The 56,624-nt window shown below is 57.8% G+C and carries 48 protein-coding genes, 1 tRNA gene and 1 pseudogene (1 of these 50 running past the window's edge); 21 read left to right on the forward strand and 29 right to left on the reverse strand.

Annotated features, from left to right (window positions below; genetic code table 11):
* Positions 1–350 precede the first annotated feature (350 nt).
* Together glgA and ACVWZJ_RS07025 are read left to right on the forward strand one after the other, a co-directional pair.
* On the forward strand, positions 351–1,892 hold the full coding sequence (glgA, locus tag ACVWZJ_RS07020; protein ID WP_011433335.1) for a glycogen synthase GlgA: 1,542 nt from the start codon (positions 351–353) through the stop codon (positions 1,890–1,892).
* Between the two features lie 45 nt (positions 1,893–1,937).
* On the forward strand, positions 1,938–2,558 hold the full coding sequence (locus ACVWZJ_RS07025; protein WP_457395505.1) for a hypothetical protein: 621 nt from the start codon (positions 1,938–1,940) through the stop codon (positions 2,556–2,558).
* Here the strand turns inward: ACVWZJ_RS07025 and rsmD are convergent.
* Genes rsmD through ACVWZJ_RS07040 form a run of 3 tightly spaced genes read right to left on the reverse strand, consistent with a single transcriptional unit; the run spans position 2,555 to position 4,804 of the window.
* On the reverse strand, positions 2,555–3,106 hold the full coding sequence (rsmD, locus tag ACVWZJ_RS07030; protein WP_414522494.1) for a 16S rRNA (guanine(966)-N(2))-methyltransferase RsmD: 552 nt from the start codon (positions 3,104–3,106) through the stop codon (positions 2,555–2,557). The two genes, ACVWZJ_RS07025 and rsmD, sit on opposite strands and share 4 nt — an antisense overlap.
* Positions 3,107–3,115: 9 nt before the next feature.
* Positions 3,116–4,003 (reverse strand): Sll0314/Alr1548 family TPR repeat-containing protein, encoded by an 888-nt coding sequence (locus tag ACVWZJ_RS07035; RefSeq protein WP_457395509.1) that lies wholly within the window; start codon positions 4,001–4,003, stop codon positions 3,116–3,118.
* A 39-nt stretch (positions 4,004–4,042) separates the two neighbouring features.
* Positions 4,043–4,804: a HEAT repeat domain-containing protein gene (locus ACVWZJ_RS07040; protein WP_457395512.1), complete on the reverse strand. Its 762-nt coding sequence runs from the start codon at positions 4,802–4,804 to the stop codon at positions 4,043–4,045.
* A 341-nt stretch (positions 4,805–5,145) separates the two neighbouring features.
* Between ACVWZJ_RS07040 and ACVWZJ_RS07045 the strand changes: the two genes are divergently transcribed.
* Positions 5,146–5,760 (forward strand): Uma2 family endonuclease, encoded by a 615-nt coding sequence (locus tag ACVWZJ_RS07045; RefSeq protein WP_414357404.1) that lies wholly within the window; start codon positions 5,146–5,148, stop codon positions 5,758–5,760.
* A gap of 194 nt (positions 5,761–5,954) precedes the next feature.
* Entirely contained in the window at positions 5,955–6,569 is a 615-nt protein-coding gene (locus ACVWZJ_RS07050) for a Uma2 family endonuclease (protein WP_414357405.1), read from the forward strand.
* A gap of 94 nt (positions 6,570–6,663) precedes the next feature.
* Here ACVWZJ_RS07050 and ACVWZJ_RS07055 read toward each other — a convergent pair whose 3' ends face one another.
* Positions 6,664–9,375, reverse strand: coding sequence for a phospholipase D-like domain-containing anti-phage protein (locus ACVWZJ_RS07055; protein ID WP_457395515.1), 2,712 nt, complete (start codon positions 9,373–9,375; stop codon positions 6,664–6,666).
* Between the two features lie 102 nt (positions 9,376–9,477).
* On the opposite strand from ACVWZJ_RS07055, the gene ACVWZJ_RS07060 reads away from it, so the two are divergent.
* Positions 9,478–9,993, forward strand: coding sequence for a nucleotidyltransferase domain-containing protein (locus ACVWZJ_RS07060; RefSeq protein ID WP_457388798.1), 516 nt, complete (start codon positions 9,478–9,480; stop codon positions 9,991–9,993).
* A complete protein-coding gene (locus tag ACVWZJ_RS07065) occupies positions 9,953–10,402 on the forward strand; it encodes a HEPN domain-containing protein (RefSeq protein ID WP_414398902.1) in 450 nt (149 codons plus the stop codon). Before ACVWZJ_RS07060 ends, ACVWZJ_RS07065 begins: the two co-directional genes overlap by 41 nt.
* Before the next feature lie 21 nt (positions 10,403–10,423).
* Here the strand turns inward: ACVWZJ_RS07065 and ACVWZJ_RS07070 are convergent, their stop codons facing one another.
* Entirely contained in the window at positions 10,424–13,222 is a 2,799-nt protein-coding gene (locus ACVWZJ_RS07070) for an anti-phage-associated DUF1156 domain-containing protein (protein WP_457395518.1), read from the reverse strand.
* A 52-nt stretch (positions 13,223–13,274) separates the two neighbouring features.
* Here ACVWZJ_RS07070 and ACVWZJ_RS07075 point away from each other — a divergent pair, with 52 nt between their 5' ends.
* Together ACVWZJ_RS07075 and ACVWZJ_RS07080 are read left to right on the forward strand one after the other, a co-directional pair.
* Positions 13,275–13,514: a DUF433 domain-containing protein gene (locus tag ACVWZJ_RS07075; RefSeq protein WP_011433325.1), complete on the forward strand. Its 240-nt coding sequence runs from the start codon at positions 13,275–13,277 to the stop codon at positions 13,512–13,514.
* A complete protein-coding gene (locus ACVWZJ_RS07080) occupies positions 13,514–13,867 on the forward strand; it encodes a DUF5615 family PIN-like protein (RefSeq protein ID WP_414398900.1) in 354 nt (117 codons plus the stop codon). Before ACVWZJ_RS07075 ends, ACVWZJ_RS07080 begins: the two co-directional genes overlap by 1 nt.
* Before the next feature lie 77 nt (positions 13,868–13,944).
* Here the strand turns inward: ACVWZJ_RS07080 and ACVWZJ_RS07085 are convergent, their stop codons facing one another.
* The 6 genes from ACVWZJ_RS07085 to ACVWZJ_RS07110 all read right to left on the reverse strand — a co-directional run bounded on the left by ACVWZJ_RS07085 (position 13,945) and on the right by ACVWZJ_RS07110 (position 19,022).
* Positions 13,945–14,163: a hypothetical protein gene (locus tag ACVWZJ_RS07085; protein ID WP_041437369.1), complete on the reverse strand. Its 219-nt coding sequence runs from the start codon at positions 14,161–14,163 to the stop codon at positions 13,945–13,947.
* A gap of 41 nt (positions 14,164–14,204) precedes the next feature.
* Positions 14,205–14,882 (reverse strand): anti-phage-associated DUF3780 domain-containing protein, encoded by a 678-nt coding sequence (locus tag ACVWZJ_RS07090; RefSeq protein WP_083757646.1) that lies wholly within the window; start codon positions 14,880–14,882, stop codon positions 14,205–14,207.
* On the reverse strand, positions 14,879–17,959 hold the full coding sequence (locus ACVWZJ_RS07095; protein ID WP_457395522.1) for an anti-phage-associated DUF499 domain-containing protein: 3,081 nt from the start codon (positions 17,957–17,959) through the stop codon (positions 14,879–14,881). The genes ACVWZJ_RS07090 and ACVWZJ_RS07095 overlap by 4 nt, the downstream gene beginning before the upstream one ends.
* Before the next feature lie 145 nt (positions 17,960–18,104).
* Positions 18,105–18,299 carry a hypothetical protein gene (locus ACVWZJ_RS07100; protein ID WP_011433320.1) on the reverse strand — a complete coding sequence of 65 codons (195 nt, stop codon included), beginning with the start codon at positions 18,297–18,299 and terminating at the stop codon, positions 18,105–18,107.
* A gap of 70 nt (positions 18,300–18,369) precedes the next feature.
* Positions 18,370–18,454, reverse strand: a tRNA-Ser gene (locus ACVWZJ_RS07105).
* Between the two features lie 97 nt (positions 18,455–18,551).
* Complete coding sequence (locus tag ACVWZJ_RS07110; RefSeq protein ID WP_414522485.1) at positions 18,552–19,022, reverse strand: tetratricopeptide repeat protein; 471 nt, start codon at positions 19,020–19,022, stop codon at positions 18,552–18,554.
* A gap of 237 nt (positions 19,023–19,259) precedes the next feature.
* Here ACVWZJ_RS07110 and ACVWZJ_RS07115 point away from each other — a divergent pair, with 237 nt between their 5' ends.
* Together ACVWZJ_RS07115 and ACVWZJ_RS07120 are read left to right on the forward strand one after the other, a co-directional pair.
* Positions 19,260–19,892, forward strand: a complete 633-nt coding sequence (locus ACVWZJ_RS07115; protein WP_011433318.1) for a DUF4384 domain-containing protein — start codon at positions 19,260–19,262, stop codon at positions 19,890–19,892.
* 198 nt (positions 19,893–20,090) lie between these two features.
* Positions 20,091–20,486 carry a DUF4346 domain-containing protein gene (locus tag ACVWZJ_RS07120; RefSeq protein WP_011433316.1) on the forward strand — a complete coding sequence of 132 codons (396 nt, stop codon included), beginning with the start codon at positions 20,091–20,093 and terminating at the stop codon, positions 20,484–20,486.
* A gap of 30 nt (positions 20,487–20,516) precedes the next feature.
* On the opposite strand, the gene groL is transcribed toward ACVWZJ_RS07120, so the two are convergent.
* The 4 genes and pseudogenes from groL to ACVWZJ_RS07140 form a co-directional block, all read right to left on the reverse strand.
* Positions 20,517–22,136 (reverse strand): chaperonin GroEL, encoded by a 1,620-nt coding sequence (gene groL / locus ACVWZJ_RS07125; RefSeq protein WP_011433315.1) that lies wholly within the window; start codon positions 22,134–22,136, stop codon positions 20,517–20,519.
* A 199-nt stretch (positions 22,137–22,335) separates the two neighbouring features.
* Positions 22,336–22,638: pseudogene (locus ACVWZJ_RS07130) on the reverse strand (30S ribosomal protein PSRP-3); the annotation flags it as partial.
* A gap of 113 nt (positions 22,639–22,751) precedes the next feature.
* Positions 22,752–23,867, reverse strand: a complete 1,116-nt coding sequence (locus ACVWZJ_RS07135) for an NAD(P)/FAD-dependent oxidoreductase (RefSeq protein ID WP_071818196.1) — start codon at positions 23,865–23,867, stop codon at positions 22,752–22,754.
* A gap of 11 nt (positions 23,868–23,878) precedes the next feature.
* The gene (locus tag ACVWZJ_RS07140) at positions 23,879–24,358 is read right to left on the reverse strand and encodes a GNAT family N-acetyltransferase (RefSeq protein WP_041437363.1); all 480 of its coding nucleotides are present in this window, start codon (positions 24,356–24,358) and stop codon (positions 23,879–23,881) included.
* 172 nt (positions 24,359–24,530) lie between these two features.
* Between ACVWZJ_RS07140 and ACVWZJ_RS07145 the strand changes: the two genes are divergently transcribed.
* Both ACVWZJ_RS07145 and ACVWZJ_RS07150 read left to right on the forward strand, forming a co-directional pair.
* On the forward strand, positions 24,531–25,283 hold the full coding sequence (locus ACVWZJ_RS07145) for a Uma2 family endonuclease (RefSeq protein ID WP_011433311.1): 753 nt from the start codon (positions 24,531–24,533) through the stop codon (positions 25,281–25,283).
* 87 nt (positions 25,284–25,370) lie between these two features.
* On the forward strand, positions 25,371–26,003 hold the full coding sequence (locus tag ACVWZJ_RS07150; protein ID WP_011433310.1) for a lysophospholipid acyltransferase family protein: 633 nt from the start codon (positions 25,371–25,373) through the stop codon (positions 26,001–26,003).
* Here ACVWZJ_RS07150 and ACVWZJ_RS07155 read toward each other — a convergent pair.
* Complete coding sequence (locus tag ACVWZJ_RS07155) at positions 25,972–26,421, reverse strand: (2Fe-2S) ferredoxin domain-containing protein (protein ID WP_011433309.1); 450 nt, start codon at positions 26,419–26,421, stop codon at positions 25,972–25,974. The two genes, ACVWZJ_RS07150 and ACVWZJ_RS07155, sit on opposite strands and share 32 nt — an antisense overlap.
* 59 nt (positions 26,422–26,480) lie before the next feature.
* Here ACVWZJ_RS07155 and ACVWZJ_RS07160 point away from each other — a divergent pair, with 59 nt between their 5' ends.
* Positions 26,481–27,041, forward strand: coding sequence for a 2'-5' RNA ligase family protein (locus ACVWZJ_RS07160; protein ID WP_457395528.1), 561 nt, complete (start codon positions 26,481–26,483; stop codon positions 27,039–27,041).
* A gap of 22 nt (positions 27,042–27,063) precedes the next feature.
* Here ACVWZJ_RS07160 and gap read toward each other — a convergent pair whose 3' ends face one another.
* Positions 27,064–28,083, reverse strand: a complete 1,020-nt coding sequence (gene gap / locus ACVWZJ_RS07165) for a type I glyceraldehyde-3-phosphate dehydrogenase (protein WP_457395531.1) — start codon at positions 28,081–28,083, stop codon at positions 27,064–27,066.
* A gap of 156 nt (positions 28,084–28,239) precedes the next feature.
* Entirely contained in the window at positions 28,240–28,800 is a 561-nt protein-coding gene (locus ACVWZJ_RS07170; protein ID WP_414342364.1) for a Crp/Fnr family transcriptional regulator, read from the reverse strand.
* Between the two features lie 97 nt (positions 28,801–28,897).
* Between ACVWZJ_RS07170 and ACVWZJ_RS07175 the strand changes: the two genes are divergently transcribed.
* From ACVWZJ_RS07175 to ACVWZJ_RS07195, 5 genes are all read left to right on the forward strand, one after another.
* A complete protein-coding gene (locus ACVWZJ_RS07175; RefSeq protein WP_457395534.1) occupies positions 28,898–31,792 on the forward strand; it encodes a helicase-related protein in 2,895 nt (964 codons plus the stop codon).
* A complete protein-coding gene (locus tag ACVWZJ_RS07180; protein ID WP_457395537.1) occupies positions 31,789–36,312 on the forward strand; it encodes a DUF559 domain-containing protein in 4,524 nt (1,507 codons plus the stop codon). Before ACVWZJ_RS07175 ends, ACVWZJ_RS07180 begins: the two co-directional genes overlap by 4 nt.
* Positions 36,313–36,355: 43 nt before the next feature.
* Positions 36,356–36,559, forward strand: a complete 204-nt coding sequence (locus ACVWZJ_RS07185; protein WP_414418939.1) for a type II toxin-antitoxin system VapB family antitoxin — start codon at positions 36,356–36,358, stop codon at positions 36,557–36,559.
* Between the two features lie 2 nt (positions 36,560–36,561).
* The gene (vapC, locus tag ACVWZJ_RS07190) at positions 36,562–36,957 is read left to right on the forward strand and encodes a type II toxin-antitoxin system VapC family toxin (protein WP_011433301.1); all 396 of its coding nucleotides are present in this window, start codon (positions 36,562–36,564) and stop codon (positions 36,955–36,957) included.
* A gap of 268 nt (positions 36,958–37,225) precedes the next feature.
* Positions 37,226–42,283 (forward strand): DEAD/DEAH box helicase, encoded by a 5,058-nt coding sequence (locus tag ACVWZJ_RS07195; protein ID WP_457395540.1) that lies wholly within the window; start codon positions 37,226–37,228, stop codon positions 42,281–42,283.
* On the opposite strand, the gene ACVWZJ_RS07200 is transcribed toward ACVWZJ_RS07195, so the two are convergent.
* The 3 genes from ACVWZJ_RS07200 to pds form a co-directional block, all read right to left on the reverse strand.
* Complete coding sequence (locus ACVWZJ_RS07200) at positions 42,280–43,095, reverse strand: ABC transporter permease (protein ID WP_011433299.1); 816 nt, start codon at positions 43,093–43,095, stop codon at positions 42,280–42,282. The two genes, ACVWZJ_RS07195 and ACVWZJ_RS07200, sit on opposite strands and share 4 nt — an antisense overlap.
* Before the next feature lie 82 nt (positions 43,096–43,177).
* A complete protein-coding gene (locus ACVWZJ_RS07205) occupies positions 43,178–44,056 on the reverse strand; it encodes a phytoene synthase (protein WP_011433298.1) in 879 nt (292 codons plus the stop codon).
* A 156-nt stretch (positions 44,057–44,212) separates the two neighbouring features.
* On the reverse strand, positions 44,213–45,631 hold the full coding sequence (pds, locus tag ACVWZJ_RS07210; protein ID WP_011433297.1) for a 15-cis-phytoene desaturase: 1,419 nt from the start codon (positions 45,629–45,631) through the stop codon (positions 44,213–44,215).
* A 207-nt stretch (positions 45,632–45,838) separates the two neighbouring features.
* Here pds and ACVWZJ_RS07215 point away from each other — a divergent pair, with 207 nt between their 5' ends.
* Positions 45,839–47,077, forward strand: coding sequence for a phosphoglycerate kinase (locus tag ACVWZJ_RS07215; protein WP_011433296.1), 1,239 nt, complete (start codon positions 45,839–45,841; stop codon positions 47,075–47,077).
* A gap of 123 nt (positions 47,078–47,200) precedes the next feature.
* On the opposite strand, the gene ACVWZJ_RS07220 is transcribed toward ACVWZJ_RS07215, so the two are convergent.
* From ACVWZJ_RS07220 to ACVWZJ_RS07230, 3 genes are all read right to left on the reverse strand, one after another.
* On the reverse strand, positions 47,201–47,551 hold the full coding sequence (locus ACVWZJ_RS07220) for a DUF1257 domain-containing protein (RefSeq protein WP_011433295.1): 351 nt from the start codon (positions 47,549–47,551) through the stop codon (positions 47,201–47,203).
* A gap of 124 nt (positions 47,552–47,675) precedes the next feature.
* A complete protein-coding gene (ycf46, locus tag ACVWZJ_RS07225; RefSeq protein WP_011433294.1) occupies positions 47,676–49,187 on the reverse strand; it encodes a stress-responsive protein Ycf46 in 1,512 nt (503 codons plus the stop codon).
* Positions 49,188–49,385: 198 nt separating this feature from the next.
* Positions 49,386–49,757: a hypothetical protein gene (locus ACVWZJ_RS07230; RefSeq protein ID WP_041436554.1), complete on the reverse strand. Its 372-nt coding sequence runs from the start codon at positions 49,755–49,757 to the stop codon at positions 49,386–49,388.
* Positions 49,758–49,935: 178 nt separating this feature from the next.
* Here ACVWZJ_RS07230 and ACVWZJ_RS07235 point away from each other — a divergent pair, with 178 nt between their 5' ends.
* Positions 49,936–50,142 carry a hypothetical protein gene (locus ACVWZJ_RS07235; RefSeq protein WP_041436551.1) on the forward strand — a complete coding sequence of 69 codons (207 nt, stop codon included), beginning with the start codon at positions 49,936–49,938 and terminating at the stop codon, positions 50,140–50,142.
* A 21-nt stretch (positions 50,143–50,163) separates the two neighbouring features.
* Here ACVWZJ_RS07235 and ACVWZJ_RS07240 read toward each other — a convergent pair whose 3' ends face one another.
* Both ACVWZJ_RS07240 and ACVWZJ_RS07245 read right to left on the reverse strand, forming a co-directional pair.
* Positions 50,164–52,032 carry an ABC transporter ATP-binding protein gene (locus ACVWZJ_RS07240; protein WP_011433292.1) on the reverse strand — a complete coding sequence of 623 codons (1,869 nt, stop codon included), beginning with the start codon at positions 52,030–52,032 and terminating at the stop codon, positions 50,164–50,166.
* A gap of 68 nt (positions 52,033–52,100) precedes the next feature.
* Entirely contained in the window at positions 52,101–53,273 is a 1,173-nt protein-coding gene (locus tag ACVWZJ_RS07245; RefSeq protein WP_457395545.1) for an RNA-guided endonuclease InsQ/TnpB family protein, read from the reverse strand.
* A gap of 262 nt (positions 53,274–53,535) precedes the next feature.
* Between ACVWZJ_RS07245 and ACVWZJ_RS07250 the strand changes: the two genes are divergently transcribed.
* Positions 53,536–54,345 carry a hypothetical protein gene (locus tag ACVWZJ_RS07250; protein ID WP_011433290.1) on the forward strand — a complete coding sequence of 270 codons (810 nt, stop codon included), beginning with the start codon at positions 53,536–53,538 and terminating at the stop codon, positions 54,343–54,345.
* On the opposite strand, the gene argB is transcribed toward ACVWZJ_RS07250, so the two are convergent.
* The 3 genes from argB to ACVWZJ_RS07265 form a co-directional block, all read right to left on the reverse strand.
* Positions 54,342–55,280, reverse strand: a complete 939-nt coding sequence (argB, locus tag ACVWZJ_RS07255) for an acetylglutamate kinase (protein WP_011433289.1) — start codon at positions 55,278–55,280, stop codon at positions 54,342–54,344. The genes ACVWZJ_RS07250 and argB overlap by 4 nt on opposite strands.
* 154 nt (positions 55,281–55,434) lie before the next feature.
* Entirely contained in the window at positions 55,435–56,316 is an 882-nt protein-coding gene (locus tag ACVWZJ_RS07260) for a M56 family metallopeptidase (RefSeq protein ID WP_457395549.1), read from the reverse strand.
* On the reverse strand, positions 56,313–56,624 hold the 3' portion of the coding sequence (locus ACVWZJ_RS07265; protein ID WP_414344770.1) for a BlaI/MecI/CopY family transcriptional regulator. It continues 123 nt past the right edge of the window; 312 of the gene's 435 nt are visible here — the last part of the coding sequence; its start codon lies beyond the right edge, outside the window; its stop codon occupies positions 56,313–56,315. Before ACVWZJ_RS07265 ends, ACVWZJ_RS07260 begins: the two co-directional genes overlap by 4 nt.

Genomic DNA, 56,624 nt, shown 5'->3' on the forward strand with positions numbered 1-56,624 from the left:
CAGCCGATAAACACGAATCTGTCGCGCTTGAGCCAGTCATCGACGATGTCGAACCATCCTCGCTCCTGACGCACGCGCCCTACCGCTATGGTCATAGGACGTCTCTCCAGAACAATGACGACGAATAAAGTGCAATACAGCAGCGCCCACAACAGTTCTGAGCAGCACTGTCCTTCCATCTTACGAAAAATCAATAAGTTGCAACATAACCTCAAGATGAGGCGCTGCATCAGCTCATCCGGCGCAGGGATCCCTTGTGTTTTAGGATGGGAAGGGTTTTGGCTGAGGGCAACTGAGCCGGGATCCGTTCACGGCGGTGGAGCGGAGCCCACAACAACAGGGAGGGCAGCGTGGTTCAAGCCAAGATTTTGTTCGCAGCGGCAGAGGCAGCACCTTTGGCCAAGGTGGGGGGCATGGCGGATGTGGTGGGATCCCTGCCTGTCGTTTTGCGCAAGCTGGGTCAGGATGTCCGCATCATCATGCCTCTGTATGGCTTTCTCTGGGACAAGTTCGGCCAGGAACCGGGGCAATACCCCCGCTCGAAAGATCCCATCTGGTCTAAACAGGTTATGGGTCAGGTGGCCGATATTTACGAAAGCGTTTTGCCCGGCACCGATGTGCCCCTCTACTTGGTCAGCCACTACTGCTTTGCTCCCCACCGCATCTACTACGGCGAGGACGAGTTCTGGCGCTTCACCTTTTTTGCCAACGCCGTAGCCGAATTTGCCTGGACTTACTACCCCTGGAAACCCAACATCATCCACTGCCACGATTGGCACACCGGCATGATCCCGGCCTGGATGCACCAAGCTCCCGATATTGGCACGGTGTTCACCATCCACAACCTGGCCTACCAAGGGCCCTGGCGCTGGCAACTGGAGCGCATGACCTGGCTGCCCTGGTATTTTTCTGCCCACAACACCATGGCTGCCGGGATCCTCTACGCCGACCAAGTGAACACCGTCTCGCCCACCTATGCGATGGAAATTCGCACCCCTCTGCATGGGGAAGGACTGCAGGACTTGTTGGCCTGGAAAGGGGAACGGTTGCGAGGAATTTTGAATGGGATCGACATCGATAGGTTTGATCCCCGCACCGACCCAGACCTAGAGGCCAATTTCAGCATCGATGATCTCAGCGGGCGGGCGGCCAACAAAGCCACGCTACAGGCCAAGTTGGGCTTGACCGTCAACCCAGATACCTTTCTGATGGGCATGGTGGCCCGTTTGGTGGAGCAAAAAGGGATCGACTTGCTCATCCAAGCCCTGGATCGCTTCCTGGACTACAGCGACGCGCAATTCGTTTTGCTGGGAGGCAGCGGCGAAGCCTACTACGAAGGGCGGATCCGGGAGATGGCCGAGCGGCACCCGGGCAAAATGGCCTACCAAAAAGGCTACCAACCCAAGCTGGCCCAGTTGATCTACGGGGGGGCAGATGCGTTTTTGATGCCCAGCCGCTTTGAACCTTGTGGCATCAGCCAGATGATCGCCATGCGCTATGGGTGTGTGCCCATTGTCCGCCGCACGGGGGGGCTGGTGGATACCGTCAGCCACCACATCCCCAGCAAGGGGATCGGCACCGGCTACTGCTTTGACCGCTACGAAGCCCTGGACTTCTACACCTGTCTGGCGCGGGCTTGGGAAGCCTTCCAGCACAAAGAAACTTGGCAAGCGCTGCAGAAGCGGGGCATGGCCAGCGATTTCAGTTGGCACCGCTCAGCGCTGGAATACCTGCGCATGTATGAGCTGATTCTCAACCTACCGCTGCTGCCGGAAAAGCCTCCAGAGCCACCCAACTCGCCCAGCTCCTCTCCGCCCAAGCTCAAGAAGCCCATCTCCTCCCAGCCTCGCTCCAAAGGGATCCCTGAGCTGCAGCAAAGACCCGAGGAGTAGGGTAGAGTGGAACGGGTCAAAAAAGGTTTTGGGGGTTACCCGCACATGATTGGACGACGTCCTACTGTTGCTTCCCAAGGCTGTCGCCAGGACGCCATCGCCCAGGGGCTCAGCCTTCTGCGCCGTTCTTGGGCGCGGTTGGTTTTCGGCGTATTACTCGGCCTCATCTTGGGCGTGGGCTCCACCTTCTGGGCCACCGCTCAGCAGCTCCCTGCCGGACAGCAGCTTATTCCCAATCCGCAGCAGTTTCGCGCCCTAGAGCAGCCCAGCAGCGCCCTCAGCGCGTTGCGAGCCGAACAACTGGCTGCCGAAGCCAATGCCGCCATCCAAGCGCAAAACTACGACCAGGCTGTCGAGCTGCTGCAGCAGGTGTTCAACGCCTACAACCAGCGCTCCAACTACCACCAAGATCTCTCCCGCGCCTTCGCCGGGATCCAAAACCGCATCTCCGAAGAACAGCGGGAGCTGGCCCGTGTTGCCGCCCAAGCCCGGGATCAAGCTGCCTACGATTTGGCCGTGGTCTACCGCGCCGCCGGGCGACCGGAAGAGGCCGTGGGCTGGCTGATCCAGGTCATCAACAGCCAGGGCCCAACCCGCGAGCTGGGCACCCAAGCCTATCAGCAGCTCTTGGAAATCGGCTTTGTCAGCACCCCCTTTCCCAGCTAGAGCTGCTCTTCCAGATTGCGATAGAAAGCCAGCGCCGTTTGCCCATAGGTTCGTTGGTCAAAGCGCAGCAGGGATCCCACCTGGTCTGGTAGCTTCTGGCCGCTGCGATGCTCGACGATCAAGGTTCCGCCTGGCTTGAGCAAGGGCGGGATCAGGGGCAGGAGCGGGGCGTACAGACCGGCCTCGTAGGGAGGAGCAAAGTACACGTAATCAAATGGCTCCAAGTTCAGGCCGCGGCTGAGCAGCTTGCGGGCATCCCCCTGAATGACCTGGAAAGATTGCCCCGGCTGCGCCACCTTGGCCCAGTTGGCTCGGATGATGCGGCAGGCAGGGGCGGCAATCTCGATCCCGGCCACAAAAGCGGCCCCCTGACACAGGGCTTCTGCCCCCACTGTACCGGCTCCACAGCACAGATCCAGCCAGCGACAGCCTTCCACCTGCCCTTGCAAGATGTTGAACAAGGCCTGCCTCACCCGGCCAGGGGTGGGTCGGGTGCCCAAGCCAGTGGGAGTTTGCAGCGCTCGTTTGCCGCTGATGCGCAGGCTCATGGGATCCCTTCAGGGGTTAGGCGTGGCCGGCAACTGGCCGGTCAACCCACTGCGCTGGGCGGCGCGATCCCGCTCCATCTGGATTTGCTCCACCAAAGGTTGGGGCAGTTGGGCAGAAGCTTGCAGGGCCTGATCGAAAAGGGGGACGGCCTCTCGGTCTTGCCCTTTGGAAACCAGAATTTGCGCCTTGAGGTAATAGAGCTCCGGGTTGTTGCAGGAAGCAGCAATGGCTCGATCCACCGCCTCCAGCGCCTCGTCAAAGCGCTGCATATCCCGGTAGGCCAGAGCTTGGCCGCGGTAGGACAGATAGTCAGGCGCTGCCATCCGAAACTGATTCAGAGCCTTCTCCCGGTAGGTCAGCAGCAAATCCATGTAGCCGTTGAGCAGATTCAGCTCCGGATCGCTGCTGTCCACTGCCTGGGCGGCCCGGATGGAGGCAAACAATTGATTGAGGGTGGGCAGAGCCTTGGGCAAACCGATGACCACCCCATCTCGCACCACAATGTTGGCTGCCTCTAGCCCGTAGCCCACACCCTCATAAAGGTTGCCCCGCAGGGGATCCGTCTTTTTCAACTCGGCGGCCACCTGTCGGGTTTGAGTGGCCAACTGGGCAAATGCTTCCAGATCTCCTTCCTGATAGGCCAGCGCTGCCAACAGGGCATAGACCATCGGCTCTTCGGGAGAGGCTTTCTTGGCCATTTCCAGCTTTTCCCGGCTCTGGCTGTAGCGGCCTGCACAGAAGAACTCTTCAAAAGCTGCCGCCACCTCCGGCCTGATGGGGCGGGCATTGTCCCCGCTGCGGAAGGGATCCTGCGCCCAAACCGGCAGAGCGGATCCCCACACCCAACAGAGCACCCCCAGCAGTTTGCCCAGCCTGCTCATTTTGCCGATACTCATCCCCAGTGCCTCAACTCCCACCCCCATCTAACCCTCTCTTCAGCGCAGCAGTTGGGCAATCGAAGCAATAGCGGCATCTTGAACCAACTCATTGGGCTCATAGGCCAGAAGATCGTGCAAGGGATCCAAGGCGCGCGGATCCCCAATTTGGCCGAGGGCACGGGCTGCCGCCTCCCGCACCACCGGTTCATCGTCCGCAAGCTTGGTCAGCAAAGCCGGCACCGCCTCCACCACCCGCATTTGCCCCAACCGGTAAATGGTTTGCAGTTGAGCCTCAAGAGGGGTTGCTGGGAGAGCAGAGCTGTACACAGAAATACCCGCAGAACCGTCGTAGGAATAGCCGCCGTGCGCCATCGAGATAGCCGAGAGAGCCTGCAACGCCTCTAGGGCACGATATCGCTCTACCCCGCTCATCTGGGGCAATTGGGCCACCAGATCCTCAAAAGCTCGCTGCACAGGATCGGCAGCCGCAGTCTGCTGGGCAATGCGAGTTAATTGGCGATCCGCCTGCACCTGCTGCCAAGACTGAAACGCCGTCAGACCTGCCACTATCAGAGCCGCATCGGCCAGAATGGCCAACAGCGCCATTCCTCCCCAAATCTTGCTGCGACGGCTGAGCCTTTGCATTTGCTTGTCCACATAGACAAAGGCTTGGTGCTGCCGTTCCCAAAAGTCGGGGGCCACCTGCAGAGTTTGGGCGCTCAGATCGGGAGACAGAAGGTTTTCCTCGCGGGCTACCTCCAGGCTCTGTAGCCTCTGATTCAAGCGAGAAAATTGTTTCGTCCAGAGCCAAGTAAACATCAGGTCACGTCCTCTCTCCAAGCCTGCCAATGAGAACCAAGTCCTGCTGACACGACATCATGTGGCCTGTGCTGGCATCTAATCTAGCGTCAGGCAAGGTTGGCCCACTTTCCCTCGCGATCCCAGGGGGGAGCTTATGCGACAGGATAACAAAAGCGTCGGCTCCCCACCACCGGTCTTTACCCCAGAATCGCAGGATACCTCTCATCATGGAGAGGCCGACGAAGGATACAGAGAGGTTGGCTGCACTTGCGACCGAGAGAACCCGAAGGCCACCGCGTCGAGCTTCTCGACACCCGACTGACCGTTTGAGCCATTCTGCCGCTGCCTGAGGAGATGCCATGACCACTGCCCTCGCCCCCCGTAAAACCCACACTTCAGAGGAATACTTTGCCCTGGAAGCTGAATCAGAGGCCACAGGCGGGATCCGCCGTGAATTTCGCAATGGGGAAATTATTGAGATAACTGGCGGCACACCCATTCATAGCCAACTGATTACCAGTGTCAATGCCCTACTTTGGCTTAAGCTAAGAGGCAAGGGTTTTTCCGTTTTTTCTAGTGATCTCAGACTTTACATACCTGCCTTCGAACAATATGTCTATCCCGATGGTATGGTGATCCAAAACCCAGTTCAGCTTAAAGAAGGGCGCAAGGATACTGTCACTAACCCTATCTTAATTGTGGAAGTGCTCTCGCCTGCCACCGAAAGCTACGATAGAGGAGCGAAGTTTGCTGCCTATCGCTCTCTCCCAACTTTACAGGAGTATCTGCTAATTGACCAAGCTCGAATCAGTGTAGAACACTACCGCCGCCAGGGAAATGTCGAGTGGATCTTCAGGGACTACCATGCCCTGGATGATGTTGTTACGCTGCCATCTGTCAACATCACTTTTTCCCTGGCAGACATTTACGGTGATATTGAATTAGAGCAAGATTCAAATGCAACACGCTCCTGACAAGAACCTACTCCCCCACTTGAAACGTAGATGAGGCAAGTTGGGAATGCCTGAAGTGATTCTGCTAGATATCTACATCCGGCTCTGGCTAGGGTTACACGGCTATGCCATAAAAGACTATTAAAGGATGAGATGGGCGACAATGTTTGCAGAAGTATCTAGGGCGTTTTAACTCATTCAAGGGAGGAAAAACTATGACTGCTACCTATGCTGTGTCTTCTAAGCCAATGACTTTTGCTGAGTTTCTGGAGTGGAAACCTAACAGACGATACGAACTACACAACGGAGTTGCGGTTGAGATGCAGCCCACAGGGAAACATGATGAAATCAGTGGTTTTCTTGCCATCGAATTGGCATTAGAAATCCGCAGGTGCAACCTCAACTATTTTCTAGGTCGGGACACCTTGATCAAGGCGCCGGAAGGCGATACTGCCTACGCTCCTGATGGGGTGGTGATTGACCGTACCGCCTTGGCCAGAGAACCCCTGTGGCAGAAATCCTCGACGCTCATCCACGGAACCTCTATTCCTCTTGTCATTGAAATTACCAGCAACAACTGGCGAGATGACTACTGGCATAAGCTGAGTGACTACGAGACGTTAGGTATTGCCGAATACTGGATCGTTGACTACCAAGCGTTGGGGGGTCGTCGGTACATTGGCGAGCCGAAGGTTCCCACAATCTCGGTTTTCCAACTGGTCAATGAGGAATATCAGGCGCAATTATTTCGGGGCAATGACCGGATTCGCTCTAAAGTTTTCCCTGAATTAAACCTCACGGCTGAGCAGATTTTTCGGGCTGGAGCCTAGCATGGTCAAGGCACTTCCGCCCGTATTAACTCGTGGTCAGAGGCAACTTTTTCCAGCCCATTGGCAGAAGCATATCGAATTGGCTGATATATGGCTACCACCCTTCTGAAAGACGTTCCACAATATCCCGACGGGACAACACCTTTTCGCAGGTCTCCCATCTTGGGCCTTTGGGTTCAACTGTGCTTGCGTAGCGCAGCTCAAAAGCGTTGGCCTGTTTCTTGCGCTCTGTAAACTCCTGCAATTTGGCCTCCAGAGTTTCGATATTCTCAATCCACTCATCTTCGATAGTATCGGGCAAAGAACCGAACAAGTCGTAGCGATCTTTCATCCGCTGAGAAAGCACCTCGTATACCTTTTCGTCGTGGGTACCGTGGTACACCAGGTTGAGCATGTCCACACGGTCGCGGGTCTGACCAAAGCGCTTGATCCGCCCGATGCGCTGCTCTAGGCGGGAAGGATTCCAAGGGAGATCAATGTTGATCAGCGTGCCCAAAGTTTGGAGATTCAGACCTTCACAAGCAGCATCGGTGGCCACCACCAGCCGAATGGTACGCTCTCGCACGGCTCTCTTGATATCTTCCCGCTCTGCGCTCCGCCATTCTCCGGCAAAAAACAAACCCGACTTGTGGGCGCCTGCATAGAGAGCCACACTTTCTTGAGGCAGACGTTGGCTCAGGTTGTTGGCCACCCAATCGGCGGTATCAAAATACTGGCTGAAAATGATGCATCCCAAGTCCAGCCAGTGTCGTTCCTGTAGGAAATAGAGGACGGCATCGAGTTTGGGATCCGTGCTCTTTTGGCTCAAGACGCTAACAATGCGCTCCAAATGGGCATATTCTGCCTCTAAAATCTCTGGAAGGTTGTCTAACAGCCAATCTTCTTCTCCGTCCTCCTCAAAAAAACGCCGCTTTTCCAGTAGTTTCTGAGCCGTAGATAGGCCGCTGGCAATACTGGAGCAGATCCGGCTTTGCATGATGCTTTTCATAAACCCAGCGGATTGGGTACGCTGTCTCAAAGCCCTAGCAAAATCTTGGGCAGCTTCATAGGCCACATCAAATTCGGGAGAAGTGAGCAAACCCAGCCCACAGAACATGGGCAATTGCTCTCCCTCGCTCGGCCAAATATCGACGGCAATCCGCTCAAGCAAGCCCAATTCTTCCAAGGTAGAGCGTTTTCGCAATACGGTATGGCGCAGAATTGGGTTGTGTCGCTGGAAAAAAGTCAGCCCCTGTTGGCGCTCTTCCAGGGCATCTCGCAGTTCTTGGCGGGTGAAGTCCTCCAATTCCGTCAGGGGCTTATCTGTGAAGTGTTGACCTTTGAAGAGCTTCAGATCGCTGCGGATGTGGTCAAACAAGGGATCCTCAACAGATGGCGGCAGAGGATTGCGGAGCAAATTCCAGGCAAAATGCTCGTCGGTCACTGCTTGTTGTCCTGTCAAGATGGGCAGGATCCTTTGCGTCTGCTGCCACAACTGCTGATGCCGTCGTCCCAACACATGCTCGGCACCGCTGTTGAGCACTCCCAGCAGATCCCACAGTTCCTCAACATGGGTTTGGATGGGGGTGGCTGTGCCCAAAAGGACGTGCTTGGACTGGGTGGCCGCCTTGCCCATAAAGTCCAAGAGATTGTTGGGTTTGGGATCCCTTACCGTGACACCACGGGTACAGCGGGCGCGGTGGGCCTCATCCAGGACAATCGTGCCAAAGCGTCGTTCCAAAAGGCATTGGGCTTCGGGGGCATTGTGAAAGATGAGACCCGTAGAAACAATACCAATTTGATAGGGGCAACGGCCAATACCTTCAGCACCCTTGGTTTTGATGATGTGCCCATTGGCATCTTGCCATACCTTGCGGTTGGAGAGCCACACAGCAGAGGGAATGCCCAGTTTATCTTTGAGTTCCACTTGCCACTGCTGGCAGAGGGTAGCCGGACAAAGAATTAAGGCTGGCCCATCTTCCAAAAGGCACGCCACCATCGCCGCAACCGCCAAAGACAAGGTTTTACCCAGCCCCACTTCATCTGCCAGAATGAGTCGCACTGCGCCATACAGCTCTCGGTGTTCCAGGAACATTTCCACAAACGACTGCTGCCATGGTTTGAGAACCTCACCCCGGCGATAGAGAGGGGCTTCCACCAATGCGGCTCCAGGAACATCGACAGGTTGCAAGTCTTGAAGAAATACCTCTACCTTGCGAGATAATCGCCCCACCTCTTCCACAATCGCTTCTGGCAGAGGAACACTCCGTTCCCACAGGTACTGAAACTCCGCTTCGACCCAAGCAACCCCTTCTGGCGACTGGTCTTCCCAGACAATTTCGTAATGCTCTTGCCATCCCTGCCGCGTTTCGTTGAGGCTGCCGATAAAAGCAGATTTGGTGCCATCTCTTGCCTCAATAACACCTGCTTTGCCGTGGAGAAAGGGGGCATCTGCGGCTGACACCACTCGCACTTCCACTTTGCCGCTTTTGAGGATTTCGTAAAGTTGACGGTAGCGGGGGCGCTGTAATAGGCTGGTGATCGATTCTCCTTTCTCTTCGTTCCATTTTTCTTTGAGCGCCATTTCTCTGGCCTGGCGGGAAGCTTTGCCGATGGCAATATCCCAGGGATCCAAGTCGCTGTTACAGACGATCTGCACCTGCTCGATGTGTGTAATCTCTTCAGTCACCAATTCAAAAATAGAAGAGCGAAAGTACCCAGCAATGCGCTTGTAGGTGCGTGCCTTTGCCAGGCGATCTTTGAGAAAGACATGGCTGAGCCGCTGCTGGCGGGAACTGAAACGGCGTAGGAAAGAAGTGCTGGACATGGCGGGCTGGGGTAAAATTGTAACAATACTCTAGCCTTAAAATGAGCAGCCGAAGGCGCAAGCAGCGTCTTTGCAGAATAAGCTGATCAGCGCAAGGTAGCCATGTCAACCGTACAAGAGTCTGCAGGCTTTCAGGGCAGAGAGAAGCGCAGCATAGGAGTATCCGAAGCACAAGCGCGGCTTATTCAAGAGAAAATTCAATCCGTCTTTGGCTCGGATCTGTGGGCTATTGTTGTCTATGGATCCCGCGCCAATAATTCATGGGTTCACGGCTCTGACCTCGATTTATTAGTAATTGCAGAGAATATACCCGATTGCAGAAGCAGAGATGACTTACTGCTTCCTACCTGCAGGGATCTAGAAAAACTTCTTGGCTTGGAGATAAACTTTATCTTGCTAAAGCCCACAGAGCTATGCAGGCCAGCCAGCTTGACTTATGAAGTGGCTACCAACCACCACATCATCTATGAAAAGCAGAACTGCATCACGCAGATCAGGGATATAGTCAATCAACTCATCTGTGACAGTTTAATTACGTATAAAGTATGCCGGGGGATCCCCTATTGGGTGAATAACGATGAGAAAGAAATTAGCAAGAGACTACTATCAAAGGGCTAATTATCGCATCCAAGCGTTGTCATTCTTCTATGAGGTTGGCGATTACGCTGATGTAGTTCGGATGTGCCAAGAAATCATTGAGTTATTCATCAAAGCTTGCCTAATCATTAAGGGAATAAACTACGGCAAAACCCATGACCCTGGTGGCCAAGTAGCAGAAAATAGAGAACGGTTCCCAGAGCTTTCTGACGAGGAAATAGCCTTGCTGGAAAACATATCATTTGAGATGCGCAAAGATAGGGAGTTGGCTTTTTATGGAGCTGTAGATATTGTCCCCTTGGAATACTACAAACAAAAAAATGCGGACAAGGCTATAGCTTATGTTAACCAAATAAAGTCGATTGTTGAGAAATACTTTAACTCAGATGCTGAGCTTGAAGGAAGCCCTGACAATACAACTTGTGAGTGAGTTAATCCTATAACTTCTTCTTCAACCCAAGCGTTCATTTCTGATAAGGGCGAGCAAGATCCCGGCGGCTGAGGACTCTTCTGGATAGCGGTGTTCTCGCTTGCGGGCAATGTATTGACAAAAAGCCACCAAATCATCCCGGCGCATGTGGTAGTTGGGCACCAAAGACCGCAGGTGTTCCATCACCTCATCGCTATCCGCCTCTTTCTGCAGTTCGTAGAGAGCAAACAAAACGGCTCGCAGTGCTGAGCGGCCAAATTCGCCCTCAAAGCTGCTCTTCTTGAAGTCTAGAGCATTTTTGAGTCGGGCATTGTTGGGCTGCTGAGAGGCCATCAATTCGCCATAGTCGCCAACTCGAAATGCCTTGGCAAAGTTCTGGTAGTTGTCCAGCTTCTTCAGCCCTACCGCTTCCAGTTCCATCATTTTCAGATAAAAGCGCTCTGCACCACAGCACCCCTCCCACACCCCCTGCGCGATGCCTTCAGGTACAAGATGCTCATTGGCAACCTGCACAGCGTAATCAATAATTTCTCGCACGATGTCTCTTTCGCCTTTGGGTCGGGGGCGCAGGGCTGCTGCCACCATATCCTGTCCATCAATGCGCCGGTAGCCCGTCAATACCCGCAACGCTGCCGCATAACCTGCCATTTGCAAATCGGCATCCTCAAATAGGTTTTCGGTGCGCCCCTTGCCCTTGGTACTCTGATTTAACCCCACCATGGTCTCAATTTGATGGGCAACTTCCTGCCGCACTTCCTCCACCAGTTCGTCCCGATAGGCGGACTCGTCGCGCACCCGCTTGCGCGCTACCAACAATACCGTGCCCTGCACATACCCGCCCTTTTTCAGTTCGGAGGTGGTTTCGGTGGCAATGTACCAAGCGGCTGTAACTTGCAAGCCCGCCCCCCACATGATGCTGGCCATATCCGACCACACTTCCGCATCCTGATGGGTGAACATCACAATCTGTAACCCGTTGTCGGGCATGTGGTTCGCTAGGGCACTATAGGCGGCAATCATGTCCTGCCGAAACTTTTCGCCTTTGCCCTGAATGGCCAACGCCCGGCGACTGTCCCACACCCAATCGGCAAACTCCTTGGGGGGATTCTTGCGCAACCACGCGATGAAAAATTCCGTGATCTCGTGGTAATGCACCGCATCCGCATACGGTGGATCGGTGATGAAAATGTTGCATTTTTCTTTGTTCTGATTTACCGAAACATGGAATATAGAAGCTTTACATGGTAGGAATACACTTTTAAGGTCTTTTTCATAAAAGACACCCTCCATAAAAGTCCAACCTCTCATTCCATAGTTAAACAGGGGATTCAAGGCTTGATTGGTGAAAACATGACTTGTGCTCTCATATCCAATTTGTCCTTCCCACATACATAGCTTTGAGCTTCTGTTTAATGTACGCAATAAAAAAATTTGGCTGGATGCACTTTTGCAAAGTCTTGACAATGTTGACAATAGAATAAGCTGTCGTGCATTAAACAAATGATGCCAATAAGTCCAGCCCCGCTCTCGACTTAAGCGTGTGGTTTCTTCTCCAGGTTCAATCGGCATATCGGGTACCAGTCCAGCTTCTTGCCAGGCGGCGAGGTTTTCTCTAACGATTTGCTCTACTTTGCGCTCTCGTTCTAGGTCGGCGGGGGTGACGCTGGCGAAAAAGGTTTCTTGACGGCTCTTGCCCAATGTTTCGGCGGTGATCCACTGAATGCAATACAGCCGTTCCTGAAAAATATCGTCGGGGCGGGGCATAAAATCGTGTTTTTCCCAGCGGCGCAATTTGTTGCCGGTGGTGCCGTCGGGCAAGCGGTAATCCCCACGAATGGTCTTAATGGGTGTGCGGTATTCTTCCCCATCCAGCACATACACCAAATCGCCCTTTTGCACCGTGCCTTTGGCGGCGGCGGTCATTTCCGCTTCGCTGACCCCGGATACAATTTCAATTTCAAAACGTTTTTGGTCGTAATTGGGGATTAACTTGGCCACCACCTTGCGGGTTTTGCTAATCACCCAACTGGGAGCCATTGGCACCATCCAGCCCGTGTGAGGGCAACGAGTTTCCAGGCAATACAAATAGGCTTTGGCGCGGTTGCCGTGCTCATCATGCTCAATGCCTAGAGCAGTAATTTCCCGATCCACCGCCTCAGCCACTGCTTTTTGGGCTGCTTCAATTTCCCGACGGGTGGCTTCATCGGCTCCCACGATATTCAGCGCTCCCCAAGTGAGCATACAGGCAATGGGATTGAGGTCGCTGGCATAGACATCGCACCCTAACCTTGCCGCCTCAAAGGGAATTTGGCCGCTGCCGCAAAAAGTATCCCCCACTCGTGGGCGATGCCCAAACCGCAAAATCCCCAGTTGTTCCACCAATTCCGGGAAACTGTGGGCATTTGTCCCCAAATGTTGGTTCACCCGATCCCAAATGGGGCCGTAGAGGGTGGCATCGTCGCATTCTTCCGGGCGTTTGCAGAGTTCCAGTTTTTCGAGGTAAGAGCCTTGTGACAATTTGGGTTTATCCCGTTGCGATTTCAGACGGCGTTCCAAACTGCTGTCAGCAATGCCCATCAGCAACTCAAACACTTCCAGATCGGCTTCGGGGTTATCCGTTGCAGGTAGCAATGCCCCCAATACGCAAGCTTTGGCCAGGATCAGAGGTTTGCGCCCTTTCCAATAGCTCCCCAACGCCGTGAGGGTTTGGCCAGCCCCAGCTTTGCGTTCCTTTTGCGCTTCGGCGCTGATTTTTTGGGCAGGCAAGAGCCGCTCGATCAAACTCGGCTTATCTTTCCAAGCAAGGGGGATGATAGACAAGGGAGATCTCCGGCGATACCATCGATCATGGTAGCTCTTAGGGCCCTAAGCCGTGAACTGGGAAGACTATATTCATTCGGATCCCGATATTCTCCTGGGTAAGCCAGTTTTCAGAGGAAGTCGCCTATCGGTGGAATTTATTTTGGGGCTATTTTCGGCAGGCTGGACGGAAAAGCAGATTTTGGAAAACTACCCTACGCTGACTCCAGAAGCACTTAGGGCTATGTTTAGCTATATCCAAGAATGTATGCGTGAAATGAACTTCTACAGTTTTTCAGATAAAGTCAGTTGATGCAATTTCTCGTCAATGAAAATTTTCCACGCTTAAGTATCTGTCTATTGCGAGATGCTGGCTTAGATGTGGCATCGCTCTCAGAGGAAGCTCCAGGTACTAAAGATTTCGAGGTCTTGGCTAGAGCTGCACAAGAGAAGCGGATTATATTGACTTTTGATCGGGATTATGGAGAACTAATTTTTCGTTATTCTTCCCGAGAAAGAGCATCTGTGGTTTACTTTCGTTACCAGCCGAGTACGCCAGAAGAACCAGCTCAGCAATTGCTAAAGTTGATCGGCGATAAAAACTTGGTACTGGAAGGGATGTTTACTGTGATCGAGCGCAATCAAGTGCGACAGCGTCCTTTGTAAGTCTAGCTTGTCCAAATCTGGAATGGACTCTGGAAGAGCGTTAAACAACTTAAGAAACTGGGCAGTGGTGCGAGATTTCACAGTGTTTCGGGGTTTAATTCTTCCGTCTTGCCTGCTTGATACTCGGCTATTGCCTCGGCACCGAGTTTTGCTAACATATCCGCTGAAGAAGCAAAGGATTCTTCCCATCGCTGATCGTCTTCTAGCTCATCAAGAATCAGGCTGGCAATTGCATTTTGCTCCTCTGTGGGTAGAGCTTTTAACTTGCTAATCGCTTTCTCCAGCAGTTCTGTCATCATTTGCATTCTCCCAAATAGGCGGTTTTATCTAGTATAACTTAATCTCTTAGCTTTGTCGTGCCAATGGTTGCTTCACTATCCCAAAAGGGCGAGGGATCTTCTTGCAAGCAGGATAACAGGCTGAGTTGATCGGCTTCTACGGCTTCGCTACGCAAGCTATCGGAACAAGCTGGCTGGTATGGGCGCTTGACCGGAGTGGGCACACTCAGTTCCGTCAAGGGATTTTCTGTGAGGGCATAGCGCAGGGCTTTGCGCCAACCGATATTCCCGTGATCGACACCCCCTGTCGCCGCTGCTGTCATGGTGTAAAGCCACCAGCGCTCTTCTGGACGCAGCCCTCTCCAGTTGCGAATGGCATTGGGGATCGCCTCCGGTTTGGCCCGTTCTACTGCCCAAGCCAGCACCAGCAATTCCTTCCCCAGCAGACGTTCTACGAGGTTGCGGCCAGTTGTCCAACGGCTCGGATTCATTTTTTTCGCCCGCAGGCGGTCATTAAACTCTTGTTTGAGATCCTCAGCAATCTGGCTCCAGATAGACCGGCTGAGAACACAGCGCTCCGCAATGTCCGGCTGTCCGTTGATGCCCGCCTTGATGCCATAGACTTCGTAAATCAGCACAGGAGCGGTTCTGCCGGCAGGTATTTCGACCACAAAGTGGTGGGGATCAACGGTTTTGGGACAGCCGAACCCCACCGTCTCCCATTTTTTATCGCTCACTGCTCTACCTCTCCCGGCTCAGGATTGATTTCCAACCGATGCAAAAAGACTTCCAAATCGTGGCCGCTGCTGAAGTGTAGTTCGTTCAAGCGCAGACTCACCTCTGCCGTCTCATTGCCCAAAGCCTGACGTGCTATCGCAATAAACTGCTCAATGTCTTCCGCTTTTACCACCACATCGCTTCCAAACCGGGTGGTGATGGCTCGGTTCCCTTCCCCCACGGTTAGGGAGATCCCACCCGCCAGTCGCACACCCAAAGCCTTGCTCTGATTGATGGCCGTATAACTCGCCTTATTTCCTTGCAGGTTGAGGCGCTTGTGCAGCTTAGCCGGTTTGTTTTTGTCAATCACCGGCCCTTTTTGGTCGAGCGCCGGGATCGTGAAGTTGCGAGTGGTGCTCACCCCTTGATCTTCGGCGTAGGCATAGATGGTAACGGCTTCTGATCCCTCTAGTTCGATGGGGCCAGTGTAGAGGGTGCCTTCCCGTGGGTTAATGCCCGTGGTGTTCCAGCGAATTTGACCACGGGGTTTCACGGTTAGCTCTACGGTGCGCTTGCCGCCGCCAATACGAGGCTGGTGGGTGAGGGTCAGCGTATTCTTCCAAGCATAGACATCCCCTGTCTCGTGCCGGCCATCCGGGTCAATGGCGACAAACCACAGGGCAGTGGCATTGGTTGTCCAGATCGTATCGGGCACCACAGGGCTGTTGGCATCCACATTGGGCGTGCAGTCGTAGTGAACACGGCCATTTTTGCCCGCATCTCGAGGCAGAATTTCCAAGGTAGCCGTACCGGTGCGGTCATCGTATTCTCGCTGGGTGATGGCTACGGATGTGCGGGGGGGCGGAAAGGGCCCCTTTTCGATGTATCCATCTTCGGTGTACCGCCAGCGACCTTGGCTGACGGCTATCTGCCGCAGGGTATCCATTCCTTTGGGGGGCAACCAGGGCCAGCGCTCGTTGGTGATGGTGCGGGAAACCACGTCTCGCCAAGGGATACGCCGCTCTCCCCCTGCCGGCCACAACAGGTCTTCTGCTCGCGACAGCAACGCCTCGGCATTGGCTTCCACATCGACATACAGCTTGGATGCACCGACATCGGATAGGGCTTTTTCGATCTGCTCTTCAGCATGGAAGGTATTGCCCGTAAAGGTCATGGAGAGCTTGGTAGGAGTCAGTTTGCCCTTGATGGGGTAATAGACCCGATTGAACAGGCTGACCACAGTGGCGTTAAAGTCGTAGGCGGCTTGTTCGGCCTCTTCCTCCAGTTCTGCTTTGTGGGGGGATTTGTCTCCACCGGTTTCTTCCAGTACTCGGGCAACGGCCCACAAACGACGGGTTTTGTCTTCTAGGCTGGCCAGATTGGAGCCATCTCCGGTAACCACACAAAAGTTGTTCTTCTCGGGAACACTTTCCCAAAACTGCTGGGCCTCTTCTGGGGGTGTTTTGCTGTCTGGGCTGAGTACCAGGCACACCCGCGGGCCATTGAGGCGAATCTCATCAATTTTGGGCAGGGCTTGCACCTCTTGATAGGCAATCCGCCGTTGGGGTCGGAAAATTTCTTCCAGCCGCCGCTTCATTTCCGCATCAATTTTCGGCTGGGGAGCGTTGCGGGCACGGCTATCAATGCGCTTACGCAGGTTCTCGATGTTGGAAAAGTACCAAGCATCGTTTTCTTTGCGGTGCAGGTACCAGGCGTTGGCACGGAACGCTTGAAAAGCATCCTGAAATTCGCTGACATTCCGCTGAGGAGCTACTAGGTATTCCAAAAATTGCCCCTCGGTAAAGCCTTTCACAGCATCAACTGATTCAGACAGAGAGGCAGTCAACAGCAGGGCAGCAATCTGACTGGCAGCATCATGGCCCAGTTTTTGATCCACCAGTTCAGCGACAGCAGTGCCATTGGCCGCAATATCGTGGGCAATCGCTCCCTGTAGATTGCTGATTTTGTTGATCTCTTCCCGCACATCTGGGATGTTGAGGTTCAGATGCTGGCAACCGATCAGGTAGACATCGTTGCTGGGACGCTCCCATACCGACTGGATTATTTTTGAAACAAACTGCATCAAGCCGCGAGTTTGACGGTAGCTTTCGTTTTCCTTAAATAGGGCAATGATGTGCTTAACCGAAGGATGGAAAGGGTAAGAAGCATGAATTTCGGCGGCAATTTGTTCGGCAGTTTTGGCAATTGATTTGGCTCTGGCTGCATCTCCCAGCACTTTTGCGTAGGCAGAAGCAACTGCATCAATGGTTTGTACATTGGGCAGGGAGCTAAATAGCCGCTTGCGGAGAATGTCGTAAATTTCCGATGTGCCCAGGTCTACCGGTGTGATGGATCGCGCTTGGCGGTTGGTTTCTTGAGCGAAGTTACCGATTGCTTTTTGCAGTTCCCGTGAGGCTCCTTCGTAGCTGCCGGATAGGTTGGAAATGACAATGCAGCAGCGCTTTAACTTCAAGGCGGCACTCAGCAGGTTCGATAGGGCGTAGGTTGTCACTTGCGCCAATGTACCTCCGCCCACCATGCGGGTAATGGCGTAGTCGAAGTAGGGCGGCAGCTCGTCCAATAGAATGAGGGTGGGTTCATCTCCAATTAAATCAATCCAATCCTGCTCACTGGGGGCATCTGCTCCGTGCTGCCAAAATTTGACAAAAGCCTCTTCTTTCCCCAGTTGCCGGGCAATCTCTCCCCAAATAAACCGTTGCTCGAACTTGAGGCGTCCATTGATGGCAACCAGTTTAGCGTCGGCAAAAGGAGCATCTTGAGCGATGTCTGGCACAACCTCGGCACGCAAAGCGGCATCCCGCGCCAGCAACCCTAGGGCAATCATGGAGTGGGTTTTACCACCCCCCATCGCCTGTTTGAGTTCAAACACCGCTTGGTCGGAGCGACCTGCCAGCCGTTTGAGCCCCTGACGCAGCAACAGATCCATCCCGCGGGTAATGTGGTTTTTGGCGAAGAATGCCCGGGCATCCTCTGCTGTATGCTCGATAACATTCGACAGATTTTCAATTTGCTCAACTATGGCGTAGTTCAAGGCCATAGGATGAATTTGACAAACGTCTTTGACGGTGGGAATCATTGCGGCTAGCTCCTGCTACCCAAGATGGTGACCCTCTCTTCAGCTAAAGGAACTGTGGGGGGTGTTCAGTATTTAGCAGAGCTGACACAGGCAGGCAAGGGCGGCTGTTCGATATTCATGTCCCGCCTTGTTTGGGATGCGACGGTCAGGATGGGGATCCCTCTGTGAGGATTTGGTTAACCTTTTCTGTCCACTGGGGATCTTCAGGTGCAATCACTATGCTCTTGGGTCGGGATCCCAGTTCCCGATAGATGGGCTCCACTGCGGGAGTGCCCCGCAACTGCCAAGCTATGTCTTTGAGCTGTTGAGTGGTCAAGGTCGATAAATCAAGGATGGTCATGTGGATAGCTCCCCCTCTGGGCCAGTGAATCTCTGTAGCTTCGACCCGTTGTGCTTTACCTCAAGATAAACGGAGAGGGTGGGATTCGAACCCACGGTGGCGTGAACCACGGCAGTTTTCAAGACTGCTTCCTTAAACCGCTCGGACACCTCTCCAAACTGCTGGGATCCCCAGACTTTATTCATTATTCATTTATGCTACGCAATGGGCTTCAGGCTGTGCAATCACCAGCCGACCACAACCCCCACAGATTTACCCGCCACTGCCGCCGGAGACCTGAGTGGACGCCTGATGGTTGCGAATGGCCCGCTTGACCAAATTGAGGAAGGCAAAGGCCCGTTGGTCGGTCGGATCCAAGCGCATTACCGTTTGAAAGGCTGCTTCTGCCTGCTGTAGAACGGCCAGATCGATTTGTCCATCCTCATCGGCTTCCAGTTGGGCCTTTTGCAAGAGGAGGGCCCCTCGATTGTAATGGGCTGCCACATGGTTGGGATCTGCCGCCAAAACGGCTTCCAGCTCTGCCAGGGCCGGATCCAGATAGCCGCTCATGCCCAGTACCCAGGCCAGCTTGTAACGAGCTTCGGTATGGGTTGGATCGGCAGCAACCGCCTGGCGAAACGCTTGGATGGCAGCCTGGAAATCGCCCGCTTGTACCGCTGCGATGCCTTCTTGGTAGCTGTCGTGAGCCATGAGCAAGTTGGGGGTTGACTGGGAAGCTGGCATGAGGAAGGGATCCCTTACCTGTAGATTAACCCTTGCCAAACGTGTTGCCCCCAATTCCCATCCCAGGTACCGAGAACAGAGCCGTGCCCCCGCTGGTTTACCGTCTTTTCCCTCTTGGGGGTGCCATCTGCAGCAGGAGAAACTGCCGCGGCAAGAGATTGGAGATTGCGCAAAGCCTGACCTGCATAACCTGCGCCCCTTCCTAGGATGAACATAGCCATTGATTGGGTGTGAACCATGAATGCCAAACTGCTTTTCCTACCGCTGGCTTTGGGGCTGTCTGTAGCTCCGGCCACCGCCGTTTTTCCGCAAACCCTGGGCATCTACCCTCCTTTACAGAGGCTGCAACTGGCCGATACCCGTCAGTTGGATGCTGGCACTCGCTCCATCATTGTCAACCCCGTTCCTTCCGACCTGCGGGTGAATCTGGAGCTGGATCGGCACGGGTCTAACCCCATCTACCGGCCTGGCGAGCCGATTGCCATTACCCTGAGCACCAACCGCGATGCCTACGTTTACCTGTTCAGCATCCAAGCCGATGGCCGTACCCATCTGATTTTGCCCAACCGCTTTTCCGGTGGCAACGAGTTTCTGCGGGCCGGAGAAGTGCGCACCTTCCCGCCGCCAGGGGCCAGCTATCGGTTGACCATCGCTCCACCCTTCGGCCAAGCCCAGGTGTTGGCGGTGGCCTCTCCCCGTCCGCTGAACTTCCAGGAGATTGCCTCTTTTGAGCAGAGTGGCTCCTTTGCCGACGTGCGGGTGCGGGGATCCCAACTGGGCAATGCCATTGCCCGCGCCATCATCGTCGAGGGGATCCCTTCGGACCAGTGGGTGACGGCCACTCGGTTCTATCGGGTTGCCCCGCGCTAATCCAAGCTCTGAGACCTCAGGTGGATGGCCCGCACAGGATCCCCTTCATCGGGTATATGACCAGCCCCACCGTTCAAGCTGGGAAGGAAGTCAACCACCCCAAAGGCTGCCCAAAGATTGGGTTCATCTGCCACAATGAGAGCAGCCAAAAGTAGTCCCGGCTACGTTTCTCCTGTGTGGTTCTGGGTCAGCCGTTCTATGTCCCCTTCCTCCAAGCCCCTGAGCGAGCAGATTCGCAGCATTGACGACCATCTCTCCCGCCGCCCCCTGGATCTGGATCCGGCGGGCTATTTCGTCATCTACTTGGATCGGGAGCAGAACCTCATTTGCGCCAAGTACTACAGCACCGTCATCAATGAGCGGGGGCTGGCCACCGATCCGGAAACAGGAGCTGTGATCCCGGCAAAGGGCTCCGTCAACCGATCCCCTGAACGGGTGTACGTTGGGCGCACGGCCAAAGAACTGTGTGTGCAGATCTTTGAAAAAGAGCAGGAGAAAGTGGTCTCCCAGCTCAGCCATGCGGCCTACTTGGGCAGGGAGTTTCAAAAAGCTGAAGCTGCCCTGATCTCCGGCGAGGAGTACATCCAAGACTGATCCCTTCCCAGAAAGCTCACTTTCGCAAGACTACATCATCCCCTTAGGTGCAGAGCCAGCCGCCGGCTTGGGCTCAGGCTTTTCCACCACAATCGCTTCGGTTGTGAGGTACATTCCGGCTATGGAAGCCGCGTTTTGCAGCGCTGAGCGCACCACTTTGGCCGGATCCACGATCCCCTGGGCAAACATATCCACATAGGTTCCGGTCAGGGCATCGAAGCCAAAGGGCATCTCCTTCTCCAAAACCTTTTCCACCACCACTGACCCTTCCAGACCGGCATTGTGGGCAATCTGAAAGAGAGGGGCCTGCAAGGCTCGGTAAACAATTTCTGCCCCCACCTGTTCTTCGGCATTCAACTTGGCCTTGAAAGCCGGGATCCCTTTGGAGAGGTGCAATAGCGTCGCCCCGCCGCCAGGGACGATCCCTTCTTCCACCGCAGCTCGGGTGGCATTCAGGGCATCCTCAATGCGCAGCTTGCGATCTTTGAGTTCGGTTTCAGTGGCAGCCCCCACTTTGATCACCGCCACTCCCCCGGCTAACTTGGCGATGCGTTCTTGCAATTTTTCGCGGTCGTACTCGGAATCGGTGGTTTCCAGTTGCTTGCGAATTTGAGCCACTCGCTTTTCCACCGCCGCTTTGGTGCTGCCATCGGTCACGATGGTGGTCTTGTCTTTGGTGACGGTGATCTTGCGGGCTACCCCCATCATGTCCAGAGTGACCTTATCCAACTTGATGCCCACATCCTCAGAGATGAGCTGCCCGCCGGTGAGAATGGCGATATCTTCCAGCATGGCTTTGCGCCGATCCCCAAAAGCCGGAGCCTTGACCGCCACCGCATTGAGTACCCCCCGCAGGCGGTTCACCACCAATGTGGCCAGAGCCTCTCCCTCCACATCCTCCGCAATGACCAGAAGAGGCCGACCCTCGCGGGCCACCCGCTCTAGGATGGGCACCAGATCTTGCAGGCTGGAGATCTTGTTGCTGGTAATCAGCAGATAAGCATTCTCATACTCGGCCACCATCCGCTCCGAGTCTGTGACGAAATAGGGGGAAATGTAGCCGCGGTCAAACTGCATCCCCTCCACCACGTCCAACTCGGTTTCCAGCGACTTGGATTCTTCGACCGTGATCACCCCATCTCGCCCTACAGCATCCATGGCCTTGGCGATCATCTCTCCCACTTCGCTGTCATTGCCGGCAGAGATAGTGGCTACTTCGGCGATGGTTTTACGGCCTTCCACAGGCTTGGCATGAGCTGCAATTTGCTCCACCAAGTAGGCAGTGGTCTTTTCAATGCCGCGCCGCAGAGCCACAGGGTTGGCGCCCGCCGAGATGTTTTTGAGCCCTTCCCGCACCATGCTTTGGGCCAGGATGGTGGCTGTGGTGGTACCATCTCCGGCCACATCGTTGGTCTTAGAGGCCACTTCCCGCATCAACTGGGCGCCTGTGTTCTCCAAAGGATCGGCCAACTCAATTTCCTTGGCAATCGTGACCCCGTCGTTGACGATTTGGGGGGCACCAAACTTCTTCTCCAAGACCACGTTGCGTCCTTTGGGGCCAATCGTAACCTTGATTGCATCCGCCAGTTGGTTGATGCCCTGCTCCAATGCCTTGCGGGCCTCTTCTCTAAACAGAATCCGCTTTGCCATAGAATCCGCGATCCTCGTAAGTCTGACTGGGCTCCTACTTTGGGTACTGCCAGGCGGAGTGGGGTTCCCAGGAATCCTCCGGCTCGGCTAGCAGGGAGTTAGCACTCTAAACTCCCGAGTGCCAATCTAGCTCAAAGACGGGAGCCTGAGCAAGATGGGCAGATCCGGAGTCACGTTTTGGCTGACAGGGGGGAGAGGGCTAGGAGTTGCCGCCGATCAGGATGTCGGGAAACTGGGCCTGGGCTTCGCTGATGGGGCGGTTGCGCCCGCCGTTTTGCCAGTAGTTGATGAGTTCGGTGGCTCGGTTAAGCAGCTCGATGCGATCCACTTCGCTGATCCAAGTTTTGCTTTCCAGCTCAGCCTTAAGCTGCTCCCAAGCGTCATCCCGCGGCCAGAAAAAGTAGTGGGTGAGGGGGCTGCGGTTTTTGGCCACCACCTGATCGACGGCAATAGCCAAATCGTTTTCCAACCAGAGGGCTTTTAGGGCGAACTTCGGCAAGGCTCTCTTCTCCTTATGGGCTACTCAACGGACGATCCGATCCTAACCAGGCAGCCTTTCATTCTGACATATGTCCTGTCCATCGGCGGGCCGAGAGCCGGAAGATGGATACGGGCTCAGCCCTGTCTGGGGGCAAAGGGCCCTAGATCACAGAGGGCTGTTTCCCCTTTCAGTACCAAGTCCCGCAGGATGGCGGCGCTGATCGGGGCCAGCAACACTCCATTGCGATAATGGCCGGTGGCAATGAGCAGATTGGCGTAGCCAGGAGCCCAACCCAGGATGGGGGCGCGCTGTCCCACTGGTCGAGGCCGATGGCCGGCCCAATGATCCAACAAAGTCGCTGCGGCCAAAGCCGGGCAGAGTCGGATGGCGCGGGCCAGCAGATCTTGTAGCGCCAGCAGCGTCGGCTCGGGATGAGGGGCCTGAAATTCCACTGTTGCCCCCACCCACAGGGATCCATCCCCCAGGGGAACCAGATGCAGATCCGCGTCGGTGACCACGGGCCCCAGGGGGATCCCGGGGGCTTTGACCCGCAGGGCCTGACCTTTGACCGCTTGCAGCGGCACCTGCAGCCCCAGCTCTTTGGCCAGAGGAGAGCTGCCCAGACCTGCCGCCAGGATGACGTGCCCTGCCGAGAGGGTGAGAGCGGGCGTGTAGACCGTTTGCAGGCGAAAGGGGGGATCCGAGCTGCGCTGAATCTTCTGGACAGGCTGGTGGAAGAAAAAGCGGGATCCCTTGCGTTGGGCTGCTTCCAAGAGAGCCTGGGTTAGGAGCTTGGGTTGGACTTGTCGATCCTGGGGAGAGTAGATGGCCGCCGCCAGGTCGCTGCGCAGGCCGGGCTGCAGGGATCCCACTTCGGCAAGGCTGAGCAGATCTAGGCGGTAACCTGCTTGTCGGCGGGCCACCAGGGTTTCTTGCCAAGCTTCCACTTCCTCCTCCCTGAGGAGTTTGAGAATGCCGCGCCGATTGACGGGCAAACTCCGGCCCAGGTCTTCCTCCAGCCGCGCGATTAGGGGATCGAACAGCTCCAGGCTTTTCAGGCGAAGCTGAACCGTCTCCCCACCCGCTTGCCGACTGGAAATGCCCACCAATACCCCCAGAGCTGCCCCTGTCGAGCCGGCGGCAGGATCCCCGGCATCGATCCCAACCACCGATAGGCCAGCCGCAGACAATTCGTAGGCGATGGCACAGCCCACCACCCCACAGCCGATCACCAGCACATCACAGTTCAACAGCCCAACCCTCAATGGAGATGCTTTTCGTAGTGATACTCCACAGAGTTGCTGCGATCGTGCAATTCACGAATTTCCGGCAGACGCACATAGCCGAGCCGCTCATAAACCCGATGAGCCGTCGTGAAGCGAGTATCTGTCCACAGATGCAGAGAGTCCGCCTGCTGCTGCCGAGCCGCAAATTCGGCCTGTTCAATCAAACGCCGACCCAAACCTCGACCCCGCACTGCGGGCAGGGTGTAGAGTTTTTTCAGCTCCATTCGCCCAGGGATCCCATCGGGCACAAGGCCGACACAGCCGACCACTTGATCCTGATGCTGCGCCACCCAAAGGGATCCCCCCATCTCCGCGAAAGCTGTGGCAGGCTGAAGCAACTCCGGCACCTCTTCGATGTCCAATACACAGCCTGGATACTCCGCAAAGACCACTTGCAAAATGTGGAGCAGAGCCGCACTGTCCGAGTTTTCCGCAGGACGGATGTCGATCTGCATCGAGCAGCGAAGAAAAAGAACGAGCAGCGAAGAAAAAGAAATCATCGTTAAGTAAAGCTTTCTCGATTGTACCTGGGCTTGCTCGAGGACTCTGTTTTCTCTGTTTCTCAGGGAGCAGAGGATCCCTGAGGTGAGCAGCTAAGATCACTGGCATCCCCACCCCCATCTGCCCATGGATACTGAACTGCTGGTTCCCGACGTTGCCGACCTTGTGACGGAGGACGATACCCCGGTGGATAATTTCGCCTCCGAAAAGCAGCAGCGCCTCTTGACAGGGGCTCTCTACAGCGCTTTGCGCGGCAAAACCTTTTTAGCAGCGGCAAATGTAGGCATCTACACCGCCATCGGTCGGCCCCCGATTGTGCCGGATGTTTTTCTCAGCCTGGACGTCACGGTGCCGGAGCAATGGTGGGAGAAGCAAAACCGTTGCTACCTGCTCTGGCAATTTGACAAGCCGCCGGATGTGGTGATCGAGATCGTCTCCAACCGCGAAGGCGACGAGCTGGAAGGCAAGCTGAGCCGTTATGAGCAGATGCGAGTTAGCTACTACGCGGTCTTCGATCCCAATCATGAGCTGGGGCCAGAGGAGTTGCGCATTTTCGAACTGCGGGGCCGCCACTACGCGGAAATGACCGAGACCTGGCTAGAACAGGTGGGGCTGGGCCTGACGGTGTGGGAAGGCGTTTTTGAGGGGAAACAAGCTCGCTGGCTGCGCTGGTGTGATGCCCAAGGGCAGTTGCTGCTGACCGGCGATGAACGGGCTGAGTTGGAGCGGGAACGGGCGGAGCAGGAACGTCAACGGGCGGAACAAGAACGCCAAAGAGCCGAACAAGAACGCCAACGGGCGGAACAGGAACGTCAACGGGCGGAGCGTCTGGCGGCAAGATTGCGGGCTTTGGGTGAGGATCCCGATTTGGAGAGCTGAAGCCCAGGGATCCCCTTCAGCACCCACCCTCCACTACACTCAGAGAGGGAACTGCTGCCGGAGTGGCAGGGATCGTTGGACTCACAGATGGGTTATCGCCGCCGGGATTGGTTGGCCTACTGGCTGCTCAAGTGGCTGGTGGTCAACCCCTTGTTTCGGGGACTGTATTTTGGGCGCACCTATGGGCAGGAAAACGTGCCTCGCCAGGGATCCCTCATCGTCGTCAGCAACCACGCCAGCCATTTGGATCCGCCGCTGGTGGCCAATGCGGTGCGCCGCCCGGTGGCCTTCATGGCCAAGGAAGAGCTGTTTCGGGTGCCGGGGCTGAAGCAGGTGATCCAGCTCTACGGCGCCTACCCGGTCAAAAGAGGCGGCTCTGACCGCGCTGCCCTGCGGGCCACGGAAGCAGCTTTGGCGCAGGGATGGGCGGTAGGGATCTTTTTGAATGGCACTCGTACCCCCGATGGCCGCATTCCTCAGCCCCACTTGGGAGCGGCCTTGGTTGCAGCCCGCACCCAAACGCCTCTGCTGCCTGTAGCCCTTTGGGGCACGGAAAAGGTCTTGCCCAAGGGATCCCGGTGGCCGCGTTTGTTCTGCCCCATCACGGTGCGCATTGGCAACCTGATTCTCCCCCCCGCTTCCAGCGATAAGGCCGATTTGCAGCGGGTGACGGCAGAGTGCGTGCAGGCTATCCATGCCCTTTTGGATCAGGGGCGCTGAGGGTATCTTGGGCTACCAGATACTCAACAACAGGGATCCCTCCCAAGATGTGCTTTTGAAGAATCTCCTCCACCACCTCCGGCGTGACCGAGTGGTACCAAAACCCACCGGGATAGACCAGCAGCACAGGGCCAGGAACAGCATAGTCGCATGCCCGCAGGCAGTTGGCTTTGGTGCGGTGTACCCGCAGGGATCCCCCGCTCCCGATTTCCAGGTTCAATTCCTTGATCCGCGATTTCAAATAGTCCCAGGCTTCCAATCCCACGGCTTTCTCACAACATTTGGGCTTGGTTTGATCTGCACAAAGGAACAAATGCCACTGGTAGGGCGGAATGGGAGCCGGCTGAGGCGCTTGGCCTGGGGATCCGGTTGTCGAGGAGGGATCCAGGATAGGGGAAGAAGCGACAGGACGCGACATAACAAGATGTTTGGGCTTGGCTACAGTTGCATTATCCCCTGTTCTCTAGGTTCTTACCGATGCTGGTGGATAACCCCAAGCAGCGACTGTTTCTTGCTCTGCTCCCCCCTCCAGCACTGCAAGAGCAGGTGACAGCCATCAAACAGCAGTTTGCCGAGCAATTTGCCAGCCAAGCGGCCCTGCGCTCGCCTCCCCACATCACTCTGGTGCCGCCGTTCGAGTGGCCCAGTTCCGATCTGCCGGCCTTGACGGGATCCCTAGAGGACTTTGCCAGGCGTCAGACCCCCGTCTCCATCCAGCTATCCGGCTTTGGGGCCTTCGCACCGCGCGTCATTTTTATCCATGTCGTGCCCTCCCCAGAACTGCAGCGGCTACAAGCTCAAGCCCATCATCACATGGGGATCCTTCTCAACCAGAAAGAAACGACCGCTCAAGCCCGTCCGTTCGTGCCCCACATGACCGTGGCCTTTCGAGATCTAACCCCCGCCCACTTTCGCGCCGCCTGGCCAGAGTTCAAGACGCGTTCTTTCCAGAGTGCGTTTGTAGCGTCAGCTTTGACGCTTCTCCTCCACGACGGCAAGCGCTGGCAGGTTTTTGCCCAGTTCTCGATGGGAGAATGATGGGGAAGCCAACCGAAGCAGCCTACTCCACCCAGTGAGCGGCCATGTATTCCGCCAAGTCCAACACCCGCTGGGAGTAGCCCCACTCGTTGTCGTACCAAGCCATGACCTTGACCAGATCCCCATCCAGCACACTGGTCATCTCCGCATCCACAATGGCCGAGCAGTCGTGGCCGCGGTAGTCGATGGAGACCAAGGGAATATCCGAGTAGGCGATGATCCCTTTCATCGTGGTTTCCGAGGCTTCCTTCAGGGCAGCGTTTACCTCCTCGGCAATCACGCGCCGCTCCGTCTGCACCACCAAGTCCACCAGAGACACATTGGGCGTGGGAACCCGTACCGCCACCCCATTCAGCTTGCCTTTCAGCTCCGGGATCACCAAAGCCACCGCCTTGGCAGCCCCCGTGGTGGTGGGCACCATACTCAACGCTGCTGCCCGCGCCCGCCGCAGGTCACGATGGCCCCCATCCAAAATCCGCTGGTCGCCGGTGTAGCTGTGGGTGGTGGTCATGGTGGCGCGAAGGACGCCGAACTTGTCCAGCAACACCTTGATGATCGGGGCAAGGCAGTTGGTGGTGCAGCTGGCGTTGCTTACAATGTTGTGCCGCAGCGGGTCGTAGGTGTGTTGATTAACACCGTAGACAAACGTGGGAATGTCTCCCCCCTTGGCCGGGGCGGTGATCACCACCTTTTTGGCCCCCGCTTCTATGTGCTTAGAGGCACCCTGGTAGTCGACAAAAACACCTGTAGCTTCAATAACAAGATCCACCTTCCACTCTTTCCAGGGCAGGTTGCTGGGGTTGCGGTCGGAAACGGCATAGATATGCTTGCCGTTCACCACCAAACCGTTTTCTGCAGGCTCAACGTCTGCTCCCTGCAACGGCCCAAGGATGGAATCGTACTTGAGCAGGTGGGCAGCCGTGCGAGCATCTGAGGTGTCGTTGATGGCAACAATGTCCAGGTTGGACTGGGAGCGACCCAGCCAACAGCGCAAAAAGTTGCGACCAATGCGACCAAACCCGTTGATGGCTACCCTAACCACTGCTCCTGACCTCGCTGCTTGAAATCTCTTGGGGGCTGCTGCTTAGCACATGATATCGCAACCCCTGAACATTCTGAAGACAAAATTTGGGATCCAAGGGGTTGTCTTCGTGGACGTTGACCTGCAAACCTATGCGGAGCAGGGATTGAGCCTCTTTCAAGCGGGGTAGCGCTGGTGCAGCAGAGCCATAGCCGAGGCTACATTTTCTACCCCTCGCTGCTCCAGAAGATCCGTGAACATACTATCCAGCCAGTAAAGGTGCTCGCTGATGATCTGGCTCCAGGCGCGGTAGAGTTTCACCTGGACTTCCAGAGGCAACAGGATCAGCCCCTCGTTGGAGAGGCGCAGGGTCTGCACCTCGGTTATGGTCACTGCCGTAAAGGAGCGCCGCCGTCCCGTCAGCAGAGAAAGTTCCCCAAACAAGCGCCCGGCGTGCAGCGTAGCCAGCCAATAATCTCCCGGATGTCGCACATATTGGCGACGCAGCTCCACCACTCCACTGAGGATCATGTACAGGTCACTGCTGGGATCCCCCTCTTGAAAGATCACCTGGCCAGGAGAGAAGCGGCTGGGCAACAGGGCTGCCGTCAGCGCCTTCCACTCGGCATCTTCCAAGGATTGGAAGAGCAAGTGCTCGCGAACACGCTCAAACGGATAACGGGGGCTGCTCATGATGTCGGTGGGCCAGAGGGGTACCTGAGGCCGGCTCCGTTTCATCCTACCGCTGCCGGCAGGGTATTGGGAGATGGGAGAGAGTTGTCCCCAAAGAGTATCTAAGATGCAATGGAAAAGGTAGGTCGCTCCCAGGGATCCCATGCAGCCTGGCTCAATTGTCCGCTGCCGCAACCGCGAGTGGGTGGTGCTCCCCGCTGATTCAGAAGAAATTGTGGTGCTGCGGCCCCTCACCGGCACCCCAGAAGATGCGGTTTGCATTCACCGACACCTGATGAACCTTGTGGGCGGCACCTTGCCCTTCGAGCGAGTGGAGCCTACCGCCTTTCCTTGGCCCTCTGGGGATCATCCTGCCGATGCCACCAGTACCCTTCTCCTCTGGCAGGCGGCCCGGCTGATTTTACGGGAGGGCGCAACTCCCTTTCGCTCTCTGGGGCGCCTCTCGATTCGGCCACGGGTATACCAGTTTGTGCCCTTGCTCATGGCGCTGCGCCTCGATCCGGTGCGGCTATTGATTGCCGACGACGTAGGGGTGGGCAAGACCATCGAGGCGCTGCTGATAGCCAGGGAGCTTTGGGATCGCGGCGAGATCCGACGCCTTTGTGTCCTGTGCCCTCCCTATTTGTGCGAGCAGTGGGCCAGCGAGCTGGCCGAGAAGTTTAACCTGGAGCCAGTGGTCATCCGCTCGGGAACGGTGGGGCAATTGGAGCGAAAAACCCCTGTTGGGCGCAGCCTCTACGAGCACTTTCCTGTCCAGGTGGCCAGCATTGACTTCGTCAAGACCGAGCGCAACCGCCACCCATTTCTGCAATTTTGTCCTGAGCTGGTCATTGCCGACGAAGTCCATGGGGCAGCGGCGGCCCATGGCAAAAACCAGCAGGAGCGCCACAGTCTGCTCAAAGCGGTGGCCCAAAACCCCAACCGCCACCTGATCCTGCTGACGGCAACTCCCCACAGCGGTGTCGAAGAGGCCTTCCGCTCGCTGCTGGGGCTGCTGCGGCCCGAGTTCGAGACATGGGATCTCCAGGATCTCAACGAAGACCAACGCGTCCAGCTAGCCCGTCATTTTGTCCAGCGCACGCGGCGAGATATTCGGGAAACTTGGCAGGAGCTCACCTGTTTTCCAACCCGGGAAGCTGAAGATGAAACTTACACCCTTTCTGAGGGGCAGCGCAAGCTGTTCGAGGACACCTATGGGTTTTGCTCGGAATTGGTGTGCACAGGGCAGCAACTAGAGAAGCGCCAGCAGCGAGTGCGCTACTGGGGAGCGCTGGCCCTTTTGCGCTGCGTAATGTCCAGCCCGGCGGCAGCAGTAGCGGCATTGCACAATCGCAGCGGAGCAACCCTGGAGGCAGAAGAAGAGGTTGAGGCAGAACTGAGCCGCTGGGTGTTCGAGTCGGCAGAAGAGCGTACCGACGATGAGCTGCCAACGCCAGCTCTTGAAGCCGCAGACCCAACCCTGCCGGATAGCGACCGCCGCCGGTTGCAGGCCCTGGCCCGTCTGGCCAAACAGCTCCAGGGCCCAGAGCACGACACCAAACTGGCGCGGGCCATCGAGCTGGTGAAAAAGTTGCTTCAGGAAGGTTTTCATCCCATCCTCTGGTGCCGCTACGTTGCCACTGCGGAGTATCTGGACAGTTACCTTCGGCAACAGCTGGGATCCCCAGCCCAAGTAGCCTGTGTAACGGGCAGGATGGGAGACGAGGAGCGGGAGGCCAAGATCGCGAACCTGGAAGTTGACCGACCACGGGTGCTGGTGGCCACCGACTGCCTCTCGGAAGGGATCAACCTGCAGGAAAAGTTTACAGCCGTCATCCACTACGACCTGCCCTGGAACCCCAATCGGCTGGAGCAGCGGGAGGGCCGGGTGGATCGCTACGGCCAAAAGGCCAGCCGGGTCAAGGTCATCCGCTTTTTTGGCCGCGACAACCCCGTAGATGGCGTGGTACTGGAGGTGTTGCTCAACAAAGCGCGGGAGATCCACCGCACCCTGGGCACCCACGTGCCTGTGCCGGAGGCTAGCGAAAGCGTTACCCAGGCTGTGCTCGAAGCCCTCTTCCTGCGCAAGGGACACTGGTCCGCCGAGCGCCAGCTAACCCTCGATCTTGGCGTGCCGGAAGTGGATGAGTTTCACCGGCGCTGGGATCGCTCTGTCGAACAGGAGCGGCGCAACCGCACCCGTTTTGCCCAGCGGGCCCTCAAGCCTGAGGCAGTGCAGCGGGAGCTGGAGGCCACCGATGCCGTGCTAGGGGATCCCGAAGCTGTGCGCGAATTCTTCCTGGCTGCCGCCCAGCGCCTCAACCTAGCCATAACCCCAGGGAAGCGGTCGGGGGTCTACCAGGTTAGCGTCGGCTCCGAAGCCACTGCCACCTTGCCGGAAGCCATTCGCCTGGCCCTGCCCTCTCCCAAAGGCGGGCGTTGGCTAATCAGCTTCGACTCGCCCACGCCCGAAGGTGCCGAATACATTGGCCGCAACCACCGCGTCGTGGTTGCCCTGGCCCAGTTTTTGCTGGAGGAAGCCCTCGACAACCCAGAGAAAGGGGATGCTGTCGTCTCCCGCTGCGGCGCTCTACGCACCCGAGCGGTAGTTGATCTTACAACTCTACTGCTGCTGCGGGTGCGCTACCTGGTGGAGCAACCCCAGGGGCAGCCTCTCTTGGCGGAAGAGGTGCTGGTGCTAGGCGGTGTTGGCCTGGAGAGCGGCGAGGCCCGCTGGCTGGAGACGGGCGCAGCTCTCCAACTGCTGGCCACGGCCAAGCCGGATGAGAACCTACCGCTAGCGGAAAAGCGGGAGCTGGTTCAGCATCTCCTGGCCTGTCTCGGCCCGTGGCAGGAGACAGAGGAAAACTGGGGAAGGGATCACCGGCTGCAGCAGGCGGCGCGGGAGCGGATTTTGCAGCGTGCTGCTGAGCTGGAGGCTGCCCATAGGCGCATCCGCCAAGCCGTGTCCCTACAGGGGCGGGGGCTGAAGGTGAAGCCGCAGCTTCCCCCCGATCTTTTAGGACTCCTTGTTCTCCAACCGGTGGTTTGCCGATGAGCGAGTTTTCTGGGGTACGCATCGAAGGAGGCCTGTTGGGGCCCGATATTCTCGAAAAGCTGCTGGCAGGGGATCTGCCAGGACAGAAGCCAGAAGACTTCGGCTTTAACAGCAAGCGCGGCCCAGTCGAAGAGATTGCCGCGGTCTTTGCCGATTGTCGAAAGTACTGGGAGGCCTTCCAGAGCCGCCTGCAGCGCCTGCCCGAAAGCGATCTCGCCACCAGCATCACCCGCGATGCCTGGGCGATCCCCTTCTTCAGTTTGCTGGGGATCGAGGTGCGCTATCAACCGCGCGCCTGCGAGGTGGACGGAATGAACTTCCCCATCTCGCATCGCATGGGCGAGGCGGAAGACGCGCCACCGGTGCACATCGTCGGCGCGCGCCAGGAGCTGGGCCGCGTGCCGGCTTCTGGCCGGCCTCGCCTGGCACCCCACTCGCTGCTGCAGGAGTATCTCAACCGCAGCGAGCACCTCTGGGGCATTGTTACCAACGGATTGACCCTGCGCCTCCTGCGGGACTCCACCTATGTGCGTCGGCAGGCCTATGTGGAGTTTGACCTGAAGCAGATCCTAGAGGAGCAGCGGTTTAACGACTTTGCCATCCTCTTTCGGCTGCTGCACCGCAGCCGCTTGCCCCAAACGGCAGAGCTAGCAGGGGATTGTCTGCTGGAAAAGTACTACCAACAGGCCCTGGAGCAGGGTGGCCGGGTACGGGAACGGCTGCGGGAGGGGGTTGAGGAGTGCATCAGGTTGCTGGCAAATGGGTTCCTGGCCCATCCCAAGAACCAGAGGCTGAGAGCGCGGCTCTTGTCGGATCCCAGGGAGCTCTACCGCCAACTGCTGCGCTTGGTCTACCGGTTCCTGTTCCTCTTGGTTTCCGAAGAGCGGGGGTTGATGAGCAGCGCGGCGCTCTATCGCGAGCACTACAGCGTGACGCGGCTGCGGCGGTTTTTGGATCGGCAAAGTGCCCAAGACGAACACGAGGATCTCTGGTGCAGCTTGCGGGTGCTCTGGAGGGTGCTTTCCCAAGAGGAGCTGGCGGAGCTGCTGGGGGCTGCTCCTCTCAACGGAGAGCTGTTTGCCCCTCTGGAGCTGGATGAGTGCAGCCTGAGCAACCGGGATCTGCTGCAAGCCTTTTCGCACCTAGCCTACTACCGAGAAAACCCCACCTCTCCCCTTCGGCGGGTCAACTACGCGGCGCTGGATGTAGAAGAACTGGGATCCGTCTACGAAAGCTTGCTCGACTACCAGCCTCAGATTGTAACTGGGCAAGGGGCGCCTCGCTTTGAGTTGAGCTACGGCTCAGAGCGCAAGAGCACAGGCTCCTACTACACCCCGCCGGAGCTAGTGGCCGAACTCATCCGCTCGGCGCTGGAGCCAGTGATCGAAGAACGGCTGAAAGCCGCTCGCCCACCTGAGGAAAAAGAGCAAGCGATTTTGTCCATCCGTGTGTGTGATCCCGCCTGCGGATCCGGTCACTTCCTGCTTGCTGCCGCCCGCAGGTTGGGCAAGGAACTGGCAAAGATCCGCACCGGCGAAGAGGAACCCGCCCCCGAGCGTGTCCGCGAGGCCATCCGCGATGTGGTGGCGCACTGCATCTACGGCGTGGACAAAAACCCGCTGGCGGTGGAACTCTGCCGCGTGGCCCTGTGGCTGGAGGCCCACTGCGCCGGCAAGCCCCTCACCTTCCTGGATCACCACATCAAGTGCGGCGATTCGCTGGTGGGTGTCTTGGATTTGGCGATTTTGGAAAAGGGCATCCCCGATGAAGCCTTTACCCCGGTTAGCGCTGACTCCAAGGAGGCTGCCCGCTCGCTAAAGCAGCGCAATCGCACCGAGTGCCAGAGTTTGCAAACAGGGCAGCTTTCCCTTACTTTTGACACTGACCAGGTGGTGGCTGAGCTTAGCCAGGAGCGACAGAAGCTAGAAGCCATTCCAGACAACTCCCCGGCAGAGGTTAGCCGCAAGCAGCAGCTCTACAGCCGCTACTGCCAAGACCCGCAACACCAAAAGCTAGTGGAAGCCTGCAACCTGTGGACAGCCGCTTTTTTCCAGCCCTTGATCCCTGACTTCTCTAGGGCCATTACCACCCAAGCCGTGGCTGATCGACTGCAGGAGAGAACCCCCTCCCAGGCCCTTGCCACTGCTCAGGCCGTCGCTGTCGAGAATCGGTTTTTCCACTGGCCGCTGGAGTTTCCAGAGGTGTTTGAAAGTGGCGGCTTCGATGTCATCCTCGGCAATCCACCCTGGGAACGCATCAAGTTGCAGGAAGAAGAGTTCTTTGCCAGCCGCAATACCGCCATTGCTCGGGCTCCGAATGCCGCCGCCCGTAAACGGCTGATCGCCGACCTACCCAAGACCAACCCCGCCCTCTGGCACGACTACCAGCGTGCCCTGCACGGCGCCGAAAGCACCAGCCGCTTTTTACGGGGCAGTGGTCAATATCCCCTCACCGGCCGCGGCGACATCAACACCTATTCCGTCTTTGCCGAGCGCGTGCGTAACCTGCTCAGCCCCCGCGGACGGGCCGGCATCATCATTCCTACCGGCATTGCCACCGACGCCACCAATCAGTTCTTCTTCGCCGATCTGGTGGAAAAAGGGCAACTGCTCAGCCTGTTCGACTTTGACAATCGTGAAAAGTTATTTCCGTCGGTTATTTCACTAATGAAGTTTTGCTTGCTCACGATCTGCGGGACAGGCGATCCAAAACGACAGATTCATTTCGCATTTTTCTGCCACCGTCCTGAAGATATACGGAATCCGTTGAAACTTTTGCCTCTGGCACCACACGACTTAGCCGTCATCAACCCCAACACCCGCACCCTGCCCGTCTTCCGCACTCGCCAGGATGCCGACCTGACCCGCGCCATCTATCAGCGCGTGCCGGTACTGGTGAACGAACGCACGGGTGAAAACCCTTGGGACGTGCGCTTCATGGCGATGTTCCACATGTCCAACGACTCGCACCTCTTCCGCACCCGTGCAGAGCTGGAAAAGCAAGGTTACCGGCTGGTGGGGAATGTGTTTGTGCCCTCACCCCCTAGCCCCTTCTCCCACACGGCGGGAGAGGGGGGAAGGATCGCAGCCCCCGACCTCTCTTCTCGCGCTGCGGGAGAAGGAGGGTACGAATTACCCAAGGCCAGCCGGGAACTGATTGCCAGGGCGCGGCAGTTGCGTCGCGAGGCGACGACCGCCGAAAGCCTGCTCTGGGAATTGTTGCGTGACCGTCGGCTGCTAGGCCGAAAATTCCGGCGTCAACATCCGATTGGACAATTCATCGCCGACTTCTTCTGTGACGATGCCCGCCTGATCATTGAGATAGATGGCGCCGTGCACCGTGAACCCACTCAGCAGGAACGCGACCGTTTGCGGGAGGAAATCCTGCGCGAACATGGCTTTGCCATTCTGCGCTTTACCAATGAGCAGATATTCGACCGCACAGAACAAGTCCTCCAAGAAATTGCTGCCTATGTCACTGCCCATTCCTACGAGCATCCTTCTCCCCTCTCCCAAAGCCTGGGGAGAGGGGCCGGGGGTGAGGGCTACCTCCCCCTCTACGAAGCCAAGATGATCTGGCACTATGACCACCGCTACGGCACCTATGAGGGCGTGCGCGACCGCTCCAGCACCCAACTGCCCACGCCTGATGAGCACCAGCACGCCGACCCGCACTTCGTCGTCCAGCCCTGGTACTGGGTATCTGCGGAAGAAGTCAAAGCCCGCCTGGGCGAGTGGCAGCGCGGCTGGCTGCTGGGGTTTCGCGATGTGGCAAGGTCTACTGACGAGCGCACCGCCATCTTCAGCCTGCTGCCCAGGGTGGGGGCGGGACATAAAGCACCCCTTATCTTCTCTGAATCCCAATCTGCTGTGCTTGTTACAGCATGGTTGGCAAATTTCAGCAGTCTGGTCTTGGATTTTGTCACTCGCCAGAAAATTGGCGGTACTTCGCTTGGATTCTTCATCCTCCGCCAACTCCCCGTCCTGCCGCCCTCCGTCTACACCGCCGAAGATTTGCGCTTCATCGTCCCGCGCGTGCTGAAGCTGGTCTACACCTCCTGGGACATGAAACCCTTCGCCGACGACGTATGGCGAGAGGCAGACGAAGGATTGCGGGCTGTGATTAGACCTCACCCCCCGACCCCCTCGCCCGCAGCACTGGGTGAGGGCTTCCCCTTCCCGTCGTTCACCTGGAACGAGGAACGCCGCGCCATCCTCCGCGCTGAACTGGATGCGTACTACGCCCGGCTCTACGGCCTCACCCGCAAGCAACTGCGCTACATCCTCGACCCGGCAGACCTCACCGAATGCGAACTGGAAGACATACTCGACCCGCGGGAAGAGGTGGCAGACCCGCTCGACCCGGCTGGCTACGCTACCCGCGCTGCCGCTAGCACCTTCCCCGGCGAAACCTTTCGCGTGCTGAAGGAGAAGGAGATACGTCAATACGGCGAATACCGCACCCGGCGGCTGGTACTGGAGGCGTGGGAGAAGCTGGCGCAGCACTCAATAAAAGCTTAGAATACACATAGATCTGCATTTCTATACACACAAGTGGCTCCTCATGCGCACCAACATCGTCCTGGATGACGACCTGATCGAGCGTGCCCGCCAGGTAACCGGCCTCAAGACCAAGCGCGAGGTGATTCACGAAGCGCTGCGTGTCCTGATTCGCCTACACGAGCAAGCTGAGATCCGCAACTTACGCGGCAAGTTGAAATGGGAGGGCAATTTGCATCAGCAACGCCTGTCGTGCCTGCAGGACTGAGGATGATCCTGGTGGACAGCACCATCTGGATTGATTACTTCAACGGCATTTCATCGCTTCACACCGACTATCTGGATTGGGCCCTGGATCAAACTCTTATCCTGGTGGGCGACTTGATTTTGGCAGAAGTCTTGCAGGGCTTTCGCAAAGATGCCGATTTCGAGCAGGCTCGCTGTGCTCTGGTGAAATTGCATCAGGTGCAAATGGTTAACCCCTCCCTGGCGGTGAAAAGTGCGCAGAACTTTCGCTTGTTGCGTCGCAAAGGCGTGACGGTGCGCAAAACAATAGACAGTTTGATTGCCACTTGGTGCATTGAGAACAATGTTCCGCTCCTCCACCACGACAGTGACTTCGATGGCTACGAGGCGCATCTAGGATTGCGGGTTATTCGTCCATGAGGCAGAGGTGGCCTTCTGCAGACCAGTTTTCTCTTGACATACCCCCTGCCTAAAGGCAAGGGATTCTGGTTCCTGCATTCGGAGAACGCTGCAGCCGTCGGCGGGTACTGGAGGTGTGGGGGAAGCTGGCGCATTGCCGATCCCACTTCGGAGATATCTTTTTGCCGTTCAGCGGGCCGTAGATCTTGGTGGGTGCGGTTTCAAACACCACTTGCGGCATCTTCAAGCTAGGCTTGAGCTAACCAAGCGGGCCTTAAGGGCAGATTCGATGTCCACCATCTTTGATCTCCACGCCACTGTTCTGGACGACTATCGCGATTTTGTCCGCTCCTTTTTTCTCATTGGCGACCAACGGGCGCAAGCCTTTGTGAATCAAGCTCTAGAGGAAGGGATCCACCTCTGGCCAGAACCCCTCCTCCAGCTCAGCCCTAGTTATGTATCTGGTCCAACCGTTGACGAGTTGGCCGAGGCGGGGCGCATTGCCCAAGAAACAGCCCGCATTTTCCGCTTTGAGGATGGCAGACCCTTCCGCCTCTACCGCCACCAGGAGGAAGCTGTTGCCAAGGCCCTAGCAGGCAAGAGTTTTGTCGTTACCAGCGGCACCGGCTCTGGCAAAAGCCTTTGCTACTTCTTGCCCATCATTGACAACTGGATTCGCCAGGGGGGATCCCGTCATCAGGTGGTGGCCATTGTGGTCTACCCCATGAATGCCTTGGTGAACTCTCAATACCAGTCTTTGCAAGCCCTGTGCGAGCGGTACGAGCGCAACTACCATCGCCCTTTTCCGCTGCGCTTTGCCAGATACACCGGGGAAACTTCGGAAAACGAACGAGACCAGCTACGGCGGGATCCACCTCAAATTCTGCTCACCAACTATGTGATGGCAGAACTCCTCCTGGTTCGTCCTGAAGATCAGCGGTTTTTGAATCCCGAGATGGGAGGGCTGCGCTTTCTGGTCTTTGACGAGCTGCACACCTACCGAGGCCGGCAGGGGGCCGATGTGGCGATGCTGGTTCGCCGCCTCAAGGGACGCTGCGCCGCCAAGGACTTGGTTCACATCGGCACCAGCGCCACCATGATTGCTCGGCCAGAGGCCAGTGCCCTGGAGCGCCGCCAGACCGTGGCCGACTTCGCCAGCCGCTTCTTTGGCCATCCCTTCACACCGGAGCAGATTATCGAGGAGACCCTGGCCCCTTTGAGCGAAAGTGGCCCGCCTTCACCTGAAGAGCTCAAACCCGCCCTCGATCCCCCCTGGCCCACCGACCTAGCTAGCCTGCGCCGCCACCCCTTGATGCGCTGGTTGGAGTACGAGCTGGGCCTGGAGCAAAGTCCCGATGGCAGCTTCAGGCGCCGCGTGCCCCGGGAGCTTTCCAAGGTAGCTGCCCAACTGGCAGAGCTGACCAGCACTACCCCTGAGAGCTGCACCGAGTCCCTACGCCAGTTTCTGGCCCACGCCAGCAGCCTGCGGGAGGGCTCTAGCCGCGGCCCGGCCTTGAAGTTGCACCAGTTTATCTCCCAGGGCCGCACCCTCTATGCCACCCTGGAAAGTCGGGACAAGCGGCAGTTTTCCCTGGAAGGACAAGTGCAAGCAGGGGAAGGAAAGCTGTTTTTCCCCGTCAAGTTCTGCCGCCACTGTGGCCAGGACTACTACCACGTCCTCAGGTCAAAGACTCACTTCCTGCCCTATCCTCTGGGGGAAGAGGTTGAGGAAGGCGAAGACCAGCAGGCCGGCTACCTCAGCTTGGATCCCATTGACAACGAGTGGTCGCTGGAGCAGATCCCGGAAGATTGGTACACCCCTGAAAACCGGCTCAAACCCCACTGGAAAAAGCGCGTCCCCCAAGCAGTTTGGGTACGCCCGGACGGCTCCTTTTCCGAGGTGCCTCAGGCAGAGGCCCAGAAGCTGTGGTGGCAGCCCCAGCCCTTTTCTCTTTGCCTAGCTTGCGGCGAGTACTACAGTGGGCGGGAGCGGGAGTTCGCCAAGCTGGCTTCCCTCTCCAGCGAAGGCCGCTCCAGCGCCACCACCATTCTGGCCACTTCTCTGCTGCGCCATGCCGCTCAGACGGGTGCAGCCCGCGGCAAGCTGCTCACCTTTACCGACAACCGCCAGGACGCCTCCCTGCAGGCCGGCCACTTCAACGATTTTGTGCATGTGGCCCTTCTGCGGGCCTCGCTCTATGCTGCCCTGCAGGAGAAAAAAGAGCTGGACTTCTCAGAGGTAGCCCCGGCAGTGGTGCAGGCCTCAGGCTTGAGCCTTGCCGACATTACCCAAAACCCCGATTTGGATCCCGACTCGCCCAGTGCCGAGGAAGTGTGGCAGACCTTTAGCGAGCTAACCGAATACCGGCTCTATGAAGATCTGCGGCGCGGCTGGCGGGTTACCCACCCCAACCTGGAACAGGTGGGCTTGTTGAAAATCGAATACCGCAGCCTCAGGGAGCTTTGCCAAGGCTCGGCCCTGGCCCCTCTCCACCCCTGGTTTGTCCAGGCCGAGGTTGAGGAGCGGGAACGCCTGCTGCGGGCTGTTTTGGATCAGTTTCGGCGCAAATTGGCCATCGATGTGCGCCTGCTCAAAGCCGAGTCCCAGAGAACGCTGCGCCGACGGGCCGAGCAACACCTCAACGAGTTTTGGGGCCTAGAAGAGTACGACGAGCTGCGGACGGCCACCTGCTTTGTCCGCCAAAGCTGCGACGGAAAGGACATAACAACTTTCAGCCTGGGCCCCCGCAGCGCCCTCGGACGCTTTCTTGCCAAGCGCCTTGGGCTAACCCGGGAAACCTACGATGAGCTTTTGGGATCCCTGCTTTCTCTCCTAGTTAGCTACGACCTGCTGCGGCGCCACTCGGAGAATGGCCAGGAAGCCTACCAGCTCAACGCTGGCTGTCTGCGCTGGTGCCTGGGCAATGGCTCGCCGCCGCCAGATCCTCTGTATTCCCGCCGGGCCGAGCAGAGCGGCTACTCCTCTGCCCGCCGCCCCGTTAATCTCTTTTTCCAGCGCCTCTACCAGGCCGGGGCAGCAGGGCTGGGATCCCTGGAGGCTAGGGAGCACACTGCCCAAGTGGTTCGGCCAGGAGAGCGGGAGCAGCGAGAAAGGCGCTTTCGCGGGGAGGATCAAGCTCGACGCCTTCCCTATTTGGTGTGCTCGCCAACCCTGGAGTTGGGGGTCGATATTGCCGATTTGGATCTGGTGCATCTGCGCAACGTGCCCCCCACACCCGCCAACTACGCCCAGCGCAGCGGTCGGGCAGGCCGCCAGGGGCAGCCGGGACTCATCATCACCTATTGCGGGGCTTTCAATAGCCACGACCAGTACTACTTCCGCCGCCGCCCCGAGATGGTGGCCGGTCGCGTGCGCCCTCCCCGCCTGGATCTAGCCAACGAATCGCTGCTGCGCGCTCACATCCACGCCGTTTGGTTGGCTCAGGTGCGCCTGCCCCTAGGCAATTCCATTGAAACCGTCATCGACGCGGATCGGGAAGAGCTGCCCCTCAGGGAGACAGTGGCCCAGCAAATCCAACTTGAGGAGTCTGCCCGCCAACAAGTGAAGGAGCAGGTGCAGAAGCTGCTGGCCGCCGATCGCCAACTCCTAGATAAAAGCGGCTGGTTTAGCGAGCGCTGGCTTCAGCAGGTCATTGAAGAGGCACCCCAGGCTTTTGACCGAGCTTTCGATCGCTGGCGAGAGCTCTATCGGGCTGCCACGCAGCAGTTGGAAGCCGCTAACCGCCAGCTCCAGACGACTCGCCAAAAGAAAGACCAACAGGAAGCCGAGCGCCGCCAGCAAGAAGCCCTGCGCCAGCGCAACTTGCTGCTGCAGATTGGAACCCAGCGGGAGGAAAGCGACTTCTATCCCTACCGCTATTTGGCTAGCGAAGGCTTCTTGCCCGGCTACAACTTCCCTGCCTTGCCGGTGCGGGCCTGGGTGCCCCGCGGCAGCGAGGGCGAGTTCATCGCCCGGCCTCGCTTTTTGGCTATCCGCGAGTTTGCTCCCCACAACTTCCTCTACCATGAGGGCTGCCAGTGGGAAGCAGTGGCGTTTCAGGCTCCGCCCGGCGGCCTGGAGGAGCGCAAAAGTAGCCACAAGCTCTGTTTTAGCTGTGGGGCCTTTGCCGATCCCCACCTGGATTGCTGCCCCGTCTGCGGCACCCAGTTCGATGGGCAAAACAGCCTCTTTACCCAGCTTCTGGAAATGCCCAATGTGCGCATGCGGCGGCGGAATCGCATCACAGCTGACGAAGAGGAGCGGCGGCGGCAAGGCTACGAGCTGCAGACCTTCTTCCAGTTTGCTCCCGAAAGCTCTGGCTACCGCGTCCAAGAAGCTGATGTGCTGAGCGGACAAACTCCCCTGCTGCAGTTGCGCTATGCCCCGGCGGCCACCCTGCTACGCATCAACCACGGCTGGCGGGGAAGTGGAGGGCGCGGCTTTTTGGTCAACTTTGAAAATGGGGAAGTTCCCTCGCGAGATCAGCTTGAGCGGAACAGGGCAGGCTCGTCCAACCCAGTCCCCCTGCAGTCCATTCGCCTGGCGGTGCGCAGTACCCAAAACCTGTTGCTGGTGCGCCTAGTTCAGCCAGGGGTGGAGAATCCGCAGGCCCTGGAGACCACCCTGCGCTATGCCCTCAAGCGAGGGATCGAAGAGACCTTTGAGCTAGAAGAGACAGAGCTGGCCGCCGAGTGCATCGGCCAGGGATCCCATCAGGCCATGCTCTTCTACGAAACAGCAGAAGGGGGCGCTGGCGTCCTGCGGCGCCTGGTGGAAGAGCCCCAGGCTCTAGCGGAAGTGGCCCAAGTGGCGCTGGAGATCTGTCACTTCCAGCTTTCAGAGGCCGGGATCCAAGACCTGCGGCCCGAATGCCGAGCAGCCTGCTACGAATGCCTGCTCAGCTATGCCAACCAACGGGAAGCGCTGCAGCTTGACCGCTATCAGATCCGGGATCTTTTGGGCCTGCTGGTCAACAGCCGCACCGAGCTGCGCTCCCTGGGTCGCTCCCGCCAAGAGCACCTGGAGTGGCTGCGCCAGCTCCTGGACCCTCGCTCTGAACTGGAGCGCCGCTTTCTCGAAACGCTGGCAGCAGGAGGGTATCGGCTGCCTGAGGATGCCCAGAAAGCCATTGCCGATCCCGACTGCGTCGTTGACTTCTTCTACAGCCCCAACATCTGCATCTTCTGCGATGGCCCAGTCCACGACCAGCCTGCCCAAGCGGAACGGGATCGCCAACTGCGCTCGCAGCTGCAGGGACGGGGCTACCGCGTGCTTGTTCTGCGCTACAACCAAGATTTGCAAGAGCAGCTGGCTCGCTACCCAGAAGTATTTGGCAAGGGCAGCTAGTCCTGCTGGTGGGAAAACAGATAAGCTCCCACAAAAGCCAGGATTACCGCCAAGCCGCCCAAAACTCCCACCGTGTACCAGGGAAACTCCGCAAGCGGCTGGTAGGCGGCTGCCCGCATGCCAATGCTGGCGTAGGAAAGGGGCAGGCAATAGACCAGCACCTGCAGGTAGGTCGGCAACTGGGCGGGATCGAAAAAGGTGGCCCCCAGAAAAGACATGGGCGTAATCAAAAAGTTGGTTAGCACGCCCACACTCTCCAGGCTGGGCACCTTCAAGCCAGCAATTACCCCAATGCCGGCAAAGACGGCGCAATCCAAAAGTAGAACCAACAGCGACAAGGGGTGAAGCAGGCCCCAGGCCCCCGTACCCAGCACCCCCACCGCCAACACCCCCAAGGCCGTCAGCAGGCCGCGGGCAATGCCCGCCAGCACCTTGCCCAGATGCAAAGACAAGGGGTGCACCGGCAACAGCAGCAGCTCTTCAAAGCTCTTGGTAAATAGCCGCGATCCACAAATGGAGAAGGTGGTGCCGGCAAAGCTGATGGTCATGGCTGAAAGAGCCACCATCCCCGGCAAAATAAAGCGCAAATAAGAACCTGCCGCCGTGGATCCGGCCACCTCGGCCAAAGCTTCGGCCCGCAGGGATCCCCCTAGGCCCACCCCAAAGGCAACAATGTAGATGAGGGGAGCCACCAGCCCCGAGGCCACCACCTGCCAAACTCGCCCCCGCAGATCCAGCCAGTCGCGCCAGAAGATGGTTAAACTGTCTTCCCAGATTCGCTGATAGGGTAGGGTCAGGGCACGGTTCACCATACGTTTTCCTCGCCGTTCACGGGTTTTGGGCTTGCCGTCTTGTGTCCGATTTTCTGCCACCACTCCGGTTGGGCACCGTTGGCTAATAGCCGTAGTAGTTGGAACGCCACCAAGCCACCGGCAGCGCCAATGCCTTGCTGAGAGTGGACACGTAAGCGCGGGTGCGAAAAACCTGGTAGTGGTTGCGCTCGATGGCGTTGAGAATCTGCCGGTAGAGCATCAAGGAAGCGGCTACCGGCCAGCGGGAGTCCGGCTGCAGGGTAGGGATCCCCCGTTCCGCTTGGGCATAGAGCTCTCTAGCCCGCCGGATCTCATAGTCCATCAAAGCCATCCAGCGCTCGTCAATAACATAGTTAAACAGGTCCCGCTCGGAGTAGTTGAAGCGGCGCAGATCTTCCAGGGGGATGTAGATCCGCCCGCGGCGGGCGTCCTCTCCCACATCCCGCAAGATGTTGGTTAGTTGCATGGCGATCCCCAGCGCCACCGCCTCCTCGCGGCCATCCCGGCCCGGCACAAATCCCATGATCTCCGAGCACATCAGCCCCACCACCCCAGCCACGCGGTAGCAGTAGACCCGCAGATCCTCCCAGGTGGCGTAGCGCCGCGTATCCAAGTCCATGCTCTGCCCCCGCAGCATCTCGCGAAACGGCTCGATGGAAAGGCGGTAGGTGCGGATGGTGTGGATCAAAGCGAGGTCCGTGGGGACTTGCGGCTCGCCTCCCTGGAAGAGCGACTCCAGATGGGATCCCCACTGCTCCAGCTTGCTGCGGGTGACCTCCACCTCTGCCTGGCTGGCTTCCAGTCCATCCAGCAACTCATCGGTTTGCCGCAGCCAAGCGTAGATGGCCCAGATGGCCCGCCGTTTGGACTGGGGCAAGAGCAGGGATCCCAGGTAGAAAGTCTTAGCGTGCTTGGCCGTAATCTGGCGACAGAGGGCAAAAGATTGCTCAAGCGGACTCATCTGGCTATCTCCAGGAGCACAGGGCCAGGATAGAGAAGGAAGAGGAACGGCGAGGGCACATATCAACACTACGGGAAAGCGGACGCCGCGGATAGCCTAGAAGAGGTTGTGGGGAAAAGAAAGATTCAAAAGGCATAGGAGGCGGACGGCGGAGAGCTAGACCCCCGCAGCTGCCAGAGTTGAGGCCGAGACAGAAGCGCGTTGAAATGGGATCCCCTTGTTGATGGCCTCCGCCGCCCACTTGCCGGAGAGGATGGCCCCCTCCATGCTGCCCAGGAAGGGCTGTAGGGTGTAGCTGCCCGCCAAGAAGAAGTTGGGAATAGGGGTAACTTGAGTGGGGCGATACTGCTGTCTGCCAGGGGTAGCCTTGTAGACCGAGCGCGGCGTTTTCACCACCACCCACTTGCGCACGCGGGCGGGGTTGGGGCCGGTAAGGTGCTGGGGAAAGAGTTTTTTCAGTTCCTCCAGCGTGGCGGCAAAGATCTCCTCATCGCCGCGATCAATCCACTCGGCAGCCGGAGCCAGCACCAGCTCCAACATGGACCGCTCCGGATCGGCATAGGCCCGGCAGGTGTTGCTCATGTCGGCATACACGCTCAATAGCGGCGAGCGGGAAAACAAGGAGTGATCGATGTGAGTAATCTTGCGGTCAAACCAGATCTGCAGGCTAATTACTGGCACCCCCTCCAGTTCACGCAGCTTTTGGAAAAAGGGGATCCCCCACCACTGCGCCGGCAGCAGCTCCTTGAGCGCGTCCACCGAAAGGGCCGAGACATAGGCATCGGCAGTCACCTCCACCGGCCCAGAGGGGGTGGCTAAGCAAAACCCGGCCACGCTGTTATCGAGGTTGAGACGAATGTCCTGCAACGCCGCCTTCAAATGCACTTCCCCCCCACGGGCGACAATGTAGTCCACCATCGGCTGGCAGAGCCGCTCTGGGGGAGCGCCGTCTAGGTAGGCAATCCTAGAGCCATCTTTTTGCTGCAAAAAGCGGTTCAAGGCCGTCAGGGGCACCATGGCCGAGATCTCCTCCGGGTTGATGAAGGCCAGGGCCTTGGAGACGGCAATGAAAATATCGGTGTTGACCCGCTCGTCAATACCCTGCCGCCGCAGCCATTCCAAGAGGCTATAGCGATCCATCTGCTCCACATAGCGCTGGCCGCGAATCATGGCCGGCACCAGCCCCAGGGCAAACTTCACCTTTTCCCCCCAGGTGAGCATGTCGTTGTTGCGCAAGATGCCGACAATGGCGTTGAAAGGAGCGGGAATATCCGGCAGGTCAAAGCGGGAATAGGTGCCCGGCTTGTCCGGCTGGTTGAAAATCAAGCTGTGTTCCTTCCACTGCAGGCGATCGGAGATGCCCAGCTCCCGGAACAGCTGCAACGTGTTGGGGTAGGCGCCAAAAAAGTTGTGCAGCCCCGTCTCGATCCAGTCGCCGTCGGCATCTTTCCAGGCAGCCACCAGGCCACCCAAAACATCCCGCCGCTCAAAGAGGAGCGGTTGATGCCCGGCATCGCAGAGATACTTGGCACAGGCCAGCCCGGCCAGCCCGCCACCAGCAATGGCAACACGCATGAGGGTAACGACAAAGCAACATTTTTATTCTATTTGCAAACCGTTACAATTGCCGGGGCCAAGGGGCAGACGGAAGGCCGACCCAGCAAAAGCAGCGGAACAAGGGGATCCCGAAGCCCATCTGTCTCACTGCCGGGATCCCAATCGCTGGTAGGATACATACGGAAGAAAAAATAAAGATTTTCTGCAGTCCGGGGGAAAACAACGATGGCCAAACAAACACTGGGATCCCTGCTGTCATCCGGCTTTGATCTGGCCGGCAAGCGTGTGCTGGTGCGAGCCGATTTCAATGTCCCCTTGGACGCCCAGGGCAACATTACCGATGACACCCGCATTCGGGCTGCTCTGCCCACCGTCCAGGCCCTCACCCAGGCAGGCGCCAAAGTGATCCTCACCAGCCACCTGGGCCGCCCCGTCAAGAAGGACAAAGAGACAGGCGCGGTTAAGGTCGCCCGCGAGGGCAATAGCCTGGCCCCCGTGGCCACCCGTCTTTCTCAGTTGCTGGGCCAGCCGGTCGCCTTTGCCCCCGATTGCATCGGCCCTGAGGCCGAGGCGGTAGTGAACCGCCTGGAAAACGGCCAGGTGGCCCTGCTGGAAAACGTCCGCTTCTACCCAGAAGAGGAAGACAACGACCCGGAATTTGCCCGCAAGTTGGCCTCACTGGCCGACCTGTTCGTCAACGACGCCTTTGGCAGTGCCCACCGCGCCCACGCCTCTACTGCCGGCGTCACCGCCTACCTCCAGCCTGCTGTGGCTGGCTACCTGGTGGAAAGGGAGCTGCAATTCCTCTCCGGCGCCATTGAGGATCCGCGGCGCCCCTTGGCGGCCATCATCGGCGGCTCCAAAGTCTCCACTAAGATCGGCGTCATTGAGCGGCTCCTGGAAAAAGTGGACAAACTCCTGCTGGGCGGCGGCATGATCTTTACCTTTTACCAAGCCCAAGGGATCCAAACCGGCAAGTCTTTGGTGGAAACCGACAAGCTGGATCTGGCCCGCTCCCTGATGGAAAAAGCCAAAGAGCGGGGGGTGGAGCTGCTGCTGCCGGTGGATGTGGTGGTAGCCGATAGGTTTGACAAAGATGCCCAGGCCCAGACCGTTTCCATCCACGCCATCCCCGAGGATTGGATGGGCTTGGACATTGGCCCAGAATCGGTAAAAGCTTTTCAGTCCGCCCTGCAGGGGTGCCAAACCGTGGTCTGGAATGGGCCAATGGGCGTGTTCGAATTCGACCGCTTTGCCCTGGGCACAGAAGCCATTGCCCGCACCCTGGCCGATCTCACTCAAGCGGGAGCCACCACCATCATCGGCGGGGGAGACTCGGTGGCTGCCGTGGAAAAAGTGGGCCTGGCCGACAAAATGACCCATATCTCCACCGGTGGCGGAGCCAGCCTGGAGCTATTGGAAGGGAAGGTGCTGCCCGGCATTGCCGCTCTCACAGAAGCGTAGGTTCCTCCTTCGGGTCGCAGCCCCTCCAATCCAAAAACCAAGCCAAAAAGTAGGGGCTGGATTCAGCCCCTCCTAACTTTAGTCGGTGTAGATCGCTGCAGCGATGGCGAGACAGGATCCGGCTTAGTGCACCACCACTTTAACGTTGGCGTTGTTCAGGCCAGGACGCTTCACCTCGGCCAAGGTCTTGTTGACGGCGTACTTCTGGTTGATGGAGTTGATCAACTCGGTTTGGTTGTGCTTCTTGGCCACGCCCCACAGATCGGCGATCAGGTCGTAGGAACCGTCGGGATTCTTCGACCAGCCCAGATCGTAGTCGCCTTCCAACTGAGCCACGATGTCAGCGCGAACACGCTGGCCGTTGTAGCCACGCACGTCGGCGTTCAGCTTAACGGTGTAGCCGAGATCGCGCAGAGAGTTGATCAGGACTTGACCGTCAGTGATTTTGGTACGCAGGGTGCTAAAATGAGACATGGTGTTTCTCTCCTTTGTATAGGGGTTGGAACATCGACACAAACAATGGGCACTGTTCTTTGGGGAAGGTTTGGGCCCTGCCGTCCCTGCTTCTGTCAAGGTAGCTTTGGATCCTCACCTCCTCCTAGAACTCCAGCCGCTGGTACTCGGCTACAGAGGCCGCTGCAGGCCGAGCCCGCTGCTGGGCCCATTCCCTCAACGCTACCACTTGCTCCGTCATGGTGCGAGATAGCGGTTGAGTTGCTTTCGTTGCTGCCAGAATGTCCAGCTGGGTAAACTCACGGTTCTGGGCAAACGCTTCGTACATGGCAGCAATCAAAACTTGTTCGATCTCCGCGCCGGAGAAGCCTTCACAGGCTGCGGCCAACTGGCGCAGATCAAAGCGGCTGATGTCGCGCCGCCGCTTCTTCAGGTGGATCCGAAAGATCTCGATGCGCTCGTTGATGTTGGGCAAGTCCACGAAGAAGATTTCGTCAAAACGGCCCTTGCGCAAGAATTCACCCGGCAGACGATCCACACGGTTGGCCGTGGCCATGACAAAAACCGGCGAGCGTTTCTCCTGCATCCAGGTCAGGAAGGAGCCAAAGATGCGGCTAGAGGTGCCCCCGTCAGAATCGCTGGAGCCTGCTGATCCAGCAAAGGCTTTGTCCAGCTCGTCGATGAAAAGGATGGCAGGGGCGAGAGATTCAGCAGTTCGCAGGGCACTGCGCAGATTCGCTTCCGATTTGCCCACCATGGAGCCATCATAAACGCGGCCCATGTCCAGACGCAGCAGGGGCAGGCCCCAGAGACGGGCAGTGGTCTTGGCGATCAGCGACTTACCGCAGCCAGGCACGCCCAGGATCAGCATACCCTTGGGTTGGGGCAGTCCATAGGCGCGGGCCCGCTCAGTGAAGGCCTCAGAACGTTGCAGCAGCCAGCGCTTCAGCTCTTCCAGACCGCCAACGGCGTCGATGGTCTCGTCCTCTTCGATAAACTCGAGAATGCCGTTGCGCCGGATCAGTTGCTTCTTCTCAGAGAGGATGATGTCTACTTCTGCCTCGGTGAGGCGACCATGCATCACCACAGCCTTGCGGTAGACTTTTTCTGCCTCGTCCTGCGTTAGGCCCAGGGCCGCCTTGAGCAACTTTTCGCGGGTATCAGGAGCCAAAGGCAGGGAGCGCGGGATCTGCTCCAGCTGGCGGTTGAGGGCGCGCTCCAATGTGGCCATGTCCGGCAGGGGGAAGTCCACTACGCAAATGTCTTTCTCCAGCTCGACCGGGATCACCTGCACCGGCGACATGAGCAGGATGGTTTTGTGGGATCCCTTCAGGCTGGCAATAGCATCCCGCAGCCAGCGCTTCACCTCGGTGTTGTCCAAGAAGTCATGTAGGTCTTTGAAGACGCAGATGGCGGGATCCTTTTGCTCCATTACCCACTGGATGGCGGGCTGGGGGGATTGGGTGTTGTGCTGGGTGAGGCTGCGGGGGTTGCCGTATTCGACGATGCCGTGGGTAACTGTCCAAATGAATAGGCGACGCTGAGGCTTAAGGGTGCGGGCAATTGCTGCCAGAGCCGCTTCTGCCCGTTCCTCCTCTGGAGTCAGCAGGTACAGCAGTGGGTATTGAGCTTGAATGAGGATGCTTAGCTCTTGCATGGGAAACACCAACTGCAGAGGGGAAATTTCAGGAGCCGCCAGAACGGTTGAAAAATGGGGTTCGAGTTGCCTAGGTATTGGATTGCACTTGGGAGTACGCCCTTGTTGGATGGATTTTGAGAGGATTTTAGAAGCCTTCTGTGTTGCTGTCTGCTCCTATCAGCTCAAGTTCCTGAAGGGGGCCCGCTTGGGAGCGTTCTAGCAGGGTACCAGAGCATCCTGCCGTTGCTCTTCCGAGCCAGCAGCCGATCCCCAGTATTCTGGCTCCACCTCTTCAAGGATGGCTTCGGCAGCCGATGTCTGGTGCAGGGAAACCACCTCTCCATCGCGGATAACAAATGGGTGACTACACTTGGGACATTGATGGACACGATAGGCGCTACCTTGTACCCCTTCAATGACCTCTGGGTGAAGCAGATAGAAGGTAATGGCCTTCTCTGCCACTGCCGACATCGGCTCCCGCTCCACGGCAGCCCGAATCTTCAGATTCCGGTGCAGCTCAGGTGAGAGATACAGGGTCACCTTCTGCTTGGACTCTGTGCCTTCCACTACCTCTGGCCGATGATTCATGGCTAACCGCTTTCTTTGAATTGCTTGCCAAACTTGGGGCCTATCATAGCCAGTCTGCCGGCTTGACGGCAAGTTTTTAACAATCTGTAACAAACAATTTTCTTGATGGCCCTCTGTGGATACCTGCGGCTGGGGGAGTAGGCTAGGTGGAAGACAAGGAGCGGAATGTCCAATCCCTATGGAACGCTTGATCAACACCCTCAGCAAAAATTTCTCTAGCTGGGGCCGCCGTGCCCTGGTGCAGGCCAGCGATGGTTTGGCCAGCTTGAGAGACACTGCCGTGGATAACGGCAATCTGTTACTCTGCAAGGCTCGCATCGCGTTCGCGGATGCCAGCTTCACCACCCTAAAGGCAATTCGGTCTCGCTTTGGCGCCAGTCGCTGACGGTTGGGCAGAAGCACCCTGCTAGCCGCCCAGATCTTGCAGCCGATAGAGGCTGGCATAGAGCCCGCTGAGGGCCATGAGCTCGGCATGGGATCCCTGCTCTTTGAGTTCCCCCCGCTGCAGAACCAAGATGCGATCCACATCGCGGATGGTGGAAAGGCGGTGGGCGATGATCAGGGCGGTGCGATCCCGCAGCAGGGTGTCTAGAGCGGATTGCAGGAGGGCTTCGGTGCCCACATCCAGGCTGGCGGTGGCTTCGTCCAAAACCAAGATTTTGGGATCCCGCCACATGGCCCGCACAAAGCTGATAAGCTGTTTCTGGCCGCTGGAGAGGTTGCTGCCCCGCTCTCGCACAGGGGTGGCGTAGCCTTGGGGCAAATTGCGGAGGAAGTCATGCAGGTTGAGTTGGCGGGCGACCTGCTCCACTGCCGCTAGATCTGCCTTCTCTCCTAGGGTGATGTTTTGCTGGATATCCCCGGAAAACAAAAATCCATCCTGCAGGATTACCCCTAGGTGGCGGTGCAGCTCAGCCTGGGGGAGATCCCGAATATCAACGCCGTCAATGCGAATAGATCCCTGGGTTACGTCGTAGAGACGGCAGAGCAAGCGAATGATGGAGCTTTTCCCGGCTCCCGTGGGCCCCACCAGGGCCACTTTTTCTCCGGGGCGGATGGTGAAGGTGAGGTCTTTGAGCACCCACTCCCCGGGGTTGTAGGCAAACCAGACGTGCTCGAACTGCACCTCTCCTCTGGCATTGGGGGGCAAGTGGCGGGGCTGAGCGGGATCCCGGATGGCGACCGGCAGGCTGAGGATGGCATCGATGCGCTCGACGGCGGTGAACCCCGCCTGCAGGGCGGTGAACTTTTCGGCCAACTGCCGCAGCGGGTTGAAAAACCGTTGCGAAAAGAGAATAAAGGCGTAGAGGCTGCCAAAGGTGAGGGGTTCCCTGGGCAGGGGCAGGGATCCCGTCCATCCCCCTCCAACTGAGCCCCTACCGGCTGACATCACCTGCTGCCCGCCCACCCAGAGCAAAGCCGCCACGGCCAGCCAAGACACCCACTCCAAAACGGCAGAAAGGGCAGAATCATAAAGGATGGTTTGATCCACTTCCCGGATGTAGCGGCGGTTCATGGTTTGAAAAATCTCGCTATTGAGCCGCTCCCGCCGAAACAGTTGCACCACGGTAATGCCCAAGATGTTCTCCTGGATCCAGGAGTTCAGCTTGGAGAGTTCTTCGCGCACGCGAAAGTTGGCATCCCGAAAGCGGCGCTGCAACTCGAGGACAACAGCGCTGATGGGCAGGACGATGAGGATTAGCAGCAAGCCCAGATCCCAGCGTTGGCTGAGCATGACCACCGCGATCACCCCCAGAGTAAACAGGTCGCTGACAATGCCGACGGCACCGGTGGAAAAGACATCCCCCAAGGCTTCCACGTCGCTGGTGATGCGGGTGATCAGCTTGCCCACCGGGGTGCGGTCGAAAAACTGAGCCGGCAAGGCCAGAATGTGGGCGAAGAGATCGTCGCGGATGTCGCGGGTCATCAACTGCCCCAGCTTTTGGCTGACATACCCTTCCAGGGCTTGGAAGAGCCAGCGAACCAGTACCGTTAGGATCAACAGCCCCACATAGGGCCAAAGGTCGGAGAGGATCCCGGCCTCACCCTGTTCCAGCGCTCGGGCAATGGGGCCATCCAGAGCCCGCTGCAGAATCAAGGGCTGCACCGCATCCGCTAAGGCCAAAGGGGGCAGAAAGGCCAAGGCCGCCAACACCAGCCTGAGGTGCCGACGGGCGTAGGGCCAGAGCAGCCGCAGCAGCCGCCAATCGCTTTCTCGCCGCGGGCGGGGATCCCTACTTAAATCGGTATCGGGGGGAGAGGCGGCAAGGCTCACAGGCTTACACCCGAGAACAACAAAGACAACTCATAGAGAGCAGTAAACTACCCGACCCTGACTGCTTCTCAGTACAGGGCGGGCTTTCGGCAGCCCTGCAGTTGGCAAGCCAACCACGAACCTCTAGGCTGGTTTACAGCAGCCCCCAAAAGCGCAATCACCTTCGCACCATTCAAATCCGCATCCCCTTCCCAACCGCAGTGCCCGCATTTGAACTGCTTACCCTTGCGATAGGATTGAGCGGAGTCGGGATGAATATGCAGGCACTTGTGGCAGATCTGCGAGGTATAGGCCGCAGGGACAGCTACCACTTTGACACCCGCCCTCACAGCCTTGTATTCGATAAACCGCCGCAGCTGGTAGAACGCCCAGCTATTGCTACGCCGCCGCTCCTCACGACTGCGGGGGTGTTGATTGGTGCGTTCTCGAATGCCGCTTAAGTCCTCAATGGCAATGCAGGCAGAAAGAGATTGAGCTGCTTTAACGATGCGCTTAGCGATACTGTGGTTCACCCAAGCTTGAAAGCGTCTCTCTTTGCCAGACAGCCGTTGCAGCAGTTGACGGCATCGCCGCCTGCAACTGCGGGTGCCCTTACTGGCCTTGCGCTGAAGAGACGCTCTTAACCGACAGTAGTGATCTCGGACTTTGTTCAGCTGCTGTCCATTCCAGTTGTCTCCTTCGGAGGTATGTGCAATGTCTCGCCGTCCCAGGTCAACACCAATCACCTTGTCGGTGTTCTGTTGCTTGGGGGGCTCTGCCTCGACACAAATCTGGATGGAGTAGGAGCCGTCCTTCCGCTGGACTAGGGTGGCCGATTTGGGGTTAGAGCCAGCCAGCATTCCCCTCTGGTAGTTGCCAATGGCTAGCTCAAAGCGTTCTCTTCCATCAACCGTGGTCAGCGACACCGTCCAGTCTTTCTCGCGGAATGAAAAGATACGTGCGTCGTAGGTAACGAACCTACGCTTGAACTCTTTAACCGGACGGTTGCGCTGTCTCGCCACTTTGCGAGCGCCTGCCACCCGTCTGCAGACCTGCTGGGCTAGATTACTGGACAAGCCAAACCGAGCGCGAATCTGGTAATAGCAAAGGGATTGGAGTTTGACTGCGTTGACTACTTTTTCTGGTGTGTTTTGGTTGACCCAGTTCAACGCCTGCACAAAGGCATCCATTGTCGCGTCCAATTTGGCGGCTTGCGACTGGGACACCTTGAGTTTGCAAGCTACAGTCAGGACTTGGGTCATGGTTCTATCATAACTTCCGCATTCTTCCCGACACTGACCCTACGGGTACAGTGCGGGGCTCCTGCGATTTCTAGCTGATCTACTCTAAGCGCTCTCCCTGAGGGAGAGGGAGTTTGGGATCCGCAAGGGTTTCCTCGCCATTGGGAATGGCTATAGCTGCACCCCTAATGGCTCTGGGACGGACGGAAAACTGGCCGCTTCAGGAGCTTCTGGCCGCTCGGTTCGGGCAGGCTGTAGGCAGCTTGATGAGGAGAAACCGGCAATGTCTTACTCAACCTCTTACTCCGTGTCTTACTCGAAAATCTTTTTCCCAGTTTGGGTGGCGGGGCTGCTGTTGTTGATTGGCGGTGGGATCCTGTTTGTCCTGCTGCGGGCTTTTGGGCTACCCATTGGGGAGCTGGCCGACTGGGCCATTGGGATCGCCAGCTTTTGGTGGCTGGTGGTGATCGTCACCCTTCCCTGGAACCTCTACTTTCAGGCCAAGGCCGTTCAGCAGGAGGCGGTTGTGTCTCAGGAACGAGGGATCCCGGTGGAAGATTCAACCTTGGCTTTCCTACAAAAGCTCAGCTGCTGGTCGTTGCGCGTGGCCATTGCCCTGCATGGGCTGTCGGCTCTAGCTTTCTATGGCTTGGCCGTTGGGCAAGTCACCCCCATTGGCTACCCCAGCGCCGTGGCTGCGGTGTTGTTGACGGCTCTGCGCCCGGCCATCCGCGGCTACGAGTATTTGGCCGACCGCTTGGCCCAGTTGCAAGGGCAAATCCGCATCCCTCGCGAAGATGCCCTCGAGCTGGCGGAACGACTAGAGCAGTTGCAGCGCCAAGTCGAGCAGTTGCAGGAGCAATGGGATCCCGGCAAACCTGGCTCTTGGGCCCAACAAGAGGAAGAAACCCGGCGCTACCTACGGCAGGAGCTGGCCGCGCTCAAAGCCCAACTGGAACAGTTGCGGGCCAGCAACGAGCTGGAGCACAGGCAATTGCGCCAGGAGACCCACCAAGCTGTGGCTCAGCTCAGTGTGGATAGCCAGTTTCTCGGCCATGTGCGGGAGATTCTTCGCTTTATCAAGGAAGCTTAGCGGGATCCGTTGTTCAGTCCTTCCAACTGAGCGGAAAACTGAGAAGGAACAAGCTTGGTGCCCACCCCGGCATCGGTCAGCAGCTCCAGCAATAGGGAATGAGGGGATCCCCCATCCAGAATGTGGGCTGCCCGCACCCCTTGTGCCAAGGCGCGAATGCAACACTGCACCTTCGGGATCATGCCGCCCTTGACGACACCGGCTTGGATCAACTGGCGAGCCGTCTCGATATCCAGCAACGTAATCAGAGAGCTGCGATCCTGAGGATCTTTGAGAATGCCAGGGGTGTCGGTGAGCAAAATCAGCTTTTCTGCCCCCAGAGAGGCCGCCAGTTCTCCCGCCACCGTATCGGCGTTGATGTTGTAGGCTTGGCCCGTCTCATCGGCAGCCACACTGGAGATCACCGGAATCTGTCCACCTTCCAATAGGGTTTGCAGCAACTGGGGGTTGATACTGCTCACTTCCCCAACAAAGCCAATCTCCGCCCGGCCCTGGGATCGCGCCTTGATCAAGTTGCCATCTCGCCCGCACAGCCCCACCGCCGATCCGCCGGCCAAGCTGATGAGCTGCACGATCTGCTTGTTGACCTTGCCCACCAACACCATCTCCACTACTTCCATGGTGGCGGCATCGGTAACCCGCAAGCCATCCACAAACTTGAAGGGAATGTCCAGTTTTTGTAGCCAACTGTTGATCTCCGGCCCCCCCCCATGCACCAACACCGGGCGGATCCCCACACAGGCCAGAAAGACGATGTCTCGGAGCACCTCGGCCCGTCGCTCTTGGTGCACCATGGCTGCGCCGCCGTATTTGATGACAATAACGCGGCCCTGGTACTGCTGAATGTAGGGTAAAGCCTCGATGAGGATCTGCGCCCGCGTAAGGGGATCACACGCCGACCCGGTCGCCTCAGAAAGGGAAGAGTTGGTTTGCACTGCTGTAAGTCCCTAGAAGTCCAGAAAACCTGACCTAGAGTATCCCATTCTGCTTGCAAAGCAGATCTCAGGCTTTGGGCGTCAACTGGTGGTTTTTTTTCAAGCTCGCTTCCCCAACCCAAGGACAATTTGGTTGAGGAATCGCCGTCAATCTTCAGGTATGGAACGGGATCGCCAGCAAAGGCAATAGGGACAACCCCAACCAGGCCCAACCCCGAATGGAAGAAGAATGGGGTAGGGGATCGACGGGCCCTGACTCTGCCTGCTGCAGCAGGGCATCGATACGCTCCTGCAGCCGTTGCCCTGAGTCTGAACTCACGGCCATTGCAAAGCCAACCCAGGCCGCCGCCGGTTGCTCCACCACGCCATAGCCCACCACCTGCAGCAGGGCCTCTCCCAACAACAAGGGATCCACCCGTTGGGCCGCCCAGCGATCCGCCCGCAGCTCCCGTAGGGTGAGCAATTCCTCCCACAGGGCCTCGGTGTTGGGCAGCCAGCCGGTGAGGCGTCGCAGCCAGCCCACTCCAAACATCCAGAGGGTATCGCGGTAGTGGCGATGGGCCTCTTCGTGGGCGATTACAGCCCGCAAGTGCTCATCATCCAACTGCTCCAGCAGGCCGCGGCTGACCACCAACTGGGCATTCCACACCCCCACTTGGGCAGCAAAAGGGATCTCCAAATCCAGCACATAGGCCGGAGAGCCATGCAAATCCACATGGGCTAAAGCTTGCAGATGGGCACGTCGATAGGAGCGCCAGTATTCCCAAATCCAGTGCAAGGCCACGCCGCCGGCCACGGCCAGCAACAGCAGAGCACAGCCGTAGCAGAACCAGCCCCCCACCCCGGCCATTTGTCCCCACGGCCCCATCCAGGCCAAGGCCAAAGCAGTGGTCAGCAACAGCAGCGGGGGCAGCAAGAAGTGGATCCAAGCCCGCTGCCAACGTCGGCCCCATCCCCCACTCCTGTCCAGGCGCACCTGGGCTCGCCACAGGCAACTGAGGCCCAAGCCCAGCAGTAACATGCCCAAGTGGCTCATCGCGGATCCCTCCTGGCTTGACGGGCCGCCCGCAGCCGTTCGGCAATCGCCTGCAACTGGGACACACTGGCCTGATCCAGGCTATCGGCAAAGGCTGCCACCGTATCGGGATCCCCCACGGCCAAAAACTGCTGCAGGTGGGTGAAGGCCCTGAGGCTGGCCGCTTCCTGACGCGAAAGACGAGGCCGCCACAGCATGGGCAGATTCCGCCCTTGGGGATCGGTGCGGCGCTCACAGCTCACCCAGCCCTTCTGGCTTAAGCGCTGCAAAACTGTAGTCACAGAGGCATAGGCCAGCTCCCGATCCGG

This window comes from Thermostichus sp. OS-CIW-29 (assembly GCF_054058195.1).

Excerpts from the sequence above, each read along its gene's own strand:
- ACVWZJ_RS07175 (WP_457395534.1), top strand. The coding sequence starts at position 28,898 with ATGCAGCCTGGCTCAATTGTCCGCTGCCGCAACCGCGAGTGGGTGGTG.
- ACVWZJ_RS07060 (WP_457388798.1), top strand. The coding sequence starts at position 9,478 with ATGTCAACCGTACAAGAGTCTGCAGGCTTTCAGGGCAGAGAGAAGCGC.
- ACVWZJ_RS07235 (WP_041436551.1), top strand. The coding sequence starts at position 49,936 with ATGGAACGCTTGATCAACACCCTCAGCAAAAATTTCTCTAGCTGGGGC.
- ACVWZJ_RS07080 (WP_414398900.1), top strand. The coding sequence starts at position 13,514 with ATGCAATTTCTCGTCAATGAAAATTTTCCACGCTTAAGTATCTGTCTA.
- ACVWZJ_RS07260 (WP_457395549.1), bottom strand. The coding sequence starts at position 56,316 with ATGAGCCACTTGGGCATGTTACTGCTGGGCTTGGGCCTCAGTTGCCTG.
- ACVWZJ_RS07115 (WP_011433318.1), top strand. The coding sequence starts at position 19,260 with ATGAATGCCAAACTGCTTTTCCTACCGCTGGCTTTGGGGCTGTCTGTA.
- ACVWZJ_RS07215 (WP_011433296.1), top strand. The coding sequence starts at position 45,839 with ATGGCCAAACAAACACTGGGATCCCTGCTGTCATCCGGCTTTGATCTG.
- ACVWZJ_RS07035 (WP_457395509.1), bottom strand. The coding sequence starts at position 4,003 with ATGAGTATCGGCAAAATGAGCAGGCTGGGCAAACTGCTGGGGGTGCTC.
- ACVWZJ_RS07250 (WP_011433290.1), top strand. The coding sequence starts at position 53,536 with ATGTCTTACTCAACCTCTTACTCCGTGTCTTACTCGAAAATCTTTTTC.
- ACVWZJ_RS07045 (WP_414357404.1), top strand. The coding sequence starts at position 5,146 with ATGACCACTGCCCTCGCCCCCCGTAAAACCCACACTTCAGAGGAATAC.
- pds (WP_011433297.1), bottom strand. The coding sequence starts at position 45,631 with ATGCGTGTTGCCATTGCTGGTGGCGGGCTGGCCGGGCTGGCCTGTGCC.
- ACVWZJ_RS07220 (WP_011433295.1), bottom strand. The coding sequence starts at position 47,551 with ATGTCTCATTTTAGCACCCTGCGTACCAAAATCACTGACGGTCAAGTC.
- ACVWZJ_RS07055 (WP_457395515.1), bottom strand. The coding sequence starts at position 9,375 with ATGTCCAGCACTTCTTTCCTACGCCGTTTCAGTTCCCGCCAGCAGCGG.
- ycf46 (WP_011433294.1), bottom strand. The coding sequence starts at position 49,187 with ATGCAAGAGCTAAGCATCCTCATTCAAGCTCAATACCCACTGCTGTAC.
- ACVWZJ_RS07180 (WP_457395537.1), top strand. The coding sequence starts at position 31,789 with ATGAGCGAGTTTTCTGGGGTACGCATCGAAGGAGGCCTGTTGGGGCCC.
- ACVWZJ_RS07050 (WP_414357405.1), top strand. The coding sequence starts at position 5,955 with ATGACTGCTACCTATGCTGTGTCTTCTAAGCCAATGACTTTTGCTGAG.
- ACVWZJ_RS07095 (WP_457395522.1), bottom strand. The coding sequence starts at position 17,959 with ATGATTCCCACCGTCAAAGACGTTTGTCAAATTCATCCTATGGCCTTG.
- ACVWZJ_RS07230 (WP_041436554.1), bottom strand. The coding sequence starts at position 49,757 with ATGAATCATCGGCCAGAGGTAGTGGAAGGCACAGAGTCCAAGCAGAAG.
- ACVWZJ_RS07120 (WP_011433316.1), top strand. The coding sequence starts at position 20,091 with ATGTCCCCTTCCTCCAAGCCCCTGAGCGAGCAGATTCGCAGCATTGAC.
- ACVWZJ_RS07185 (WP_414418939.1), top strand. The coding sequence starts at position 36,356 with ATGCGCACCAACATCGTCCTGGATGACGACCTGATCGAGCGTGCCCGC.
- groL (WP_011433315.1), bottom strand. The coding sequence starts at position 22,136 with ATGGCAAAGCGGATTCTGTTTAGAGAAGAGGCCCGCAAGGCATTGGAG.
- ACVWZJ_RS07145 (WP_011433311.1), top strand. The coding sequence starts at position 24,531 with ATGGATACTGAACTGCTGGTTCCCGACGTTGCCGACCTTGTGACGGAG.
- ACVWZJ_RS07195 (WP_457395540.1), top strand. The coding sequence starts at position 37,226 with ATGTCCACCATCTTTGATCTCCACGCCACTGTTCTGGACGACTATCGC.
- ACVWZJ_RS07245 (WP_457395545.1), bottom strand. The coding sequence starts at position 53,273 with ATGACCCAAGTCCTGACTGTAGCTTGCAAACTCAAGGTGTCCCAGTCG.
- ACVWZJ_RS07200 (WP_011433299.1), bottom strand. The coding sequence starts at position 43,095 with ATGGTGAACCGTGCCCTGACCCTACCCTATCAGCGAATCTGGGAAGAC.
- vapC (WP_011433301.1), top strand. The coding sequence starts at position 36,562 with ATGATCCTGGTGGACAGCACCATCTGGATTGATTACTTCAACGGCATT.
- ACVWZJ_RS07085 (WP_041437369.1), bottom strand. The coding sequence starts at position 14,163 with ATGACAGAACTGCTGGAGAAAGCGATTAGCAAGTTAAAAGCTCTACCC.
- ACVWZJ_RS07155 (WP_011433309.1), bottom strand. The coding sequence starts at position 26,421 with ATGTCGCGTCCTGTCGCTTCTTCCCCTATCCTGGATCCCTCCTCGACA.
- ACVWZJ_RS07040 (WP_457395512.1), bottom strand. The coding sequence starts at position 4,804 with ATGTTTACTTGGCTCTGGACGAAACAATTTTCTCGCTTGAATCAGAGG.
- ACVWZJ_RS07065 (WP_414398902.1), top strand. The coding sequence starts at position 9,953 with ATGAGAAAGAAATTAGCAAGAGACTACTATCAAAGGGCTAATTATCGC.
- ACVWZJ_RS07100 (WP_011433320.1), bottom strand. The coding sequence starts at position 18,299 with ATGACCATCCTTGATTTATCGACCTTGACCACTCAACAGCTCAAAGAC.
- ACVWZJ_RS07150 (WP_011433310.1), top strand. The coding sequence starts at position 25,371 with ATGGGTTATCGCCGCCGGGATTGGTTGGCCTACTGGCTGCTCAAGTGG.
- ACVWZJ_RS07140 (WP_041437363.1), bottom strand. The coding sequence starts at position 24,358 with ATGCAGATCGACATCCGTCCTGCGGAAAACTCGGACAGTGCGGCTCTG.
- ACVWZJ_RS07110 (WP_414522485.1), bottom strand. The coding sequence starts at position 19,022 with ATGCCAGCTTCCCAGTCAACCCCCAACTTGCTCATGGCTCACGACAGC.
- ACVWZJ_RS07205 (WP_011433298.1), bottom strand. The coding sequence starts at position 44,056 with ATGAGTCCGCTTGAGCAATCTTTTGCCCTCTGTCGCCAGATTACGGCC.
- ACVWZJ_RS07170 (WP_414342364.1), bottom strand. The coding sequence starts at position 28,800 with ATGAAACGGAGCCGGCCTCAGGTACCCCTCTGGCCCACCGACATCATG.
- ACVWZJ_RS07160 (WP_457395528.1), top strand. The coding sequence starts at position 26,481 with ATGCTGGTGGATAACCCCAAGCAGCGACTGTTTCTTGCTCTGCTCCCC.
- rsmD (WP_414522494.1), bottom strand. The coding sequence starts at position 3,106 with ATGAGCCTGCGCATCAGCGGCAAACGAGCGCTGCAAACTCCCACTGGC.
- ACVWZJ_RS07025 (WP_457395505.1), top strand. The coding sequence starts at position 1,938 with ATGATTGGACGACGTCCTACTGTTGCTTCCCAAGGCTGTCGCCAGGAC.